Source organism: Archangium lipolyticum (genome assembly GCF_024623785.1).
Lineage (GTDB): Bacteria > Myxococcota > Myxococcia > Myxococcales > Myxococcaceae > Archangium > Archangium lipolyticum.
Window position 1 is genome coordinate 228532 of the sequence record NZ_JANKBZ010000012.1, and the last position, 57531, is coordinate 286062.

Consider the following 57531-nt stretch of genomic DNA (forward strand, 5'->3'; position numbering starts at 1 on the left):
TTGAGGCGAGGGATGGGGTCGTTCTTGCGCTCGTCCTCCACCTCCTGCTTGGTGCGGTAGGTGGCGGGGTCGGCCATGGAGTGGCCACGGAAGCGGTAGGTGTTGGCCTCCATCAGCACCGGGCCGTTGCCCGCGCGGATGTACGCGGCCGCGTCCTTCACCGCCTCGTACATCTTCAGCACGTCCATGCCGTCCACGGCCTCGTGGCGCATGCCGTAGGCCTCGCCACGCTTGTGGATCTCCGGCACCGCCGCGACGCGCGCGATGGCCGTGCCCATGCCGTAGCGGTTGTTCTCGCAGATGTAGAGCACCGGCAGCTTCCACTTCACCGCCATGTTGAGCGTCTCGTGGAAGATGCCCTGGTTGGCCGCGGCGTCACCGAAGTAGCACACGGTGATGCGGTCCTCGTTGCGGTAGCGGCTGGCGAAGGCCATGCCCGCCGCCAGGCCGATCTGCGCGCCGACGATGCCGTAGCCACCGTAGAAGTGGTGCTCGATGTCGAAGATGTGCATCGAGCCGCCCTTGCCCTTGCTGTAGCCACCGGTGCGGCCGAAGAGCTCCGCCATCACCATGCCCGCGTCCGAGCCACGCGCCAGCGGCTGGGCGTGATCGCGATAACCCGAGAGCATGTAGTCATCCGGGCGGATGGCCTCCTCGACACCGGCCGCTACCGCCTCCTGGCCGATGTACAGATGGCAGAAACCGGCGATCTTCCCCAGACCGTACTGCTGGCCCGCCCGTTCCTCGAAGCGGCGCATGAGGTACATCTTCCGGTACATCGTCAACAGCAGGTCTTTCGAGTACTTGCTGGCCACCGCCAATGCCTCCGTACGATGAGACCGCCCCCCCAGCGTAGAAGGGCGGCAGACACGCCGTGCGCCTCATAGCGCGCGGCAAGGGGACTGCAAGGGCTTTCGTGCAACAAACAGATGGGTGAGTCCTGAGCCCCACCTTTGGGCGCGTTGCGTCACGGCTCGTGAGAGAAGTGCGGCACCGAGACGATCTCGTCGAGCAGGACCACGGGCCTACCGGAATGGTCGGTCGCCAGGTGGACGACCTTGGCCTCCGGGAAGCGGCGCAGGTAGTCGTTGGCGTGCGTGGGCTCGTTGTCGAAGGCGGCGATCACCCGCCCCAACTCTCCCAGCCGGGCATGGGCCTCGCGCTTGAAGGCATCGTCGTTGTCGCGCTCGGAGGGCTTCATCAGCAGGTGCACCCGCCCCTCTCCAGGCACGGCCAGGCCGTTGCGGCGCATGCACTCCACGGTGCCCGCCCGCATGCCCTCGTGGCGACCCGTGACGTAGGCCAGATGCGCCCCGGTGGCCACCACCGCGTGGGTGAAGGCCGCGGCGCCCTGGGTGGCCACGTCGTCCACGCAATACTCATTGGTGAAGAAGCGCTCCAGCCAGAAGGCACGGACCGAGGGGAAGTGGGCCTCCACCTCCTCCTCCGTCAGGCCGCACCTGCGCATGGCGCCCCGCATGTCGAAGCCACTCTCCCAGTGGTGCGGCTCGCAGGAGCCCAGCTTCTCCACCGCCCGGGCCAGGCCGAACTCCCGGAGGATGCGCGCCTGGCGGGGACGGTTGTCGAAGAGGGTCGAGTCCAGGTCGAAGGCGAGCACCGCCTGGGCACCGAGCGAACGCGCCTCGTCCAGGATGGAGCGCAGCGTGCTCTGCCAGCCCTCCCGGACGCGGGTCTTGAGATCCGAAGCCATGGACCTCTCTATAGGGCACCCCGCGCCCGGATTGCGCGGAATTCGGACGATCAGGCGGCCGAGCGCAGGGGCTCGGGCCGGAAGGGCTGCTCCGGGGGAGACAGGCGCAGCATCCGCTTGATGCCATTGCGGTCCATCACCAGCCGGACGAGCTGCAAGGAGACCCGCTCCTGCCCCGCCTCCTGGACGATGAAGCGGAAGGCCAGGTCCACCTGGTAGCTCTTGGCCCCGCGCACGCGCCCCACGGAGAAGTCCTCCAGGTCCACGTACTCCAGCGCGTACTCGGGCTCGTCCATGTCGCGCAGGAAGCGCTCCACGTTGAGCCGGATGATGTCGGTGATCCCACTCACCCCCCGCTCGGTGCGCGGCAGCAGCTCCACGTCCAGCACCACCTGCTTCTGGTAGCGGATGACCGTCTCCGTCAGCTCGCCCTGGGACACGGTGATGAAGTCGTCCCGGGACCGCAACGCGGCCACCTCGGGAGGCACCCGCACCGCGCGCCCGTAGTCCACCTTCTCCTCGCACGTGCCCAGGCACTTCTCCGTCACCGGGTCCACGATGCCCGCCGTCCTGTCGTACAGGTGCCGCGACGCCACCTGGCTGAAGATGCGGCGCATGCCCTCCTTGATGCGGTCCTTCATCATGTAGCCCACCACCATGATGAGGAAGAAGTTGAGGCTGGCCTGGGTGAAGCGGACCTGCGCCCAGAAGGCCACCGACGTCGCGAAGGCCATGGCCACGCCCGCCGCGAGCGCGAACAGCACCTCCTCCCAGCCCTGGCGCTTCTGGTTCCGCCGCGCCGACAGGAAGAGGATGTTCATGCAGAACTTCTTCAGGAAGCCGAACCGGTGCATGTACTCCTCGTTGTCACCGGTGGGGCTGATGACCGAGCGCAGCTGGTTCGCCTTGCGGTACTGCTCCTCGCGCAGCACCTCGTCCATCAGCGCCTTGCGCAGCTCGATGTAGACGCCCGAGCGCGGCAGCGCGTCCATGTCCGCCACGGCCTTGCGGAAGAACTGCTCCACCGTGAGGCTCATGTACTCGTCCACCAGACGGATGGAGGCGCGCGTCTTCTCCTGCAACCGGTAGCGGTTGGCCGAGCGTGCCCACGCACGGAAGCGCTCCAACACCCGCCGCGCGCCATCGCTCACCGTATGCGACTCGGCCTCCAGCCGCGCGCACGTGGCCTCTCCCGAGCCTCGCGCCAGTCCCTCGCACTGCTCGTCCACACCGTTGGCGAAGCGCCGCAGCGCCCCACGGAAGATGCAGGACAGCAGCTTCGCCTGGTAGACGAGATCCGACTCGCTCACGAGCCCCGTGAGCAGCCCCGCCTCCAGCCGCGCCAGGGGCGTGCCGTCCGAGGACAACAGCTCCGCCAGGCTCATCACCGGCGTCTTGAAACGCACGTAGTTGTGGATGTCCGCGTAGAAGGCCGCCCGCGGGTACGTCTCCGCGTCGATGTTCAGGCTCGTCGGCAGGAAGATGTACGTCTCCACGAGATAACGCGTCTCGTCGTCCGCGCCGGAAGGCTGGTACTCGAGCTTGATTTCGAACTGCTTCCGGTCGTGGACGTCCAGCCGGTTCTGCAACAGAGGTGCGGGAGACGGGGACACACCCGCACTCTAGGTCACGAGTCTGTCACGTCCTAGTGACCCCCAGGCCAGGGCCGCTGGTCTGTTGATGGGACTCCAGATCGGCTCCGCCCGATGGACACACACATCCACCCACCAGGGAGCTACCGGGCCCAGCCTTCCCGGGCCAGCAGGGCCGACACGCGGGAGCGCACCTCGTCGCGAATCTCCCGGACCCGCTCCACGGGCTTGCCCTTGGGATCCTCCAGGGGCCAGTCATCGCGCACGAGCCCCGGCACGTAGGGGCAGGCTTCACCGCAGCCCATGGTGATGAGCATGGAGGCCCCCCGCGCCAGCTCATCGGTGAGCCGCTGGGGCTTCGCACCCGACAGGTCGATGCCCACCTCGGCCATGGCCGCCCGCACCTCCGGGTGGACACGCTCCCCGGGCTGGGTGCCAGCGGAGATGGCCCGGGCGCTGGCGGGGTTGGCCAGCGCGTTGAAGAAGGCGGCGGCCATCTGCGAGCGCCCGGCGTTGTGGACACAGGCGAAGATGACGGTCTTCATGACTACCCCTGGGTGCCCGTCCGGGAGCCCTGCTTCTGGCTGTCGGAGGGCGCCTCGGGGGCCGCGGCCGCGGGGGCCGTCTGGGACGCGTGCGCCTTGGGCCGGGCGTTCCACAGGGTGAGCATGAGGAGGCCGCCAACGGCCGAGAAGCCGATCATGCTCGGGCCCCAGGCGCCCCAACCGAAGTTGTCCAGCATCCAGCCCATGCCCACGCCCACCACGGAGCCACCGACGTACTGCATGCCGTCGAACATGCCCGCCGCCGTGGCCGCGGCCTTCTTCCCGCCGAAGTCCATGGACGAGGTGCCCGACAGCATCGAGTGCACGATGCTGATGGAGAAGGAGTTCACCACGAAGGCGGCGATGACCAGGTTGAGGCTCGGCGCCTTCCAGATGATGGCCATGCACACCACCTGGAGCACGTAGCCGATGAAGGCCACGGGCGGCCGGCGCGCCTTGAAGAGCAGGTCGGACATGATGCCCGCGCAGAACGCGCCCGCGATGCCCGCCAGCACCACGCCCGTGGCGCCCTTCTGGAAGATGGGGCTGTCGAGCGACAGCTTCTGCGCCTCCTGCATGTAGCGGGGGAACCACTGCTCGAAGCCGTGGCGCACGAAGCCGGTGCAGAACTCGGCCGCCGCGATGGTCAGCGTGACGGGGTTGGTGAAGACCACCTTCGCCACGTACTTGAAGTCCACCTTGCCGGTGTACCCGCTGGAGGCATCCGCCGTGTCCAGCGCGGGCAGGCCCGCCTCGTCCGGCGCGTCACGCACCCAGAGGAAGGTGAGGAAGCCCAGCGTCGCCATCACCAGCGCGGGCACGAAGAAGACGAACTGCCAGGGCAGCGCCAGCACCAGCAGCGGCCCGATGAAGTAGATGAGCGCCCGGCCACCTTGGATCATCGAGCCGAAGATGGCGGAGAACACGCCGCGCTCGCTGATGTGGAACCAGCCCGAGTTCACCTTGATGAGCGCCAGGGCCGAGTAGGACTGGAAGTACATGTTCAGCGACCAGACCGTGGCCAGGTAGCCGAGCAGCACCGTCCCCGTGCCCAGGAAGCCCAGGTACGCCCCCAGACCGAAGGCGAGGTTGAACACCACCGCGCCGCCCGCGCCCACCAGCATGGCCTTGCGCCCGCCGATGCGGTCCGCCAGCGGCCCGTTGAAGATGGCGGACAGGCCGTAGATGAAGGTGGCCGCGCTGATGATCGCGCCCACCTGCGTCTTGTTCCAACCATACGTCTCCGACAGCCGGGCGTTGGCGAAGGAGAAGTTGTAGCGGCCCATGTACATGGCCGCGTACATGGTTCCAAGCGTGAGCCAGTTCTGCGCGCGGCGAAGGCGGAAGGCCCGCGAATACTCCGGCCGCGGCGTCGAGGACGAGGGGGCTGCGTCGTGCATGTCGCCGGGCACCCTACCCGCCCGGCGGGCTCCCGACAATCGCACCCGCCTGGATCAGGGCTGCTCGGCCAGCAGCCGCAGGATGGCGATCTCCGTCTTCGCGTCCGGCACCTCGCCGCGCCGGCACATCGCCAGCAGCTCGCGGATGGGCCTCCACTGCAGGTGCGTGCCCTCCTCCAAGGGGGAGCCGTCCCCCTGGGGCACCCCGGGCTCCTTGCCCGTCACGTCCACCGCCGCCGGGAACACCTTCTCCGACAGGATGCCCGGCGCCAGGAAGAAGCCCGCCCCCAGCAGCTGGATTTCCTCCGGCTTCACCTCGAACCCGGCTTCCTCGAGCACCTCCTCCGCCGCCCGGTGCCTCAGGCCCGCCTCGCCCTTGTCCTCCGGCTCCAGCAGCCCCGCGACGATCTCCTCCACCCGCAGGTACGAGGCCCCGTCCGGCACCGTCATCTCCTTGCCCCGCCGGAAGTAGGCAGCCGGCCTCAGGTTCATCCGCGTCAGCACCTCCAGCCCCGACGCACCGCGGCGGTAGACCAGCACCGCCACCGCGTCCAACCTCGGCCGGTCCACCACGTCCACCCGGTACACCTTGGACGCCGTTCCGTCCGCGCGCCGGTTCTGACACCTCAGCCGCCGCACTCGCAGAAAACCCTCGTCGCACTTCGCGGTCGACGTGAAATCCTCGATGATCTCGATATCGGTCACAGCAGAATGACTGCTTGGTCGCATGGCCGTTCCCTTAACGGAGAAGCCTGACGTAGGGGCGTTGCTTGCCCACCCAGGGATCATCTCGTACCTTGGGCCGTCGTCTACGCTCAATTTCTTCAATCCCCCCGGATCCGCCCTCGAATGCGACGTCTCCCGCTCGGCCTCTTGTGCGCCCTGCTCTCGGCCTCCTGCATGCCCGTCATGGAGGGACAGGACATTGATCTCAGCGGACAGGAAGTCCGGCTCACCTTCCTCCATACGGCGGACATCCACTCACGGCTCGTCCCCTATGACTTCGCGCCGCTGAAGACGGATACGGACCTGGGCCTCATCCCCGAGGCGGGCCCCTTCGGTGGGGCCACCCGGCTGGGCGCCATCCTCAAGCGCGAGCGCTCGCGCGCCGAGCGTGTGCTGCACCTGGACTCGGGGGACTGCTTCCAGGGCGCCCCCATCTTCAACGTCAACAGCGGCGAGGCCGAGTTCCGCTTCCTGTCCAGGATGCGGATGGACGCGGCCGTGATCGGCAACCACGAGTTCGACGCGGGCCTGGCCAACTTCGTCCAGAAGGCGCGCGACTTCGCCACCTTCCCGCTGATGGCGGCCAACTACTACTGGGACAGCCCGAAGGATCCCGGCAACGAGCAGGCCGCGCTCAACACCGAGCCCTACATCATCCGCAACGTGCAGGGCCTGAAGGTGGGCATCATCGGCATGGCCAACATCTCCTCGCTCAACTCGCTGGTGGAGGGCGGCAACTCGCTGCAGGCCACCCCGCTGGAGCAGAACGAGGCGGCGCGTGCCTACGTGGAGATGCTGCGCCCGGTGGTGGATCTCATCGTGGTGGTCAGCCACCTGGGCCTCACCGAGGACCAGGATCTCATCCGCGGCTACGAGGCCTACTACGAGTACGAGCGCGCCCGGCCCTTCATCGAGCGGGACCACGATCAGTGGAAGGTGCTCGAGTGGGCGGACCCGGAGCTGGAGGGCAACCCCAAGGCGGTGGTGAAGGTGTTCATCCCCGGCGTGTCCGGCCTGGACGTCATCCTGGGCGGCCACCTGCACGTGGTGCTCAACCCGCCGCAGGAGCTCACGGATCCCAGCGGCCGCAAGGTGGTGGTGGTGCACTCGGGCGCCTTCGCCAAGTACGTGGGGCGCGCGGACCTGGTGGTGAAGGTCCCCAAGGCCGAGGAGCGCACGCCGGATGGCGCCGAGGTGAGCAGCCACTCCTACCGCGCCTTCCCGCTGGACGGCCTGTGGTGCAACGAGCCCATGCGCGCCTGGTACATCGACAACTTCTGGAACCCCGGAGAGTTCATCAACGCCGAGGGCGTGCGCGAGGCCATCGCGGAGTGCCAGCAGCAGGAAGACCGGGAGACGACGGACCTGCTCCAGCCCTACCTGCTGGGCATGGACTTCAACCTCCAGCTCACCTCCATCTTCTCCTACGCGCCGACCGACGTGGCCCGCCGCAACACCTCCTCGGGCGGTGACTCGCCGCTGGGCAACATCACCGCGGACTCCATGCGCAAGCGCCGCGCGGTGGAGGCGGAGATGGCCCTCACCAACTCGCTGGGCATCCGCGACAACCTCTACGCGGGCGTGGTGACCCAGGAGTCCATGTTCAACGTGTTCCCGTTCGAGAACACCATCAACATCATGTACCTGTCGGGCACGGAGATTCAGGAGATGTTCGACTTCGTGGCCGAACGCTCCGCCAGCCGCGGCTGCGTCAGCCAGGCGCAGATCTCCGGCGCGCGTTTCACCATGGACTGCGCCCAGGTGCAGCTCAACGACCTGCGCATTCCGTGCGACCCCGCGAAGAACGCCACGGACTGCCCCCAGGAGAACCGCGAGAACCACGCCCCCTGGCAGTGCATCGCGGACCAGGACGGCGAGCGCTGCTACGCCCACCCCGCCACGGACATCTCCATCAACGGCAGCCCCATCAACCCCAACGGCATGTACCGCGTGGCGGTGAACGACTACATCGCCAAGGGGGGCTCGGGCTTCAACGTCCTCAAACGCAACACCACGCGCCAGGAGACGGGCATCTCCCTGCGCGACTCGCTCATCGGCTACATGCAGAACTTCTGCACCTGCGATGACATCAACGCGGGCCGCGAGACGTCCAAGACGGGCGAGCGCTGCGGCACGCTCATCAAGGGCCAGTGGGTGGTGGATGACAAGACGCGCAACTTCTGCGTCAAGGCCCAGGAGTTCGAGGACGCGCTGGCGCGCACGGTGGGTGACTGCACGTGCCGCCAGTTGCTGAACATCCCCCCCGAGGAAGCCGCCGCGCGCTGCCACGTGGAGAACCTGGATGCGGAGACGATCCAGAGCACGTGCAACGTGCCCACGGGCCCGTACACCGGACGCTGCAGCTGCCGCGACGCGCTGTCGGGTGCCCAGGAGTGTGGTTCGGTCACCCGGCAGCTCGAGACCTTCTGTGAGAACCCAACCGAGATGCCCATCGCCACCGCCATCGAGGATGGCCGTATCGGACGGAGGGTGAAGTGATGAAGAAGCGTTTCCTGCTCCTCGCGGCGAGCGCCGCCGCCGCGTCCGGCTGCTACGACGTGGAGTCTCCCACTCCGCCGGGGATCGGCTCGTTCCGGGTGGTGGTGCAGAGCGTCACCGCGGTGACCCCCAGCGGCGGCACCCTGCCGCTCGACGTGGTCCCCGCCTGCATCTCCCGCTTCGGCGGCACCAGGACGGAGCACGTGCCCCTCGAGGCGCGCGGCAAGGAGGACTGCCGCTACGTCATCCCCCGGGGCCCGGTGGAGATGCTGGTGGACGTCACCGCCCTGGACAAGGCCGGCAAGCCGCTCGACTTCAACGGGCCGGTGAGCTTCAAGGTGGTGCCGGGCGATCTCTCCGGCGACGACTACAGCTACTACTGGATGACGCTGTCGCGCGGCCGTGGCCTCGGGAAGATGCGCGCCCAGCACATCTACGGCGACGTGCGCGTCTGGGCCATGGACGAGCCCGTGAAGCTCAACTACGCCAACGGCGCCATCAAGGGTGACCAGACGAAGCTCCCCAAGGAGCCCGCGTCGCGCACCTACGCCGCCGGCGCCTCCTCGCCCCTGCTGTTCGCCGAGCCCACGCTGGCCTCCGTCCAGACGCCGCAGCTCTACGACAACACCACCTCGCCCTTCGTGACGAAGTTCGTCACCGTGGGCCGGGCCCCAGAGTCCGGCTCCATCCTGTACCAGAACTGCCCCGCCGTGGACCTGGACAAGGACGGCAAGCCGGATCCGCAGCCGCCCGTCACCCTGCTGGTGACGGGGACGGATCCCTCGGGCTTCTTCGTCACGGACATCACCGCCTGCCGCGTCCCCGAGGACGTCAGCGCGGCCGCGCAGGTGGCCGTCCCCGAGCCCAGCGGCTACCTGCCCGGCAGCTACGCCTCGATGTTCGTCTACAACTACAGCTACCCCGAGGGGCTCGACCCGGGGGATCTGCTGTGGACGCTCTCCGGCTCCATCCAGGAGTTCACCTCCACCACGCAGCTCACCTTCCCCTCGTGGACGGTGCGCGAGCACGTGCGCCAGCTGCCGCTCGACCAGTGGGACAAGTACCTGAAGCTCAACCCGCCGGTGGAGATCAACCTGCGCCACTGCGGGCTGAAGAACGAGCTGGCGTACACCAACGTCGACGGGCTCTGCGGCTACTACACGAGCAACCTGAAGATGGAGAGCCTGGAGTCGGGGCTGGTGAAGGTGCGCCACGTGCGCTTCCCGCAGGTCTTCAAGGACTGCGACTTCAACGGCGATGGCGAGGTCCCCTTCTTCTGCAGCAAACGGGGCGCGTGGAGCTTCTGCGGCGACGTGGAGCCCGAGGACATGGACGAGATCCAGTGCAACATCGACTGCACCATCGGCACCGGCGCCTACCAGCGCACCGTCTGCGCCGAGCGCAGCCAGCACACCGGCTACGGCCAGTTCGTGGTGGAGATGACGGGCCCGGGTCCGTACGCGGCCGGCCTGGATGACTCGCTGCCCCTGCGCGGGCAGGAGGTCGTCCTCTCCAACACCCAGTCCAGGCCCATCGCCAAGGGCTACCCCGAGGGCGAGCCGATCACCGTCTGGTGCGACCTCGACACGTACGTGCGTTTCGGCCCCAGCACCGCCACCACCGCCACCGACAAGGACACGCTGCTGCCGGCGAAGACGCGGCGGGACGTCACCGTGCGCGCCGGCGAGGGCTACGTGGCCTTCCTGGCCAAGGAGGCCCCGTCCACTCCTCCTCCGGGGTCCGCGCCGCCCAGGTGCTTCGTGGGCAGCAGCACGCGCACGCGTCTGATGCTCGTCACCCAGGACGCGGTGCCGGACCTGAAGGTGGACTGCGACGAGAACGACGCGGACGCGGACAGCGCCCAGCAGTGCCGCTTCCTGCGCGGAGCCACCTATGACGTGGTGGGCCACCTGCGCCAGGTCCAGCCGGCCCGGCCGCGCTGGATGGTGATGCCGCGCGACGCGGACGACCTGTGCTGCCATCCGGGTGAGGGCATGGAGTGCCCGCGCCCGCTGAAGTCTTGTGAGTGAAGTAGTGCCATGACGAAGTGAAGCGCCCCGTTCCCAGCGGGGCGCAGGGAGGGGCGGCACCCCCCGCCGCCCCTTGGAGGGACTTTGAAGAAGACGCTGCGCACGCTGGCCCTGACCGGGCTGATGACCCTCTCCATGCCCGCATGGGCTGGAGACTTCGTCGACACCCGTCTGTCGTTCGCCTTCGCGGACGACAACGTATTCGCCAACGCGGGCGAGACGACGCCCAACAGCCCCACGGCCCGCTTCGGCGCGGGCATCCAGAACACCCAGTTCTACGACAACTTCAACACCCGGTTCTCCGGCTTCGAGACGCTGTCCAACATCGTCCTCTACAAGAAGATGCCGGCGTTCTTCGAGGGCCTCACCACCGAGGCGGCCCTCACGGTGCTGTTGCTGGAGCGGCCCTCGGGCGGAATCGACCTGAGGGACAACTCCAGCTACATCCGCCTCAACTACCGGCCGCCGGGCTGGGGCGAGAACGAGGGCCTGTCCCTCACCGGCTTCCCCGTGTCCGCGGACCGCTTCCGGCTGGGCTATGCCTACCGCATCTCCTGGGGCGGCAGCGGCATCTTCACCACCCGCGCCACCGCGGCGGGCGTGCCGGGCGCCAAGCTGCAGCTCACCCGCGACAAGTGGTACGCCTTCGCGGGCGCCAAGACGGCGCTGGTGCTCAACGATCTCATCAAGGAGCAGGAGACGCTCTACGGCTTCATGGCCGGCGCCGGATGGGATCCCTTCGAGACGCTGCGCGTGGAGGCCGGTGGCGGCTACTTCCAGAAGGGCATCGTCCCGGGCCTGGCCGCGCTGGGCGTGGAGGCGCCGGTGAACTCGGCGGGCGTGTCCGCGCAGATCGTCCACCACGTGGGCGTGCCGGTGGGCACCAGCGTGGACTTCCGGCTGTACCGGAACGATCCGGACGTCTACCAGCGCTTCTTCGCCCCGGAGCAGTACCCGGGTGGGCTCTCGTACTCGGTGTCCCTCGAGGGCAGCTACCTGGTGCAGACGCTGTCGGATCCGGACGTGTTCGGCCGCACGGTGCCGCAGGAGGCCACCGCGGTGGCGCTGCAGGCGCGCGCCAAGTGGAACTACTGGCGCTTCCACGTGCTGGGCCTGTACCGCGACCTGTCCTTCATCCAGTTCGAGGTGCCCGGCCTGCCGCCCTTCACCGACTTCCCGAACGGCACGGAGCTCAAGCCGGAGATGTTCATCGCCGCGGGCGCGGACTTCCACATCCCCGCGCTGCACTTCACCCCGGGCTTCATCCTGGGCGTGCAGCAGCCGGCGACGTTCCGCAGCCCCGAGCCGCTCTTCGGCGGCAACAACCCGCCCCCGGGCCTCACGGGCACGCGCACCGTGGTGGTGCGTGACGTCAACGTGCTGAGCATCCTCCCCACCACGTGCGGCAGCGACAACAGCACCTGCGAGGCCGAGCCCATCATCTCCGCCAAGGGCACCTTCCGGTGGGACCTGTCGGAGATCGTCTCCGCGGTGGGCGAGGTCTATTACACCTACGACGCCAACCGGACGACCTTCCGGGACGACGTCTTCGGCGTGGCGCAGCCCAGCTTCGAGAAGCCCCACGCGCTGGGCTTCAACATGCTGCTGCAGGCGCGCTTCTAGGCGGCCCGCGTCGAGCCGCTCCACCGAGGCCTCGGGTTCCGCGGAACCCGGGGCCTTTTCATGTTCACGACGGCGGAACTGGCCTCCGGAACGTGAGCGCCCGGAGCAGACGCCGTGTTACAGACGGCTGGCATGGATAGCGATCAGCTGTTGTCGTCCTTCGTGAAGTTGCTCGTGTCGGACGCCGAGCGCTCCGCGCGGTTCTACGAGGCGCTCGGGTTCAAGCGCATGCACGCGGAGCCCCCCTTCATCCACCTGCGCTGGGAGAACCAGGCGGAGGTGTACCTGGTCGCCGTGCCCTCGGCGGTGGCGCTGGAGGGCCGGCGGGGCGTGGGCGTGCTGCTGGGCTTCCGCATCGGCGCCACGGGCCTGAACGAGGTGGCCGAACGGGCCCGGGCGCACGGCGCGGGCGTCGAGGGCCCCACCGTGCAGCCCTGGTACACGCGGGAGATCATCGTCACGGATCCCGACGGCTACCGGCTGAACTTCATCGAGCCCGTGTAACCACCGCGGCCCTGCCTCACGGAGAAGGTGGTGGGGTGGGGTTGCAGGAGTTCGTGCCGCCGATCGCCACCACCTCGCAGCCGTGCGAGTCGACCGTCCGAGTGTAGGGCGGAGCCCCATCGCAGATGCCGTCGCATTTCGAGATGTCGTCCGTGGCGACCCAGCCGCCGGTCCGGAAACAACTGCAGGACGGTGTCTCGATCGGGCAGCAGAAGCCGCCCCCCATGGGGGCGGCCTGGAGCGTGGAGCCACCATCCCCCATTCCGCCATCCCCACGGATTCCACCATCCACCGGGACCTCATCCGGCGGCGTGAGGTCATTGCAGGACACCAACAGGACGAAACCGAGCAGGAGCGCTCTCCTCATCACTTCCTCCAGTGCGGCCTCCCCGGCCGGGGGCCGGGACGAACCATGACAGCACTGCTCCTGCCCGGACCAGGACTTCCCGGCTCAGACGCCCGCGAACTGCACACCCTCGAAGACGAGGGTCGGCGTGCGCATCGCGCTGTAGGCGAACGGATCATTGCCCACGGCCACCAGGCGCTTCCAGAGGTCCATCTGGTTGCCGGAGATGTTCATCTCGCTGATGGGCTCGGCGAGCTTCCCGCCGCGCACGCGGAACCCCTGGACGCCGAGGGAGAAGTCCCCCGTCACGGCGTTCGAGTTGCCGCCGAGGAAGCCCGTCACCAGGATGCCCTCCTTCAGGTCCGCCAGGAGCGCGGCCTGTCCCTTCTCGCCGAGCTTCCAGGAGAGGTTCGAGGCGCCGCCGGTCGTCGGGCGGGTCTTCAGCTTGCGGCCGTAGTAGCTGTCGATGAAGTAGGAGCGGAGCACGCCCGCCTCGAACAGCGGCAGGGGCTTCGCGGCGATGCCCTCGCCGTCGAACAGGCGTGAGCCGAGACCCCGCTGGATGTGCGGATCGTCCGTGAGCACCAGGCGATCGCTGCCCACCTTCTGGCCCTGCTTCCCGTCGAGGAACGAGCGCTTCTGCTGGAGGGCCATGCCCGTCATGGGCCCGAGCAGCATCGACACGAGCCGGCCCGCGGCGCGGTTGTCGACGGCCATCGTCAGCACGGCCGACGCGCCCTTCGCCGCACCGAGGCGGCCCAGGGCGCGCTCTCCGGCCCGGCGGCCCAGGGTGGTCGCGTCGGGCAGGTCCGCGAAGAAGCGCGCGACGGCGAAGTCGCTCTCCTCCGGCCGGCGCCCGTCCGAGTCCTTGGCGCTCACGTCGGCGGAGGCGAAGAACTGGGTTCCGCGGATGCCTCCCTCGAAGCCGTTCGAGCTGACACGGTACGTCTCCCGCAGGACGTCTCCGAAGGCGGTGGTGACGGACAGGATGGCGCCCTTCGTGTCGACCGCGCGGGCGGCCGCCTCCAACTCCCGGACGATGCGCTGGCGCTCCTCGGCGCTGAGCTTCGCCTGATTCGGATCCTCGATCGCCAGGTCCACCTCCATGCGGCCCGCGTACAGCTCGGGCTCCGGCAGCCGGCGGTGCTCGTCACGCGCCAGGGCGCGCGTCATCGTGACGGAGTCGGAGATGAAGCGCTCCAGCGCCTCCGGACGCAGGTCGCTCGTGGACACCGCGGAGTAGCGCCCGTCGACGTAGAGCTGCACCGACAGCCCCCGCGTCGTGGCCTCGGAGATCTTGTCCAACCGGCCGTCGCGCCACTGCACCTCGACCTCGCGGGTGCGGCCGGCGTTGGCCGCCACCTCGGAGGCTCCCTGCTTCTTCGCGAGGTCGACCGCCTGCCGCGCGACTTCCGCCAGATTCGTGTTGTTCGTCGTGCTCATGTCGGCCCCCTTCACGCGTTGCGTCCGCCCACGGTGATCGACGAGACCCGGACCGTGGGGAGGCCCTGGGACACCGGCACGCCCTGGCCGTCCTTGCCGCACGTCCAGCCGCCCTCGTCGATGACGAGGTTGTCGGCCACCATGTCCACCTTCTCGAGCACCCGCGGCCCGTTGCCGATGATGTTCACGTCCTTGATCGGCCGGGTCAGCTTCCCGTCCTCGATGAGGTAGCCGTTCTTCACGTAGAAGGTGAAGTCGCCACCGCCGATGTTCACCTGCCCGTTGGTGAAGTTCGAGCAGTAGATGCCCTTCTTCACCGACGCGATGATCTCCTCGTGCTTGTGCGGGCCCGGGAGCATGTACGTGGAGCGCATGCGCGGCAGGGGCGCGTGGCGGTAGCTCTCGCGGCGGCCGTTGCCGGTGGGCTTCACCTTGTAGTGCTTCGCGGAGATGGAGTCGTGGAGGTACGTGGTGAGCACGCCGTTCTCCACGAGCATCGTCTTGCCCGGCACGTTGCCCTCGTCGTCCACGTTGATGGCGCCGCGCGCGTACTCGTTCGTGCCGTCGTCGACGATGTTCACGAAGGGGTGCGCGATGGGCTTGTTGATCTTGTCCGAGTAGATGGACGTGCCCTTGCGGTTGAAGTCGGCCTCCATGCCGTGGCCGATCGCCTCGTGCAGGAGGATGCCCGACGAGCCCGCCGCGAGCACCACCGGCAGCTCGCCCGCCGGAGGCTGCACCGCCTCGAAGAGGATGGTGGTGCGGCTCACCGCCTCGCGCACGATGCGGTCGAGCCGCTCGGGCGAGTAGAAGTCGAACCCGGCGCGGCCCGCGACGTTGTAGCCGTTCTGCTCGCGCTTGCCGTTCTGCTCGGCCACGCACGAGAGGCCCAGCAGCGTCATGGGCTGGAGGTCCTCCACGAGCCGCCCGTTGCTGTCGGCCACGAGGACGGCGCCGTACTCATTGGAGAACGAGAGGCTCACCTTGACGATGCGCGGGTCCGCCTTGAACGCCGCCGCGTTCAACCCCTCGAGGAGGGGCAGCTTCTGCTCGGGACGCACGGCATCCCAGCCCACCTTGAGCGCGTAGCGCTGCGGCAGCTCCTTGAAGAGGTGGAAGCTCTGGGGGCCGGGCCGGGAGGGGCCATCGGCGATCGCCGCGGCCGTCCGGGCGGCGCTACGCATCGCGTCGAGGGTGAGCTCCTCGGTGTAGGCATAGCCCGTCTGGTCGCCCTTGACGACGCGCACGCCCACGCCGAGCTCGACGGAGGTGAACGCCTTGTTCACCGAGCCGTCCTCGAGCGCCATGGAGGTGGAGATGCGGTGCTGGAAGAACAGGTCGCTGTAGTCCCCGCCCCGTGACAGGGCGGCGGCCAGCGTCTCGCGGATGAGGTTCTCGGTGACGCCGAAGCGGGCGAAGTACCCGATCGAATTCGAAGGTCCGTCCGAGCCACCGCCCAGGCCACCCGGGCCCGCCTGCTGGGTGGTCGCACAGCCGATCAACAACTCGCCCGCTCCCGCCATGGCCATTGCCGCGGTACCGAGGCCCACGAAGTCACGTCGCGTCATTCCGGTTTTTCCTCTCGCCATGGCTCTCCTCTAGGGAAGTGCACCACGCACTCGGAGCGTAACCCCCCAGGCGTGGGAGTATTCCGGAAATCCGCCGCGCCTCATCGGGCGTGAGTTACACGACAGAGAACGGACCGGGCGACAGCGGGTCGCACCGGTCCGTTCGGGTGCCGCTCACGACGCGGAGGTCATGCGCACCACCTCGTCGAAGGAGGTGAGGCCCATGGCCAGCTTGCGCACCGCCGCCTCGCGCAGGGTGCGCGTGCCACCCCGGCGCGCCGCCTCCAACATGTCGTGGTGCCCGGCGCCGCGGGAGACGAACTCGCGCAGCTCGTTGGACATGTTGACGATCTCGAAGGCGCCCGTGCGGCCCCAGTACCCGGTGCCGCGGCAGCGGATGCACCCGGCGCCCTTGACGATGCGCACCCCACCCGGCAGCAGCGGGATGGGCGCGCCCAGCATGCTCAGCTCGTCCGGCGTGAGCGTCGTCGGCTGCGCGCAGTGCGGGCACACCCGCCGCATCAGACGCTGGGCCATGATGCCGATGAGGCTCTGGGCCAGCAGGAAGGGCGGCACCCCCAGGTCCTTCAAGCGCGCCACCGCGCCGATGGAGTCGTTGGTGTGCAGCGTGGAGAGCACCAGGTGGCCCGTGAGCGCGGCCTGGATGGCGTTCTCCGCCGTCTCCGCGTCGCGGATCTCTCCCACCATGATGACGTCCGGGTCCTGACGCAGGATGTGGCGCAGCGCGTTGGCGAAGTCGAGCCCCACCTTGGGCTGCACCTGCACCTGGTTGAAGCCGTCCCACACCATCTCGATGGGGTCTTCGATGGTGGTGACGTTCACGTCCGGACCGGCCACCGCCTTGAGCGCCGAGTAGAGCGTGGTCGTCTTGCCGCTGCCCGTGGGGCCGGTGACGAGGATGAGGCCGTGGGGCTGGTCGATCCAGTTCTCGAAGACGCTCTTCTCCTCCGGATCGAAGCCGAGCTGGGCGATGTCCTGCACCAGCGTCTCCGGATCGAAGACACGGATGACCACCTTCTCGCCGAAGGCGGTGGGCAGGGTGGAGACGCGGAGCTCCACCTCGCGGCCATCGCGCTCGGTCTTGATGCGGCCGTCCTGCGGCTTGCGCTTCTCGGAGATGTCGATGCGCGAGAGCGTCTTGATGCGCGAGATGATGGGCGCGTGCACGCCCGCCGGCAGCGTGTACACGGGGTGCAGCACGCCGTCGATGCGCAGGCGCACCAGCGAGGTGGTGCGCTTGGGCTCGACGTGGATGTCCGACGCGCGGTTGTCGAACGCGTAGCGCATCAGGTAGTCCACCGCCTGCACCACGGGCTGGTCCGCCGCGTCCAGTTCCTGCCGGCCGCTGAGCGAGACGAGCTGCTCGAAGTTGCCGATCTGCGACACGTTCTGGGGGTTGGCGCCGAAGTCATCCGCGGCGCGAGCCAGCGTGCGCTTGAAGCCGTAGATGTCCGCGATGGCCTTGAGGATGTCCCCCTTCGCCGAGAGCACCGGCTCGATGGGCATGCCGGTGAGCACGTGGAGCCCCTCGAAGAGCTCCTTGTCGAAGGGGTTGGCCACCGCCACCAGCAGCCGGCCATCCTGGCCCTTCTCCAGGGGCAGGATGAAGTGCTTCTGCGCGAAGGGCCGCGACACGGTGCGGGTGGCCAGCGCCATGTCCAGCTTGAGCGGGTCGATCTTCCGGTGGGCGAGGCCGGCGGCGCGGGCCACCAGCTCGCTGATGCGGTCCTCGTCGAGCACCCCGCGGTTGTCCGCCAGGGGCACCTGGAAGGCGGCGACGATCTCCACCGGCGACACCTCGTAGCGCGCCGCGTCCTTGCCCACCACGCCCTGATTCTTGAGGACGCGGGCGCGAGCGGCCTGCTCACGCGCCAGGATGTTCTGCGCCTGGTCGGACGTGAGCACCCGCTGCGCGACGAGCGCGTCGAGGACGAAGGAAAGGGTGAAGTCTGTCTTGCTCCGGGAGGGAGCGGGCGAGGTCACAGGCGCTGGCAACGGCGTCTCCTGGCGGCCACGAGGAACAAAGCAAGGGCGCCGAGGAATCCCGGCGCGTTCACGGCGGAGCCCTGGCAGCCACACCCGGGGCCCGCCGGCCCACCCGGGCCCGTCCCACTGTCGGAGGGAGACGGGATGGGACCCGTCCCGGCATCGGGGCTCCCCGGACCCGGGCAGAGCGGGCAGGAGCCACCGTCATACGAGCCGGTCCCCACGCACTGGCCAGCGTTGCAGGTGGAGCCACCCGGGCAGTCATCCTGGGTGCGGCACGAGGGCAGGCATCCGCTGGTGCCATCGGGGAAGGGAGCGCACTGGAGTCCCGAGGCACAGGTCCCCGCGGTGCAGCTGCGCACGCACAGGGTGGTGTGATTGGGGCCCACCGTCTGGCAGGAGGAGCCCTCGGGGCAGGAGCACGTGGTCGTCCCCGCGCAGGTCTGCGAGCAGAAGCCCTGCGGATGGCCGTTCACCTTCAGGCACAGCTGGCCCGTGCCGCACTGCGCGCTGTCGTCACAGGGCTCGCCGATGACCACGCCGGAGTTGCGCACGGGGGCGCACACGCCCTCGCAGACGCGGCAGGCGGAGCCGGCACCGCAGTCCGCGTCGCTGTAGCACTTCGGGATGCAGAGGTTGCCTCCGGGCTGGCTCGCGCAGACGTAGCCCTCGCGGCAGTCCGCGAGGGTGTTGCACTGGTCGAGGCACATGTTCGAGGTGGCGTTCACCTGGGTGCAGACCGAGCCCGTGGGGCAGGCACCGACGCCGGAACCACAGTTCTCCGAGCAGTAGCCGCCGTACCAGGCCGTCCCCGTCGAGGGCAGCACCACCGGCTGCTGGCAGTAGCCGTACGCGGAGCCGCAGTTCTGGTTCTGGGTACAGGCGTTGCCCACCTGCGTGGCGTAGTCCTTGTCCGCCGGCAGGCACGCGTACCGGAAGCCCGGCACCGCGGTGGACGACTTGCACACGAAGGGCTCCGGGCACTCACCGGGGGTGGTGTTCGTGCAGCCCTTGGTGCAGAAGTTGTAGGCCACCTGGCCGCCCGTGTTCTGCGGCGTCACGCAGGTGAACCCGGTACAGGTGCCGGCCGCCGAGCACGGCGCGGACACGTAGTTCGGCGTCGTCGGATAGCGTTTGCACAGCAGGTCGAGGTCGTACTGGCTGAGCGCGCGCCGGTTGCCGCCCACCGGCAGCTCGTTGGACATCACCGCGTTCGTCACCTCGTACGAGAGGCCCAGGCCCTGGCAGAACCCCACCGCCTGAAGCAGGTACGTCTGCAAGTCGTAGAAGCCCGCCTGCGTGGGGGTGGTGGTGGACCATTTGATGTCCCCCGTCCCGTTGATGAGGATGTCGCACTGGTACAGGTAGCCGCCGTAGTCGAGCGGCACGGTGATGAAGGGCCGGGTGCCGAGCAGGTCGCGGTAGAGGGGATCATTCTTGTCGGTGATCCACACGGCGGCCACGCTGTAGCGGTCGTTCAGGTTGCGCGGCTCGGCGACGGTGGGCTGGCTCAGCCCCGCGTATCTGAAGGCAGTGGTCGCACAGGTGGCGTTGTCCCAGGTCTGGAACGCGTTCTTGACGGCCGTCTCCACCAGCGACAGTTGGATGCCCGCCGGCTGCGCGTACCGCGAGTCCACGTAGTACTCGAAGGGGTTGTCCTTCGTGTTGAGCATCCGGAAGTTGGAATAGTTGTAGGCCTGGGCCAGAGCCACCTGGCTCCAGACCAGCACCCCGAGCAGCACCACGCCGCGCAAAAGCCCGTGCCTCATCTTGAGGACTCCTCGGTCCACCCGGAGCGCCAGGGGACGCACGCGTGCTCCCCTCCCCCTCCGGCATTCAGTGGACGGCAGTCTACTCGCGAATCGCCCGGATGGTGGCGTCGACCAGGGCCTCGGGGGTGGGACGCTCGGCCACGGCGGCCACCGGGAGCCCCAGCTGCGTCAGCGCCGCCGCGGTGGTGGGGCCGATGGCCACCAGCCGGGCCGCGCCGATCCGCTCGCGCCCCACCGCCTCCAGGAACGCCTCCGCGGTGCGCGGCGAGGCGAACAGGGCCACGTGCGGGGGCGAGGACTCGAGCAGCTCATGGGCCTCGGGCGGCAGCGGCGCGGCCCTCGAGCGGTACGCCGTCACCCGCGTCACCCTCGCGCCGTGCTCGCGCAGCGCGTCCTCTATCTCCCGCCGCCCCTCCTCCGCGGCCGGTAGCAGCACCTCGTCCTCCGGATCCAGCCCGGGACGCATGACCTCGTAGAGCGCCGCGCCCGTGCCCTCGGGAGACTCGACGGACACCGTCAGCCCGTAGCCCTCCACGGCGCGCGCGGTCCGCGGACCCACCACGGCGAAGCGCACCCGCGACAGCAGCGCCGTCGTGCCGGCCTCGCGCACCGCCTCCATCAGCGCCTCCACCGCCGAGGCGCTGGCGAACACCACCCACTTGTAGCGCTGGATGGACTCCGCGGCCGCCATCAGCGGGCGCGGATCCTCCGGGGGCAGCAGCTCCAACAACGGGACATGCAGCACTTCCGCGCCCTCGTCCTCGAGGAGGAAGCACAGCTCCTCCGAGCGTTCACGGGGGCGCGTCACCAGGACGCGGATGCCTTCGAGTCGCTTTTGCACGGGCGCGCACTGTAGGCCATCTGGGCGCGGTCCATAGTTCCTCTTCGCGTCTCGCTTCCGAGATGGAGGTAGGACCGCGCGGGGAGACTTCCAGGGTTCTCCCGGTTCCCCGTCAGGACTCCGGCACGGGCCTGGCGCGGCCAAAATCGCGGAGGATCTCCGCCGCGCCCCGCGACAGCAGCTCCTCGGCGAGCGCCTCTCCCACGGCGTGCGCCGCCTCCACCGGGCCGCTGCGGGCGCCCTCCACCACCTTCGAGCCGTCAGGCCGCCCCACCAGTCCGCGCAGGTGGACGATGCCCCCGTCCACGGTGGCGTGTCCGGCCAGAGGGACGGTGCAGCCGCCCTCCAACCGGGCCATGAGGGCGCGCTCGGCCGTCACGGCCACGCGCGTGGTGGCGTCCTCCAGCGGCGCCAGCAGGCGGCGCACCTCGGCGTCCTCGGTGCGGCACTGGATGGCGAGCACCCCCTGCCCCACCGCCGGCAGGCTCAGGGTGGTGGGCAGCACCTCGGAGATCTCCGTCTCCAGCCCCAGGCGCTTGAGGCCCGCGTAGGCGAGCACCGCGCCGTGCAGATCCATCTCGCGCATGCGCGCCAGCCGCGTCTGCACGTTGCCGCGCAGGCTGACGATCTCCAGGTCCGGCCGCCGCGATCGCAGGATGCAGCTGCGCCGCAGCGAGGACGTCCCCACCCTCGCGCCCATGGGCAACGACTCCAGCATGAGCCCACCCGGGCTGCAGAAGGCGTCGCGCGGATCCTCGCGCCTGGGCACCGCCGCGAGCAGCAGGCCCGCGGGCAGCACGGACGTCATGTCCTTGAGGCTGTGCACGGCCAGGTCCGCGCGGCCATCGAGCAGCGACTGCTCGATCTCCTTCACGAACAGCCCCTTGCCGCCCACGGTGGACAGGGGCGCGGAGAGGAAGCGGTCCCCGGCGGTGGTCATCTCCACCAGGGAGACCTCGAGCCCCGGGTGCTGCTGGGTGAGCAACCCCGCCACGTGCCGGGCCTGCCAGAGCGCGAGCGGGCTCTGCCGCGTGGCGATGCGTACTGCCTTCATCCCTTGCCTCCGTTGGCCACCACGTTGGGGCCGTTCACCTGCCCGCCGGACACGGGCACCTCATCGAGCCCGAAGAGCTCGGCGGCGGCTCCCGCCAGCCGGTTGCCCTCGTGCTCGGGACCCACCGCCCGCAACCGGGCCGTGGGCTCGTGCAACAGCTTGTTGACGATGGCGCGGGCCATGGCCTCGATGCTCTTGCGTTGCTTGTCGGAGAGGCCCTCGCCGATGGTGGACAGGGTGCGCTCCACCTCCGCGCGGGCGATGGCCTCGCCCCGCTGGCGCAGCTGGGCGAGCACCGGCACGCCGTTGCGCACCGCCCGGTCCCGCGCGAAGCGCGCCACCTCCTGGGCCACCAGCACGCCGGCCTTCTGCGCCTCCTCGGCGCGGGCGGCGGCGTTCTCCGCGACGAACTTCTGGATGTCGTCCACGTCGTAGGCGTGCACCCAGTCCAGCTCCCCCACCTCGGGGGCGATGTCGCGGGGCACCGCCAGGTCCACCATGAAGAGCGTCCGGTGCTTGCGGGCCCTGGCCACCGCGGCCACGTTCTCCTTGGTGAAGATGGGCACGGGCGAGGCCGTGCTGCACACCACCACGTCCGCCGCGGTGAGCAGCGAGAACAGCTCCTCGAAGGGACGCGCCGTGGCTCCCACCTCGGCCGCGAGCGCCTCGGCGCGCGCCAGGGTGCGGTTGGCCACGAAGACGCGGGTGGCGCCCGCCTGCTTCAGGTGCCGCGCGGCCAGCTCCGCCATCTCGCCCGCGCCCACCAGCAGCACCGTCTTGTCTCCCAGCCCGTCGAACACCTTGCTCGCGAGCGCCACGGCGGCGCTGGCCATGGAGGTGGCGGCCCGGCCGATGGCCGTCTCGGTGCGCACCCGCTTGGCGCAGCCAAAGGCCGCGCCGCACACGCGTGTCAGCTCGCCGCGCACCGCGCCCGCCCCCTGGCCCCGCTCGAAGGCGTCCTTCACCTGGCCGAGGATCTGCGCCTCTCCCAACACCATGGAGTCCAGGCTGGCCGCCACCCGGAAGAGGTGGACCAGCGCGGCCTCGCCGCGGTGCTCGTAGAGGTGCTCCAGCGCCTCCGGACCCCCGAGCGACTGCAGCTCGTTCAAGGCGCTCTCGCGGGCCCGGTTCACATCCGGCGCCGCCAGGTACAGCTCCACCCGGTTGCAGGTGGAGACGAGCAGCGCCTCGTTGGGCGACTGGGCCAGCCGCTGTAGCAGATCCACCTGCTGGGACTCCGGCAGCGCGAGCCGCTCACGGACGGACAGCGGCGCGGTCCGGTGCGATAGACCGATGCACAGGAAGTCCATGGCTAGCGCAGACCTCCGCCGACATGGGTGAAGTCATACGACGTGAGGAAGCACACCAGCAGCAAACCGAACCCCGTCATGGTCAACAGCGCGACCCGCCGGCCCCGCCATCCACCGAAAGAGCGGGCACCCACGAGCGCGGCGAATACTCCCCACGCCACCAGCGTGGCGATCTGCTTGGACTCCCAGGCCCAGAAGAAGCCCGGCGCCGCGCTGGAGAAGAAGGCTCCGGTGACGAGCGTCACCGACAACGCGATGAACCCTACCACCCCGAGCTGACGGTTGAGGGTGTCGAGGAACTCCAGCGACGGCAGGCGCGCGAAGAGCAGGCCGAAGCGCTTGCCCTTCACCTGCCGCTCCATCAGCAGGTACATCGTCGCCACCCCGGCGGCCACCGCCGAGGCGGCCACGCCCAGCAGGGCGATGGTGATGTGCAGGGGCAACAGGGGCCTGCGGATGTCCGGGCTCAGCGGCTGTCCCCCGTCCAGCAGCAGGCCCGGCATCAGCACCGCCACCGCCAGGGGGGTGATGAAGGCGCCGATCACCGGCCTGCGGTAGCGCACATCCACCACCAGGAAGATGGCCAGCAGCAGGAAGGCGAACGTGGAGAAGCCCTGGGCGACGCCCACCGGACGCCCGCCCTGGGCACCGAAGAGCCCGAAGAGGGCCACTCCGTGCAGGGCCAGCCCCGTGCCCACCAGCACCCGGCCCGTGGTGGCGAGCGCCCCCATCTGCCGGACGAGGTAGGCGAGGTAGACCAACGCCGCGACGACGTAGGCGTGGCAGGCGAGGGAGACCAACGCATGGTTCATGGCGGATACAACCCACTGGACTGAGTGAGTCAGCCCATCTTGTTCAGGAGGAAGGCGGCGAGAAGATCGGCTTCGGAACCCGTCTTCCCCTCCCCCGAGGAGGCATCCGAGGGAGGGACGGGCACTTCGGCCACATAACCCGGAACCACTTCGTATGCCGTATCTCCGAGCAGCACCGAGTCGGCCATCTGCTCGGCCCCCAGGCGCTCGAGCTGTTCCTCGGTCTTCACCTTGGACACCAGACCGTTGGCGTCCTCGCCGGTGACGAGTTGCACGATGTGGACCGCGGGTACCACCGGGTACACCCCTTCCTCACCGGCCACCACCAGTACCCCGTCCTTGACGTCCGCTTTGTCCTCCAGTGCCCACTCCTCGAGCAGGGTCTGGGGAAGGAAGAGCCTCATCACACCGCTAGCTTACACCTCCACGCCCCGGGCCGAAGCGCCATCTGACAGGGGAGCGTGAACGGGTTGCGACACTCCCGCCCCGTCCGCATCTAAGCAGGCAAAGGACCAGGAAGCCGGACCTTGCAGGCCCGACGGGCGCGTACTAGAGCACGCGCCGCCTTGCTTACCTGCACGCCGACGAGGAGACACCATGGCAGGCGATGACGTGATGAACATCGGGGACGGGGATTTCGAGAAGGAAGTGCTGAAGTCCGACCAGCCCGTGCTGGTCGACTTCTGGGCCACGTGGTGCGCCCCGTGCCGCGCCATTGCCCCCGCCGTGGCGGAGCTCGCCACCCAGTACAAGGGGAAGGTGAAGGTCGCCAAGGTCAACATCGACGACAACCAGGACACGCCGCAGCAGTACGGCATCCGCTCCATCCCCACCCTGCTCGTCTTCAAGGGCGGCAAGGTGGTGGAGCAGATCGTCGGCGCCGTGCCCAAGGCCAAGCTCGAGGCCGCGCTGCAGAAGGTCATCTGAGGCCCACCGCCCGGCGCGGAGCTCCTCTCCGGGGCTCCGCGCGGGCGTTCACCGCCGGCTCACTCGCCCCGCCACGTATCGGTGGGGTTGTTGGCCTTGAGCAGCTCCCACGCGGCGAGCGCGTCCACCACCCGCTCCAACTCATTGGGCAGGCCCCGGGCGCGATTGGAGCGCAGGTACTCCTCGGCGAAGGTGCGCAGCCTCATGTCGAGGAAGAGCCGCGCCAGCGACACCTCCGTCTGTCCGTAGAACTCCTCGAAGCGGATGCCGAAGCCGGACGGCTCGTCCTCCCGGCGGGGCCGCTGCTCGCGCACGATGCGGGCACGGGCCTCCACGGGGGCCGCGCCCTCCTCCAGCGAGAAGCGCACCCGTAGCTCGGTGTCCAGGGGCAGGAAGAAGGTGCTCTCCAGGAAGGCCCCACCCACGCTCACGTTGGCCGAGCGCAACGTGGCGGTGAAGCGCCGGGCGCCCTCCTCGTCGATCCACAGCTCGAAGCTCGTGGCGAGCCGCGCGCGGGGGAAGTGCCGGTGCTCCACCTCCTCCTGGGTGCCCACCTCGATGATGGGGGAGTAGAAGCTCTTGGAGCCCGGGGGACGGGGGGGAAGAGCCGGCCGCGTGGCCAGGGGCGCGGGGGCTGGTGGGCGGCGGAACGGATCCACCCGGGGAGCGGGCGCCGGGGGAGGCTCCACCCGCCGGGCCGGCTCGGGCCTCGGGGCCGGTGGACGAGGACTCTCCGCTGCCACCGGGGCCGCCTCCTTGGGAGGGGCCGTGGGAGGAGCCGCCTCCGGGCGCTGGGTGTCCGCTTCCTGGGTGGGAGCCTTCTTCCGGGAGCCCTTCCTGTCCATCTTCTCCTCCGGTGGCACGGCAGATTGCCGTACCCCAACCGGCGCGTTTCATACACCATGCGCCATGCGCGTGTCCGTCCACGCGCGGAGATCGCAATGCTGGGAAACCTCCTGAAGCCGGAGTTCGAAGCGCTCATCGCAGCCAAGGACTGGAACGCGCTGCGCGATGCCTTCTCGGGCATGGATCCGACAGACGTGGCCGAGGTCCTCGAGGACCTGCCCGCGGATGAGAGCGGCATCCTGTTCCGGCTGCTGCCGCGAGACACGGCGGCGCTCGTCTTCGAGTACCTGCCGCTGCACCAGCAGACGGAGCTCCTGGAGACGTTGGGGACCGGGCAGCTCAAGAACCTGCTGGACGAGATGGCGCCGGACGATCGCACGCGACTGCTCGAGGAGCTGCCGGCCGAGGTGACGAAGCGGCTGCTCACCACGCTGTCCCCCGAGCAGCTGAAGGTGGCCCGCAACCTGCTGGGCTACCCGGAGAAGAGCGCCGGCCGGTACATGACGCCGGAGTACCTCACGCTGCCGGGCAATCTCACGGCGGGCGAGGCCCTCGCGTACGTGCGCGCCCACGGCCAGGGCCGCGAGACGCTGCACGTGCTCTACATCGTGGACGAGAAGGGCCGGCTGCTGGACGACGTGCGGCTGGCCTCGCTGGTGCTGGCGGATCCGGGCACGCGGGTGACGGACATCCACGACCGGCAGCTGGTGAGCATCCCGGCCACGGCGGACCGCGAGGAGTTCATCAGCATGTTCGAGAAGTACGACCGGGTGGCGCTGCCGGTGACGGACTCCCAGGGCGTGCTGGTGGGCATCATCACCGTGGACGACGTGCTGGACGCGGCCGAGGAGGAGGCCACCGAGGACATCCAGCGCATCGGCGGTATGGAGGCCCTGGAGGCGCCGTACCTGGACATCGGCATCACCGGCATGCTGCGCAAGCGCGTGGGGTGGCTCACGGTGCTCTTCGTGGGGCAGATGTTCACCGCCACGGCCATGGCCCACTACCAGGACGCCATCGCCCAGGCGGTATTCCTCAGCGCCTTCGTGCCGCTCATCATCTCCTCGGGAGGCAACTCGGGCTCGCAGGCCACCTCGCTCATCATCCGCGCGCTGGCGGTGCGCGACGTGCACCTGAGCGACTGGTGGCGCGTGGCGGCGCGCGAGGTCGTCAGCGGCGTGGCGCTGGGTATCTTCCTGGGGCTGCTGGGCCTGCTGCGCATCCTGCTGTGGCCCCAGCACGAGGTCATCTACGGTCCCCACTTCGTCTGGGTGGGCGTGGCGGTGGGGCTGAGCGTGGTGGGAGTGGTGACGTTCGGCACGCTGTGCGGCTCGATGCTGCCCTTCCTGTTGCGGCGCTTCGGGTTGGATCCCGCCACCGCCTCGGCGCCCTTCGTATCCACGCTGGTGGACGTCACCGGCGTGGTCATCTACTTCACCGTGGTGACCCTCATGCTCACGGGCCGCGGGCTCTGACCCGCCGGGGCAGGCGCACGGTGAAACAGGTGCCCTCCCTGGCGGTGGAGCGCACCTCGATGGTGCCCCCATGCCCGAGGATGATCTGCCGGGTGATGAAGAGGCCCAGTCCGAGACTGCCCCGGCCCGCGCTCCCCTCCGTGCCGCGCCGGTAGGGCTCGAACAGCAGGGGCAACAGGTCCTCGGGGATGGGCGGGCCTTCGTTGTGCACTTCCAACGTGACGCCCTCCTCCTCTCCCCGTGTGGACACGCGGACGGGGGTCTGCGGGGGGCCATGCTGGAGGGCATTGCCCACCAGGTTGGTGATGACCTGGGCCAGCCGGCCCTCGTCCCACTCGCCCCGGCCGTCGCCACTGGCGTGCAGGACGATGTGGCGTCCGGGGTTCGCCAGCCGCACCTCCTCGACCACCCTCCGCACGTTCTCGTGCAGATCCAGGGCCCTGGGCTGCACGGGGATACCGCCCACCCGCGCCTGGGTGAAGTCGAGCAGCTCCCCGATCATCCGCGTGCCCCGGTCCGCCGCCGCGGAGATGCGGCTGATCATGCTCAGGGTGCGCGCGTCCACGTCCCCGCGCTGAAGCAGGGAGGTGGCCGCCAGGGAGATGGCACCGAGGGGATTGCGCAGATCATGGCTGACGATGGCCACCACGTCCTCACGCACCCGGACGGCCGCCTGGGCCTCCTGGTAGAGCCGGGCGTTGTCGATGGCCACGGCCGCGCGATCGGCCAGACCCCGGGCCACCTCCAGATCCCTCGCCAGTGACGAGGCCCGGGAGTGGGTCCAGGCGAGATTGATGAGGCCGAGCTTCCGGCCCCGGGCCACCAGCGGCAAGAGGACGGTGGACTTCGGAGCGAGCTCCTCCAGGATGGCCCGGTGCTCCGCGTTCCGGGCGGCGGCATCCATCCACGCGGGAGTGATCTCCGGCACGGCCGCGATCTCCCCACGCTCCAGGATGCGGGTCATGGGACTGCCGCCTCCCATCAGGGGTGGATACGCCATCGACCGGCGGAGGAGCTGCTGCCGCTCCGGATCTCGCGCCGCCACCTCGAGCCGGTGCAACTGCCCGTCCTCGCCCAGCAGATCCACCATGCAGTAGTCGGCCAGGTGCATCGCGCTCAACGCGGCGAGGCTCTTGAGAGTGGTGGGCACGTCCAGCGACTGGGACAGCAGCCTGCCCGCCTCGACGAGGAGGGCCTGCGTCCGCTCGAAGTGTTTGCGCTCGGTGACGTCGAGCACCAGGCTGCCCACGAGGAACACCTGCCCGGCGCGGTTGCGCACGGGGTAGGAGCTGACGAGCCAGTGGCGCACCTCGCCAGGGGTGCCCGGAGTAGCGCCCGTCATCTCCAGGTCGAACCAGGCCCGCCCCGTCTCGAAGACCTCGCGCAGCACGGGAGCCAGCCGCGGAGCCAGCTCCGGAACGACCTCGTGGAGCGTGTGGCCCAGGATCTGCCCGATGGAGCGGCCGTTGATGTCCGCCAGCCGTTGGTTGATGCGCGCGTAGCGCAGCTCCCGATCGAAGAAGCACAGACCCACCGGCACGGTGGTGAGCAGCATCTCCAGCAGCGCGAGGGCCTCCTCCACCTCCTGACGCGCGCGCTGCTCCCGGATGAGCAGCTCCGCCCGCTCGGCCTCGGCTCGCTTCTGCTCGGTGATGTCGACCGTCGACCCCGTGATGTGCAGCGGCACACCGGACGCGTCGGTGAAGATCCGCCCCTTCTGGCGCAGCCAGCGCACCGTGCCATCCGTCCACCAGGTGCCCACGCCCGCGGCGGAGGTGGACTCCCCCAGACGCTCCTCCGCCTCTCGCAGCCGGACGGCCAGCTGGCGCTCGAACGCGTCCGTGGCCTCGGCGATGCCGGTGGAGAAGAAGGCCGTCAGGGCACGCACCTCGGACAGGGAGACGCGCACGCCCGTCTCCTCCGCCAGGTCGAGGAGGCACTCGCGCAGCACGTCGCACTCGTGCATCAGCGCCTTCAGGTCGAAGCCGGTGCGCAAGCGCCACGGGCTCCGCGGCCGGCCCGCCCCGCGCAGCACGGCCACCACCGCCCCCAGGAGGTCGTCGAAGGACTCCTCCAGCTCGGCCCTCCCGCCCAACCGGCCGCTCCAGCGCTGGCGGAGCTCCTGCCTCCGGGCCTCCAGCACCTCCGCCAGCGTGAGGGACGGTGTCTCAAGGCCCATGAGCGCCTCCCTCCGCGACCACTCGGGAGCCCCATTGGAAGACAGAGGCCCCACGGACAGGTGGCGGACGGGTCGGGCACAACGCGGGAGTGGAGGACTTCCACTTCGGCATGGAGGCGGCCACCAGGCTCGCGGAGAAGCCGCGAAACACCTGAAGAGCCTGCTTACCACGCTCTTCACCGTGCGTCAGGTGGTCTTCACAGGCGGAGTCACCCGCCCCTGTGCGAGGGAGGACTCAGAACATGTGACGGCGCATGCTGATGTTCACCAGCAGTCCGATGCTGAGCATCACGCTCACCAACGAGGAGCCGCCGTAGCTCAACAGCGGCAGGGTGATGCCCGTCACTGGCAGCAGGCCGATGACCATCCCGATGTTCTCGAATACCTGCCAGAAGATCATCGCCACCACGCCCACCGCCACGAAGGCGCCGAACCTGTCCCGGGCGTTGAAGCCCACCCCCAACCCCAGGGTGAAGATGAGGCCGTAGAGCACCAGCAGCAGCACGCACATGACGTAGCCGTGCTCCTCCGCCCACACGGAGAAGATGAAGTCCGTGTGCTGCTCGGGGAGGAAGGACAGACCGGTCTGGGTGCCCTCCTTCCAGCCCTTGCCGGAGAGGCCGCCGGAGCCCACGGCGATCTTCGACTGCGCCGCGTGGTAGCCGCTGCCGCGCAGGTCCGACTCCGGATCCAACCACCCGGAGATGCGCTTGCTCTGGTGCGCCTTCAGCATGTGCCGGACGATGGTGGTGCGCGGCTCGGGCACGTCCCGCACGTAGTCGTTCCAGATGATGATCGCCCCGGCGAGGATGCCCGCCACCATCACCGCCACCAGGTACCAGCGCACCTTGCCGAACAGGATGACCGTCAGCGAGGACAGGAAGATCATCAGCGCGGTGCCCAGGTCCGGCTGCACCAGCACCAGCACGAAGGGCACCATGACGATCAGCACCGGCTTGATCAGGCGCTTGAGGCCATAGGAGCCATCTCCGGGCTTGAAGTCGTCGTGGTAGATCTTGGCCAGCATCAGCACCACGCCGATCTTCATGAACTCGGCGGGCTGGATGCGGATGGGGCCCAGCACGAACCAGCTCTCGGCGCCCTTGGCCTTGTGACCGATGACACGCAGCGCGAGCAGCGCCACGATGTTGAGGATGTAGATGGGCAGCGCCATGCGCTGGATGACGCGGTAGTCCACCAGACACACCGCGAGCCCGATCAGCAGGCTGATGCCCAGGTACGCCGCCTGGCTCGTCCACACGGGCGAGCTCTGGGCGCGCGAGGCCGAGACGAGGTTGAAGAGCCCCAACCCCGACACCGCCAGCACACTGAGAATGAGCCCCCACGGAATGTGGGGCACCATCCGTCGCTCAATCCGCAACTGCATCGTCGTCTCCAGCGGCCCGGGCACCCCGGGTGAGCGCCACATCGTCCAGGCCCGGCGCGTTCGGCAGCGTCGAGACGTAGGGCGTGTTCTGACGCGGCGGAGGGTTGGCCGCGTCCTCCTTCTTCAGATCGAAATACTTCTGGATGACCGCCATGCCGGCGGGCGCAGCATCCACACCACCGTGGCCACCGTGCTCGTTGATCACCACCACGGCGATCTCCGGATCATGCGCGGGCGCGATCGCCGCGAACCACGCGTGGTCACGCTGGAAGAAGTCCATCTGGTGCGTCTTGAGACGCACCGCGCCGATCGTCGCCACCTGCGCGGTCCCCGTCTTGCCCGCCACCACGATGTCCTTCAGCCGCTGCCTGTAGGCGGTACCGCCCGGCTCGTTCACCGTGGCGATCAGCCCCTCCATCACCGCCTTGCGGTGCGCCTCGGGGATCTGCACCCTGTTCACCACCTGCGGCTCGAAGCTCTTCACGACCTCGCCGTCCAGGCCCTCGATGCGCTCCACGAGCTGCGGCTTGAGCAGCGAGCCGCCATTGGCGATGGCCGCGTACACCATGGCCAGCTGCAACGGCGTGACGTTGTCATCGCCCTGGCCGATGGCGCTGTTGAGCGCCATGCCCTTGGTGTAGCCGCCCGGCGACAGCTTGTTGTGGTACTCGCTGGACGGCATGATGCCCGGCACCTCGGCGAGCACGCCGATGCCCGTCGGCTGGCCCAGTCCCAGGGCCTTGCCCATCTCGGCGATGGGATCCAGGCCCAGGGTGTCGGCCACCTTGTAGAACCAGGTGTCACACGAGTACTGCATCGCCGTCTTGCCGTTCACCGGCCCGTGGCCGCTTTCCTTGTGGCAGCGCCAGGTGCGCGCGCCCAGCCGGTAGCCGCCCGGGCAGTTCACGACCGTCTCGGGCCGGAAGAGACCCGACTTGTAGGCCGCCAGCGCGGTAATCACCTTGAAGGTGGAGCCCGGGCTGAAGTGGTCCGCGGACAGGCGGTTGATCATCGGCTGGAGCGGATCCTTCGCCAGCGAGGCCATCTGCGCCGGGGTGATGCGGCCGGTGAGCAGGTTGGGATCGAACCCCGGGCGCGACACCACCGCGCGGATGAAGCCCGTCTTCACGTCCACCACCACCACCGTGCCCGCCGCGCCCGGGAAGGCCCGCTCGGCCTCCTCCTGCAGACGCATGTCGATGGACAGCACCAGGTTGTTGCCCGGCCGCGACGGCACCACCGAGTCCTTGCCCAGCTTGTCCTGAAGCTCCTCGATGACCTTGCCGCGCGCGTTCACCACTTCCTTGCGCACGCCGTCCGTCCCGCGCAGCGTCGTCTCGAAGTAGCGCTCCAGGCCGCGCCGGCCGATGTAGTCCCCCAGCGCGTAGTGACCGCCCTCGGAGTTGAGCTTCTCCAGCTCATCGAGGTTGATCTCGTTCATGTACCCGAGCACGTGGGAGATGACGCTCCCGGTGCGGTAGTTGCGGTGAGGCACGGGCACCACTTCCACGCCGTCCAGCATGTCGCGGCGGGCGTTGATGCGGTCGTACTCGTCGCGCGTCAGGTCGATGCGCACCGGCAACGGCTGGAAGGGCGCGGTGCGGCGCGCCTGCTTCACCTGATCCTCCACCCGCTTGCGCGTGGCATCGTCCCAGCCGAGCAGCTCGCCCAGCCGGGGAAGCACCTCCACGGCGCAGTTGGTGCAGAAGGCCGGAGTGACGAAGGCATCGAAGGAGGGACGGCTGTCCACCAGGATGGTGCCGCGCCGGTCCTTGATGAGGCCGCGGTCCGCGCGCAGGCGCACCTCCTTCACGAAGTTCGCCACGCTCTTGGCGGCGTACTCCTCGCCCTGGGTGATCTGCAGGCGGTAGAGCTGCACGGAGAGCGCCACCAGCCCGGCCACCATGGCCAGGCCCACCCACACGAAGCGGCGCTTGAGATCGCGCCCTGGAGTCGTCTCGGCCAGAGTCGGAGGCGTCAACGCAGCAACCCCGCGGAAGAAGAGCGATCCTGCGACGCCTCGAAGCGGCGCAGCAAGGGATAGAGGAACACGGCCGCAAGGCCCGTGAGCGCCACCTGCAACGGCAGGCCCGGCAGCAGCGCCGCCGACACCGAGCCGTCCTTCGTGGTGAGCCAGGTGAAGAAGTTGGCGAGCACGCCGTGGCCCATGTCCGCGCCCATGGCGAAGAGGACGAAGGCCGCGCGGCCGCGCACCTCCACCAGGCTCACCACCAGCTTGCCCACCAGGAAGGTGAACACGGCCAGGAAGGTGAAGAGGCCCGTGGGCTGGCCGCTCATGAGATCCAGCAGGTAGCCCACCGAGAAGGAGGAGATGGCCCCCTCCAGGGTGTTGGCGCGCACCGCCAGGAAGGCCACCAGCACGACGGTGACGTCGATGCGGGTGATGGCCAGACCAAGCTGCTGCACCAGCACCGACTCCAGGGTGAGCAGCAGCAGCGCCAATCCAATGGTGACCAGGAACTTCATCAGCGATCACCTCCGCTGGCCGCCGGGGCCTGCGCCACGCTCCCGAAGGGATTGCCGACCACGAGCACCTCCTCCAGCTTGGTGGTGTCCACCGCCGGTTCCACATCGCCGCCCAGGAACATGCCGTGCTCCGTCTTCTCCAGGTGCGTCACCTTCCCCACCACCAGACCCGGCGGGTACACCCCGTCCGTGCCGGAGGTGATGATGGAGTCACCCTCCTGGACGTCCTCCGTGCGCAGCATGTTCTCCAGCCGCAGCGGACCCTTGCCCGCTCCCGCCGCGGTACCACGTGCCCGCGAGCGCTGCACCCGCACGCCCACCCGGCTCTGCACGTCCGTCACCAGCGCCACGTCCGCCCAACCTCCCGTCGTCCGCACCACCTGGCCGACGATGCCGTCCGGCGTCACCACGGACATGCCGCGGAACACCCCGTCCGTCTCGCCCCGGTTGATGCGCACCGACAGCAGCTTGGCCACCGGGTTCACCCCGATGACACGCGCGGCGATCTCCGGGCCCGCCGCCGCCTCCGCGTAGGAGAGCAGGCCTCGCAGCCGCTCGTTCTCCGCCCGCGCCTCGCCCAGCACCTGGACGCTCGCCCGCAGTTGCAGGTTCTCCGAGCGCAGCTGCTCGTTCTCCCTCCGCACCTCGCGCAGGTCGATGTAGCCGAACACCACGGCCTTGACCCCATCGATGAGGCCAATCAGCCCGCGTTGCAGGGGGGCGGTCAAGCCAATGACCGCCCGGTCCACGAAATTGGGCGTCCGCCCCCGCTTTCCCCCGGTCGTCAGGAACGCCCCGAACGGGTAGAGCAGCAGCAGGCCCACGATGAGCAACGTACGGTAACGCTTGAGAAGCGACAGCACTTCGTGAAGGTCCGTGTGGGAGAGAGGGAGCGGCAGGAACGACGGGGGGCTCGCTAACTACTCTGAATCGCTTGCATTTTCCGGGGTGTTGCTCTAGGCAGTCAAGGTCTTCACGGTGGTGGGCGTCTCATCGTCCACCATCCGACCGGGCACCCAACACACACGCGCCGAGAATCCTTCCGCGAGGGGGGAAACACCGGATGCGTTTCACGGCAGCTAAAAGAAACACGGGCACGGCAACATGGACAGTCTCGAGCCGCGGAAGGTCCTCTCGCTTCTCTTCATCATCGCGATCGCGGTGGTGTTCACCCTGCAGTTCGGTCCGGGCAGCAACGGGTTCGCCACGGGACAGCCGGGCGTCGAGGCTCCCTCGGCCGCCGCCGTGGTCAACGGCCGGGAGATCCCCGTGCAGCAGTTCCTCCGGGAATACTCCGGGCAGATCCAGTACCTGCGCCAGCAGGGCAGCCCGGTGACCGAGGCGGTCGCCCGGCAGTTCGGTCTGCCGCAGCAGGTGCTGGAGCGGATGGTGAACACGGAGCTGCTCGCCCAGGCGGCCGAGCGGCATGGGCTGCGCGCCTCGGACGAGGAGCTGCTGAGGATCCTCCAGCGCAGCCCCGAGTTCCAGAAGGACGGCCAGTTCGACTACGCCACGTACCAGGCGGTGCTGCGCGACTACTTCCGCCAGACGCCCGCGGACTACGAGGAGGACCTGCGCAAGCGCCTGACGGCCCAGAAGATGCTGGAGATGGTGCAGAGTGGCGCGGTGGTGTCGGATGACGAGGTGCGGACCCGCTTCGAGAAGGAGGGCAACCAGGCGCGCATCGTGTTCGCCCGCTTCCTGCCCACCATGTACGCCGACAAGGTGCCGGCCCCCACCGCCGCGGACCTGAACACCTTCAAGCAGGCCCACGAGAAGGAGATCCAGGAGTACTACGAGGCCAACCGCTTCGTGTACCAGCAGCCCGAGCGCATCCGCGCGCGGCAGATCCTCCTGAAGGTGCCGGCCAACGCCACGCCGGAGCAGAAGGCGCAGGTGCTGACGCGCGCGCAGGGTCTGGCCAAGGAGATCGAGGGCGGCAAGGACTTCGCCGAGGTGGCCCGGGCCAGCAGCGAGGACGCGGGCAGCAAGGCGAACGGTGGGGACCTGGGCTGGGTGGAGCGCGGCAACTGGGAGCCGGAGCTGGCCAACGCGGCCTTCGCGCTCGAGGCCGGCAAGGTGACGCAGCCCATCGAGACGAAGTACGGCATCCACCTGGTGAAGGTGGAGGAGAAGAAGCCGGCGCAGGACAAGAAGCTGGACGAGGTGCGGGACGAGATCGCCACCTCGCTCTACAAGCGGGAGAAGGCCAAGGAGCTGGCCCAGGCCGAGGCGCAGAAGGCGCTGGCCGAGGTGAAGGCCGGCAAGGCGCTGACGGCCATGTTCCCGCCGGAGAAGGAGGGCCAGCCGGCCCTGCTGCGCTTCGAGACGGAGACGCGTCCGGAGGCGGTGCAGACGGACGTCTTCAACGCCGCCAGCACCAACGTGCCGCACCTGGGCCCGGCGCCGGATCTGCTCACCGCCATCTTCGCGACCAAGGGTCCCGCGCCGCTGGACCAGGCGTACCCGGTGGGCGAGGGCTTCGTGGTGGCGCAGGTGACCGAGCGCCAGCTGCCGGACGACGCGAACTTCGCGGCGAAGAAGGAGGAGCTGCGCAAGCAGGCCGTGCAGGCCAAGCAGTACGAGGTGGCCGACTCCTTCCTCAAGCAGCTGAAGAAGAGCGGCAAGGTGGAGACCAACGCCGCCGCCATCGACCAGGTCGCGGGCGGGTAACCGCCGCGAGAGAGGCCCGTGCCTCTCGACCAGGGGGCGTCACCCTTCGGGGCGGCGCCCCCTTCTTCATTTCCTGCCGGGCTTCGGCGTCAAGGAAACGGGCATGTCCGCGTGGGGCACGGCGAGGCAGACGTCGTCGCGGCCCCGGGCCTTGGCGGCGTACATCGCGAAGTCCGCCGCGCGCACCAGGTCCACCGCCGATAGGGCATGTTCCGGGTAGGTGGCCACTCCCAGGCTCGCCGTCACCTGCAGTTCCAGCCCCTGCGACTGCTGGAAGCGCCGGCCACGGAAGGCGTCGCGAATCCGGGTGGCGCTCGTCATCGCCCCGTCCGTGCCCGTCTCCACCAGCAGCAGGGCGAACTCGTCCCCGCCGTAGCGGAAGACGTAGTCCAGCTGCCGGCAGCAGGAGACGAGCAGCTCGCCCACCTCCTTCAACACCGCGCTGCCCACCAGGTGCCCGTGCGCATCGTTGATGGACTTGAAGCGGTCCAGGTCCAGGAAGACGAGCGACACCGGGTGGTGGAAGCGCTGCGAGCGCCTCACCTCGTGCTCCAGCTGCGCGCGCAGGTGCCGGGCGTTGTACACCCCCGTGTGCTCGTCGGTGATCGTGAGCTCCTGCACCCGCCGGAAGTTTCGCGCGTTCTCGATGGCGATGGCCGCGAAGTCCGCGATCGCCGTCAGCGCCATCAGGTCCTCCTGGGTGAAGGGCCGGTCCGTGATGCCGTTCACCAGCTCGATGACGCCCAGCACCCTCCCCCGGGCAATCATCGGCACGGCCACGATGGAACGGGTACGGAACGCCGAGGCGGCGTCGAACCGGGCCGCGAAGGCCGGGTCATGTGACACGTCCTCCACCAGCCGGGCCGTCCCCGTGGAGAAGACGGTGCCGGCAATGCCCTCTCCCGGGGCCAGCTGTAGCCCCTTGAGCACGTCCGCCCCCTCCCCCACGGCGACCTCGAAGTACAGCTTCCCCGTGCGCTCGTCCTGAAGGAGGAGCGACCAGTTGCGGGGCCGTAGCAGGCTACGCACCTTCTCCATCACCAGGTTCAACACCTCGTGCAGCTCCAGCGTCGAGGTGAGCGCCTTGGCGATGTCGTTGTAGGCGGCCAGCTGCTCCACCGTGCGCGTCATGGCCGCGAGCAGGTCCGCAGGATTCATCCAGAGTCCACTCCAGGGCGCAGTTCTGCTAGAGGCGAGCCGTAACATGCACACACCAGTGGGTCAAACAAGGCTCGTCCTCGCGTCCGCCTCGCCGCGTCGGCGCGAGCTGCTTGGTCAGCTCGGATTGAGCTTCGAGGTGTCCGCGGCGGATATCGACGAGACCCCCCGGCAGGGTGAACCGGCCACGGCCTACGTGCTGCGTCTGGCCCAGGAGAAGGCCCGAGCGGTGATGGCCCGCCACCCCGGGGCCTGGGTGCTGGCGGCGGACACCACCGTCGCGCTCGGGGATGAGCTGCTCGGCAAGCCCCAGGACGCGGCGGAGGCCCGGGGGATGCTCGGCCGTCTGTCCGGTAGGACACACGAGGTCCACACCGGGGTCGCCCTGGCCGGGCCGGGCGGCGAGCACTCCACCGTGGTTCGCACCCGTGTCGTCTTCCGATCACTCACCCTGGGGGAGATCGACTGGTACGTGGGCACCGGCGAGCCCCTGGACAAGGCGGGCAGCTACGCCGTCCAGGGCAAGGGTGGCTTCCTCGTGGCGGCGGTGGAGGGCAGCCCCACCAACGTCATCGGGTTGCCCCTGGGCGAGACGCTCGAGCTGCTCGCCCGGGCCGGCGTCCCCCTCCCCTGGAGGGCCCCATGAGCACCGTCGCCGAGCGGCTGGCGGAGATCCAGGCCCGGGTGGCCGCGGCGTGCGCCCGCTCGGGACGGGCCCCCGGGTCCGTCACCCTGGTGGCCGTCTCCAAGCTGAAGCCGGCGGCCCTCATCCGGGAGGCGTACGCGGCGGGACAGCGGGACTTCGGGGAGAACTACGCGCAGGAGCTCCGGGACAAGGCCGCGGAGCTGGCGGACCTGGAGGGGCTGCGCTGGCACGCCATCGGGCCGCTGCAGACGAACAAGGTGAAGTACGTGGCCAAGGCCGCGCACGCCTTCCACGCGCTGGACAGGCTGGAGGTGGCCCAGGAGCTGTCCCGCCGCCGGCAGGACGCCCCCATCCCCTGCTACGTGGAGGTGAACGTGGGCGGTGAGGCCTCCAAGAGCGGGCTGGCCCCGGAGGCGCTCGGGCCCTTCCTGGAGTCCGCGCGGGCGCTGCCCGGGCTGCGCCTGGAGGGCCTCATGTCGCTGCCCCCGCCCACCGAGGACGAACAGGTGGCGCGTGGCTACTTCCGCACCCTGCGGGAGCTGGCCCGCCAGCACGGACTGACGGGCCTGTCCATGGGCACCACCCACGACTTCGAGCTGGCCATCGAGGAAGGCGCCACCCTGGTGCGGGTGGGCACCGCCATCTTCGGCGAGCGGACCTGAGCCGAGGAGGCCCCCGCCCGGGGCCTCACAGCGTCTTGAACTTGAAGCGGCCGTCGTCCGAGCCCTTCACCAGGAACTCGCTGCCGCAGTAGTTGCAGAGCAGCTCCTGCCCGTCCGCGAGCGCATCCTCGAGCGGGTTGTTGGCGTTGCACTCAGGACAGTCGAAGTCCTTGCGAGCGCTCTTCGAGCCCGAGTCCTTCTCGTCCTCGTCCTCGTAGTGGTTCAACGGCATCGCGTGTCTCCTCCCGGCGCTGGGGGGCCGGCTGGTAGGCCCCAGGCTACCAGCGCCTCCGGAACTTCTTCCAGGCCCGGTCGGATGCTGGACGACCAGCCCCTACCCGCTGTCCGGCCGGACGGGCATGAACGGCGGAATCCACGGTTGAATGGTGCCTTCGACCATCCGTCCATGGGCATGCAACCGGGACAGTCGGAACAGGCGGTGGAGTTGGCGCGCCAGGATGGGGCTGCCTACCTTCCCCGCCTGCCAACTGGCCAGGTCGCGGGGTACCCAGCCAGGAGCCATTGATGCGTAAGCAGTTCAGGGGAGTGTCCACCGGTTTGCTGTTCGGCCTCGCGCTGTCGGGGACGGCCCTGGCCCAGGGACAGACGGCCTTTGGTCCCGGTGAGCAGGCGCGCTACCGCGTCCACTACCTCGGGATGACGGCGGGCACGGCCCAGGTGACGGTGGGCGCCCCCATGAAGCAGTGGGGCAAGGAAGTGTGGCCCATCGTGGCGGTGGCGAAGACGGACTCGGTGGCCGGGGTGTGGCCCATCAAGGACAAGTTCGTCTCCTATTGGGACTTCGGCGCGCAGCGGGTGCTGGGCTCGGACATGCACGAGGACGAGAACAACCGGCGCCGCCGCGTGCGCGTGAAGCTGAGCGAGGACGGCAGGTCCGCGCACGTGGTGAAGCAGAAGGAGGGCGAGACGCCCCGCGAGTACGACCACGAGCTGGCCGAGGGCACCCTCGACGTCGCCGGGGCCACCTTCGCGCTGCGCAACCGCGCGCTGGAGGTGGGCAAGGAGTACAGCTACCCCGTCTTCACCGGCTCGAAGAGCTTCCAGATGAAGGCGAAGGTGGAGTCCAAGGAGACGCTCTCCACGAGGCTGGGGAAGCAGGAGGTGTACCGGATGCGCGTGTACACCGAGTTCTCCGGCAACCTGGCCTCCAAGCGCGACATGGTGGTGTGGATGACGGCGGACGCGCGGCACCTGCCGGTGCGCATCGAGGCGGACCTGGCCCTGGGTTCGCTCGTCGCCGAGTTGACGGGGTACGAGCAGGGCAAGGTCATCGCGCCAGCTCCGGCGGTGGCCTCCGGGAACGGAACCTAGACGCGCGGCCCCGGATGGCCGTGACAGGGGGGACACATGGGGGCGGGTTGGTTGGCGGAGGGGTTGCTCGCTGGACTGTTGGCCGCGGCACCCGAGCCGCGAGTGGTGTCCGCGCTGGAGAAGGTCCGGCCGGGAGTGGAGCTGAAGGGCGAGAAGGAGGCCCGGCTGAGCCTCGCGCGCGGTGAGTGCGAGGCCGCCCAGGTGGTGCTCCCCCCGGGCACCTCGAGTGTCCGGGTGAAGCCGCTCTCCCTGCGCGGGCCGGGCAAGGGGGAGCTGAAAGCCTCGGTGTGGCGCGAGGCCTTCCTGGACGTGAAGACGCCCTCCAACTCCCAGGGAAGCACGGGCCCGTGGCCGGATCCGCTGGTCCCCGTGGAGGCCCCGCCAGGGCCGAAGGGTGTGCCCACCGTCCTCTATGTGGAGCTGTGCGCGCCGGAGTCCCAGGCGCCAGGCACGTACCAGGGCGCGCTGCGCGTGGAGGCGGAGGGCAAGGCCCTGGCCTCCGTTCCCTTCACCGCGGAGGTGCAGCCCTTCGTCCTGCCTGCCACCTCCTCACTGCCGAACAGCTTCGGCGTCTCGCTCTACAGCATCGCCCGGAGACACGGGTTGAAGCCCGAGTCCCCCGAGGCCCGCGAGCTGCTGCGGGCCTACGCGGGCGAGCTGCTGGCCCACCGAATCAGCGCCCACGGCATGAGCATGGAGCCGCCACCGGTGCGCTTCGAGGGCGGCAAGGCGGTGGTGGACTTCCGCGCGTACGACGCGGAGATGTCGCCCTTCCTGGAGGGGACGGCGCTGGCCTCGGGGGCCCGCTTCACCACCGCCGAGGTGCGGGACAACCCCACGGCCCGCACCGACAAGGAGAAGGCCGCGTACTACCGCGCCTTCGCCGAGCACTTCCGGCAGAAGGGCTGGCGCGCGCAGCTGTTCTTCTACGCCAAGGACGAACCGAAGCCCGAGGACGTGGCGCTCGTGCGCACCCAGGCGCTGCGGGTGCGCGCGGCCGGCAAGGACGTGCCGGTGCTCGTCACGGCTCCGCTGGATGACGCACTGCGTGGCTCGGCGGACATCCTCGCCCCCACCCTCAACTGCTTCTTCCCGCGCCCCGGGCCGCAGACGTGCCGCAACGTCGTCTCCGCCCAGGCGCTCCGGGGCAAGCTCGACCCCCACGTGAAGGTGTGGTGGTACCAGAGCTGCAACTCGCACGGCTGCACCGGCGGCCCCGCCGAGGACCCCGCGGTGGAGAAGGTCTACGGCAGCTGGGCCTCCTACATGGTGGACCACCCCGCCCCGCTCAACCGGGCCATGGGGCCGCTGGCCTTCCTCTCCGGGGTGGACGGCGAGCTCTATTTCGACACCGTCTACGCCTACAACACGAAGGACCCCTGGCAGGACATCTTCGAGTTCGGCGGCAACGGGGACGGCACCCTCTTCTACCCGGGCACCCCGGAGCGGCCCGGCTTCACCCGCCACCAGCCCGTGGTGTCCCTGCGCCTCAAGCACATCCGCGACGGGCTCGAGGACTACGAGTACCTCCGGCTGCTGGAGGAGCTGGGTGATCCGGCCTTCGCCCGGGAGGCCGCGCGGAAGCTCGCCCGCTCGGGGTATGACATCGAAACGGACACCCGGCAGTGGGAGCAGGTGCGCCGGGAGGTGACCACCCGGCTGAGGAAGCGCTGGGAAGCGTCCGAATACGTGAAGCGTTCGGGCGTCCGTTCGAAGTGACCCGGAGACTCTTCATGGAATCATCGCCGATGATGACCGTCATGCGCCCTACCCTCGCGGCCCTCCTCGTCTGCATCTCCTCCGCTGCCTGGGCCCAGTTGCCGGATTCGGAGTCTCCCGCCGAGGAGAACAAGGCGCAGAAGCCGGCCCCGGCTCCGGCCAGGGTCGCCCCCTGCGGGCAGCGCCTGCCCGTCCTCCGCAACCCGCTGGCCTTCGCCCCGGGCGAGCTGCTCGAGTTCGACCTCGACGCTATGGGCGCCACCGCCGGGAAGATGACCATGCAGGTGCAGAAGAAGCAGGACGGCTCCCTGCCCGTGCAGATCAAGGTCCAGACCAACTCCTTCTTCTCCAAGGTGCGCAAGGTGGACGCCACCGCGGTGAGCTACCTGCACCCCAAGACGCTCCGGCCCTCGCGCTACACCGAGGACGCCACGGAGAACGAGGTGCGCCGCACCGTGGACGTGGCCTTCAACTCCAAGGACCGCAGCGTCCGCGTGAACTACACCCAGAAGGGCAAGCCGGGCACCAACAACTACTCCTACGACCACGAGGGCCTGGACGTCGCCGGCACCATCTACATGATGCGCCAGCTCCCCCTGAAGGAGGGCCTGCCCGTGTGCTTCGACGTCTACGGCGTGCGCCGCATGTGGCGCATGACCGGCACCGTGGTGAAGCGCGAGCACGTGTCGATGCCGCTCGGCGAGTTCGAGGCCTGGCACCTGTCGGGCACCGCAGTGCGCCTGGACAAGCCCTCCATGTCGCGCGAGGTGCACGTGTGGATCACCGACGACGAGCGCCGGCTGCCGCTCGCGGCCGTGGGCAGCATCGACCTCGGGGCGGTGCGCGCCACCCTCACCTCGTACTCCCGCCCGGGAGAGAAGGCGAAGCAGGCCCAGGGCAAGGAGCAGCTCAAGTGGTAGACGTCTGACGCATCAACCCCGCCGCCTGCGACAGTCGGCGGCGGACCCGCGTCACCACGTCCATCAGCACGTCCAGCCGCTGCAGCACGAGGTAGTCGTCCCCCGCGTCGACCAGCGACATGGGCGAGAGCGACCCCGGCTGGAGCGCATCGAGCACATCGGTGAAGTGCGCCTCGACGTCACCGAGCGCATCGAGTCCCTCGCGGAGATCATCCTCCAGGAAGTCCAGCAGCACGGTGGCGTCGGCACGCTCGGGTAGCGCGTGGCCGAGGTGCTCCATCGTCTGACGGAGCGGATCGGCCCCCGCGCGGCGCAGCGTCGCGGGGGCGGCAACGAGGGCGGCAGCGGGTGTTGTCATGTGCGACAAGCTACAGGCCGGTAGCAGGGGGTCAATTTTTCGCACCGGCCGCCCCGGATACCCTCACCCCTGCCCTCTCCCAGAGGGAGAGGGAGCTGACACGGTCAGGGCGCGGGAGCAGCGCCACCCGGAGCCGCTCCCGTGGTGCCAGTCACCGAGGGCACCAGGCCCGGAGTCGTCACCGGCGTCGTCGCGCCCGGAATGGCCGTGGCCGCCGATGCCGGAGAACCGGGGAGCGTGCCCGTGATGGGTTGCGTGTTGAGCGGCGGCGGACTGGCGATGAGCGGTGCCGCGGGCTGCGCGTTGATGGGCTGCGGCGTGGAGACGAGCGGCACCGGCTGCTGCGCGTTGATGGGCTGCGGCGTGGAGACGAGCGGCACCGCGACCGTCCGGGACTGCGCGGTCCCCGGCGTCTGAATCACCCCGGCCGCTATCCGGGGACCACCGAAGGCGAAGCCCGACCCCGTGGGCACTCCGGGAACCGACGACACCACGGAGAACGAGCCACTGGTGGTCAGCTGGGTGGGCTGCTGCGTCGACGCCTGGGGCACGAAGCCGCTCACCGTGGTGGGGGGCAGCTGGCTGGAGGTCGTCTGACGCTCGGGGTTGAGGAAGTTGCCCGGGAGGGGGTTCGTCTGCACCCCGGGGAACTGCGCGTCGAAGTCACCGGGCGAGGCGGGCGAGCCCACGCTGATCGCCACCCGTCCCGTGTTGTCCGGCGACACGAAGTTGGGAGGGATCGTCGCCGGCCGCGTTCCGTCCGGCAGCGCATCGGGCTGGTCGGCGCGAGGACGCGTGGTCGCCACGCGGCCCGGGTTGTCGAAGGTCACCGCCGTGTCATCCAGGGACCGTGCGACCCCCGGCAGGGTGATGTCGGTCTCCGGTGTTCCCTGCTGCGTCCCCGCCTGGGCCGGCAAGCCGGTCCCCAGCGTGGCCCCCGACTGCGTGCCCGCCACGGCCCCCGTGCCCGTCTGTCCGGTGCCCGCCAGTCCGGAGCCCCCGACACCCTGCTGCTGCTGCTGTTGCTGCGACGAGGTGGTGGGAACGGACGCGGGCGAGGACCCGCCCGGCACCGGCGTGCTCGGCGGCGGCACCCCGGCGAACAGGCCCGCCGCGGGCATCGCCGCGACCGAGGGCACCGAGGCCCCATCAACCGTAATGGCCACGTCGTCGAAGCCGAGCTGGATGAAGCCACGCGGCTCGGACGCGGGCGGCAGGTTCCAGACCAGCACCTCCACCTCGGTGTCTCCCTGCCGGGCCACCGGCAGCACGCGGAAGGTGTCGTCGTCCGCGTGCGCCCCATGGCTCAGCGCCGAGGCATAGATGAGGGCCGTGTCCGAGAGCAGCGCCCCGTTGCGCCACACGCGGCCCACGCCCCACACCGCCGCCACCGCGTGCACCTGCGTCGTGGTGGAGAAGCCGAGCCCCGACATGCCGTGCAGGGACTGGTTCAGCACCACCCCGCCCCCGATGGGCTGGGCCGGCGGTGGGGGCAACGCGCCCGTCACGGTCCCGGACAGGGCCTGGGCAGGCGGGAAGCCCGCCCGGTCCAGCTCCACCCGATACGACTCACCCGCGATGACGAAGGTGGCGACAAGGCTCCCGGAGTCACCGTAGGTGGCCCGGGGATCGCCAATACGGTCCCTCACGGTCAACTCGACCGAGCCGGTACCCCGCTCGAAGAGGTCCGTGAAGGGAACGTTGCCTTGTGTGAAGAAACCGACGTTCCCCACCGAGCGAGCGGTGACCTCGGGACCGTCGAAGCTGAAGCCGTCCGGGCCGGCCGTGAGCAGCCCGGCGAGCATGACACTGGAGAGGATTCCCGCCATCGACACTGCCTCCTCCAGGGAGGGTAGGCAGCGAAGGCGGGGGTTGCCGCCCTGAGCGGCCGAGCGGGCCAGCGCCCGCCCGTCCGGCTGGTGCCTAGATGAGGCCCCGAGCGCGGCGGATCTGCTCCACCGTCTTGTTGTACTCGATGTCGAAGGCGCTGGTGCCCTCCTGCAGGTGCTTCAGGCGGGAGCGGGCCTCCTTGTCGATCTCCTCGTCCACGTCCAGGTGCTTCTTCATCACCACGTGGATCTTCTGCCGGAGGATGTTGTCGGCGGCGTACACCTCCTCGACGTTCCGGCTGATGAGGAGGAATTCGATCATCTGGTTGATGACGTATTCGATGCCCTCGTCGCCCATCTTGAAGCCGCGAACGTCGGCCATCTCACGTTTGACCTGGTTGAACTTGGAGTAGTCGTACCCGCGACGCTCCAGGGCCTCGCGCGTGGCCTGGTTCACGCGCTCCTCGTTGGCCAGGTACTCGCGCATGATGGCGGACAGGTCCATCTCGGCGTCAGCCACGCGCATCGGCTCCACCTCGATATCCCCGTCCTGCATCAACCTTTGGACGACCTCCCGGGAGATGATCGGGATCACCTTTGGATAGAGCCTCATGTCGGTCCCTCGTCCTCTGAACACATATCGACTGGACCCGTTCGCTATAAATCAGCGTGAAGCCCAGTCGCAATGAAAAACCCCAGGAACATCGCGGATTCAGCGGCCTTATGCCGTTCCGCTTTCGAGCGGAAATTAATCACGGCGAGCCGGGTGGCGACCCTTCTTCTGACTTTTCGTCCACCAGGGCACCCGCATCCGCCAGGGAGGCTTCGCGGATGGGATCCTCCGAATCCTCCTCGGGGTGGCCATGGAGCGCCGCGTGGACCCGCTCGGCCACCGTGGGCCCGAGCACCTCGGCCAGCTCCTCGATGGTGGCCTCGCGAACACGCTTGAGCGAGCCGAAGTGGCGCAGGAGCAGCTTCTTGCGCACCTCCCCCACCCCGGGGATGTCCTCCAGGACGGAGTGGAAGTTGCCCTTGCGCATGCTCTTCTGCTGGAAGGTGATGGCGAAGCGGTGGGCCTCGTCGCGCAGGCGGGCGAGCAGATAGAGCTCCGCCGAGTTCTGCCGCAGGACGATGGGATCCTTCCGGTGGGGGATGAACACGCGTTCCGGGCTACGGGCGCTCTCCTCGTCCCGGTCGTGCACCTCCTGGTCCCGGCTCTTGGCCAGGGAGATGATGTCCACGCCCTCGACGCCCAGGTCCTTCGCGGCGGCGAGCGCGCTGGCGAGCTGTCCCTTGCCTCCGTCGATGACCAGCAGATCGGGCAGGTCCCCCTCCTCCTGGCCGCGTTGGAGCCGCCGGGTGATGACCTCGTGCATGCTGGCGAAGTCGTCCTGCTTCTCCAACGTCTTGATGCGGTAGCGGCGGTAGCGGGACTTGTCGATCTCCCCATCGGTGGCGGCCACCTGGGAGGCGACGATGCTGGCGCCCTGGAAGTGAGAGATGTCGAAGCACTCCATGCGGCGCGGCAGGTTGCGCAGGTGGAGCCGCTCCTGGAGCCGGCGCAGCACCACCTCCGTCTCGTCCTTGGTGCGGCGGCGCTCGATCGTGGCCTGCTCGGCGTTCTTCTGCGCCATTTCCACCAGGTCGCGCTTCTCGCCGCGCTTGGGCACCATCACGCGCACCCGCTCGCCCTTGCGCTCGGTGAGCAGCGCCTCCAGGCCCTCGCGCTCCTCGATGTCGAGCGGGAGCAACACCTCCTCGGGGACGAAGTTGCCCTGGTCGTAATAGAGGTTGACGAAGGAGGGCAGCAGCTCCTCGTCGGGGAACTCCTGGCTGCCGAGTGGGAAGGCCATGCCGCCGTTGAGCCGGCCCTGGCGCACGTAGAGGACGTAGACGAGCAGCCGATCCCCCTCGCGGTGGGCGGCGAAGACGTCCTGGTCCTTGAAGTCGGTGGTGGCCACCTTCTGGCGCTCGAGGCTGCGCTCGATGGCGAGCAGCTGGTCGCGGATGCGCGCGGCCTCCTCGAACTTGAGCTCGCTGGAGGCCTGCTTCATGCGCGCGCGCAGCCCGTCCACCAGCTCGCCCGCCTTGCCCTCCAGGAAGAGGATCACCTCGTCCACGCTCTTGCGGTACTCCTCCACGGAGACGGGGTAGACGCAAGGCGCGGGACAGCGGCCGATTTGGTGCAACAGACAGGGCCGCTTGCGGTTGGCGAGCACGTGGTCCGTGCACGTGCGCAGGTGGAAGAAGCGGTTGATGATGCGCAGGGTCTCGCGGATGGCGCTCGCGCTGGAGTACGGGCCGAAGTAGCGCGCGCCGTCCTTCTGGTACTTCCGCACCACTTCCAGCCGCGGGTAGTCCTGGGAGCGGTCGAGCCGCAGCGAGATGTACTGTTTGTCGTCCTTGAGCAGGACGTTGAAGCGCGGCTTGTGCTTCTTGATGAGCTCGTTCTCGAGGAGGAGGGCTTCCTTCTCGTTGTGGACGAGCACCGTCTCGAGGTCGCCGAGGAACCGGTCCAGCAGCGACACGAAGGCGCGCGTGTCCCCGGTGCGGGTGAAGTACGAGCGCACGCGGTTGCGCAGGTTGACCGCCTTGCCCACGTAGATGATCTCACCCTGGCGGTCCTTCATCAGGTACACGCCGGGCTCGGTGGGCAGGGCGTCCAGCTTGGCCTGGAGCTTCGCGTCCATAAGGGGTTAGCGGCTCTTCCTCGGTCCGATGCCCGTCTTGCCGTGAGGGGGTCCACCGGTGCCCTTGCCGCGCGACGGGCCTCCCCGCTTTCCACCCGCGCCGCGAGCGCCGGGCATTCCGGCCTTCTTCTCATCGGCGGGCTTGAGCGGGGCCTTGAGCAGCGAGCGGCTGGGGGGCTTGAGACCCAGCTCCATGTCCTTGAGCAGCAGGATGCGATCGCGCAGCTCCGCGGCCTTCTCGAACTGCATCTGGTCCGCGTAGTGCGTCATGTCCTTGGTGAACTCGCCGATGAGGCGCTTGATCTCCTTGGGCTCCAGCACGTCGTTGGCCGAGTCGGCGGCCATGGGCAGCTCGGACGGGTCGGCGTCATAGAGGTGCTCGGACAGGTCGAGGATGTGGCTCTTGACCGCCCGGGGCGTAATCCCGTGCTGCTCGTTGTAGGCGCGCTGCACCTCGCGGCGGCGGTTGGTCTCCTCGAGGGCCAGCTTCATCGAGTCCGTCATGCCCTCGGCGTACATGATGACGCGGCCGTTGAGGTTGCGCGCGGCGCGGCCGATGGTCTGGATGAGGGACACGTGGCTGCGCAGGAAGCCTTCCTTGTCCGCGTCGAAGATGGCCACCAGGGACACCTCGGGGATGTCGAGGCCCTCGCGCAGCAGGTTGATGCCCACGAGCACGTCGAACTCGCCCTTGCGCAGGTCGCGGATGATGGCGGTGCGCTCGATGGCGCCGATGTCCGAGTGCAGGTAGCGCACCTTCACGCCCACGTCGGCGAGGTACTCGGTGAGGTCCTCCGCCATGCGCTTGGTGAGGGTGGTGACGAGCACGCGCTCCTGCTTCGCCACGCGCTTGCGCACCTCCTCGAGCACGTCATCCACCTGGTTGCGCGCCGGGCGCACCTCCACCTCGGGATCCATCAGGCCCGTGGGGCGGATGATCTGCTCCACCACCACGCCCTTGGACTTCTGCAGCTCGTACTCGGCGGGAGTGGCGGAGACGAAGATGGCCTGCTGCACCATCTCCTCGAACTCGGTGAACTTGAGCGGGCGGTTGTCCAGGGCGCTGGGCAGGCGGAAGCCGTGCTCCACCAGCGTCTCCTTGCGCGAGCGGTCCCCCCGGTACATGGCGCCGATCTGCGGCACCGTCTGGTGGCTCTCGTCGATGAGCACCAGCATGTTGCGCGGGAAGTAGTCCAGCAGGCACGGCGGCGGCTCGCCGGGCATCCGGCCCGAGAAGTGCCGCGAGTAGTTCTCGATGCCGTTGCAGTACCCCACCTGCTCGATCATCTCGAGGTCGTACATCGTGCGCTGCTCCAGGCGCTGGGCCTCCAGCAGCTTGCCCTCGTGCTTGAACTGCTGGAGCCGCTCGGACAGCTCGTCGCGGATGGTCTGCAGCGCGCGCTTGCGCGTGTCCACCTCGGTGACGTAGTGGCTCGCGGGGAAGATGACGATCTTCTCCAGCTCGCCCAGCGTCACGCCACGCAGGGGATCGAACTCGGTGATCTTCTCCACCTCGTCGCCGAAGAAGCTGACGCGTACGGCGCGCTCCTCCTCGTAGGCGGGAAACACTTCCACGGTGTCGCCGCGAGCGCGGAAGGTGCCGCGGTGGAAGTCGAGATCGTTCCGGTCGTACTGGCTCTCCACCAGCTTGCGGATGAAGCTGTCTCGGCCCAGCTCGGCCCCCACGTTCACCTTCACGGCCATGTCCACGTACGAGCGCGCGGCACCGAGGCCGTAGATGCAGGACACGCTGGCCACGATGATCACATCGTCGCGCGTGCGCAGCGAGTGCGTGGCCGAGTGGCGCATCCGTTCGATCTCATCGTTCACCGAGGAGTCCTTCTCGATGAACGTGTCGGTCGTGGGGATGTACGCCTCGGGCTGGTAGTAGTCGAAGTAGGAGACGAAGTACTCGACGGCGTTGTGCGGGAAGAGCGCCTTGTATTCGCCGTAGAGCTGCGCGGCCAGGGTCTTGTTGTGCGCGATGAGCAGCGTGGGCCGCTTCACGTTGGCGATGACGTTGCCCATGGTGAACGTCTTGCCCGACCCCGTGACGCCGAGCAGCGTCTGGTAGCGGTCCCCGCGCAGCACGGCCTCGGTGAGCTCACCGATGGCGCGCGGTTGGTCGCCCTGGGGCTTGTAGTCGCTGACGAGTTGGAACTCAGGCATGGCCCGAGGTTTAACACCCGGAGTGAGGGGATGCCGGGTGCAAAACGTCCATCCGCGAGAGGGTGAACGAAGCGAGCGCTACCTCGCCTCCTGGGATTTCAGGTCTTCGAGCGCCTGAAGGCGCGGGGCCTCGAACTCGTCCCCCTTGTTCCAGCGGGGCAGCTCCCTCGTCCGGGCCACGTTCGCCCCCAGGAGGAAGAAGAGCCGCACGTCCTCCACCGCGCCGGAGAAGTCCCAGTCCGGAGTCAGCTCGTCCGAGGGCTGGTGGTAGTGCTGGGCCTCCCATTTCTCCCGGCGCTCCTTGCCCCACCCCGGCGGCCGGCCGATGAAGTCCATGCCGCTGCTGAAGTAGGCGGCGGGAATGCCCAGCCGGGCGAAGTTGAACTGGTCCGAGCGGTAGAAGAACCCCCGGTCCGGCAACTGGTCCGCCTTCACGACGCGCCCCTGCGCCCGGACCAGCGCCGTCAGCAGGGGGTCCAGCGAGGACTTGCCCAGTCCGATGACCGTCACGTCCCGCGTGCGCCCGTGGATGTTGAGCCCGTCGATGTTGATGTTGGCCGCCACGCGCCCCGGTGGCACCGGCAGGTGCTCGGCGAGGTACTGCGAGCCCAGCAGCCCCTGCTCCTCCGCCGCCACCGCCGCGAAGAGGATGGAGCGCGGCGGCGCCTTCGGCAGTTGGGAGAAGGCCCTGGCCACCTCGAGCAGCGCCGCCACACCGGACGCGTTGTCCACCGCCCCGTTGTAGATGGCATCCTCGCCCGGCTTCGCGTCCTCCTTGATGCCCAGATGGTCATGGTGCGCCGTGTAGAGCACCACCTCCCGGGACAGCTTCGGGTCGCTCCCCTGCAAGAGGCCCAGCACGTTCGCCGTGGGCCGGCGCCGCACCTGGTTGGCGAAGCGCGTGGACACCGTCCCCCCCAGTGGCACCGGCTGGAAGTCGCGCTTCTGCGCCGCCGCTCGCAACACGTCCAGATCCTTCCCTCCCAACTCCACCACCCGCCGCGCCGCCGCCTCCGTCATCCACCCCTTCACCTGCAGGCGCGGCTTCTCCCCCAGGGCCGGCAGCTCGAACTGCTCGCCCGACCAGGACGTCTGCACCACCTGCCACGAGTACCCCGCGCTCGGCGTCGTGTGGATGATCAGCGCCCCCGCCGCCCCCGTCTTCGCCGCCTGCTCGTACTTGTAGTCCCACCGGCCATACCTCAGCCGCGCCTTGCCCCCGAACAGCTCCGGGTCGTCCTCCGGATCATTGTTCAGGATGACCAGCGTCTTGCCCCTCAGATCCTTCCCCTTGAAGTCGTCCCACCCGAACTCGGGCGCCTGGATGCCGTAGCCCACGAACACCAGCTCCGACTCCCGCAGCGCCACCTCCGCCGTCTGCGCTCCCGACGTCGCGATGAAGTCCTCGTGGTACTGGAGCTCCGTACGACTCGCGCCGCTCGTGATGCTCAGCGTCTTCGGGTGGCCCGTCATGCCCACCAGCTCGAGCGGTTGGAGGTAGCTCCCGTTCGTCCCGGCGGGCTTCAGGCCCAACAGCTGGAACTGCGTCGCGATGTACTGCTGCGCCAGCGCGTCACCCCGTGTCCCCGGGCCTCGGCCCTCGAGCAGATCCGAGGCCAGGAAGCTCACGTGCGCCTGGAGATCCTCGGCCCGGATGGTCCGGGACGCGGATTTTTCGGACGGAGTGGTGAGCTGCGCGTTCGCGGCCAGCGGGAGGAGGCACAGGGCGGTGAGGAGCACCAGCATTCGCTTCATGGCTCGTGTGCCCCTAACACGACCTGTAGGGTGCCGCAGGCGGTTTCGTCACTCGGATGGTTGGACGGTAGACCCTCACCCCAGCCCTCTCCCAGAGGGAGAGGGGGTTGTTTCTCAGGCGCTCGGTTGCTCGGGTGCCGCTGGCGCGGCCACCTTCCACACCGTGCCTCCCGCCGTGTCCATGCTCTCGACGCCCAGTGCCTTGAGCTCTTCGCGCAGCCGGTCCGCCTCCGCGAAGTTCTTGGCCTTGCGCGCATCCGCACGCGCCTGGAGCAACTGCTCCACCTTCGCCACGTCGATGCCCCGCTCCTTCACCGCCCGATCGCGCCGCCGCAGCAGCCACTGCGCGGGCTCGTCCTCGAACAGGCCCAACACCCCCGACACCTTCCGCACGCTCTCGCGCAGCGCCTGCAGCGTCCGCCCCACCTGCGCCTTGTCCTTCACCGGCGGTTTGTCCGTCAGCTCGTTCATCTGCGCGAACAGTCCCGACAGCACCCCGAGCGCCCCCGCCGTGTTGAAGTCGTCGTCCATCTGCGACTCGAACTCCGTCAGGAACCGCGCCGGCTCGCCGTACAGCGCCCCCTTGCCGAAGTCCTTCCCGCTCACGCGCTCGTCCACCTTGCGCAGCGTCTCGTAGAAGTACTCCATGCGCTGCTCCGCGTCCGCCAGGCCCTTGTCCGCGAAGCCCAGCGGGTGCCGGTAGTGCGTCGACAGGAAGAAGAAGCGCAGCGCCTCCGGATCCACCTTCCCCAGCGCGTCCCTCAGCCTCACCACGTTCCCGAGCGACTTGGACATCTTCGCCCCCTCGAGATCCAGGAAGCCGCAGTGCATCCAGTAGCGCGCGAACGTCTTCCCGCTCGCCGCCTCGCTCTGCGCGATCTCGTTCTCGTGGTGGGGGAAGATCAGATCCAACGCCCCTCCGTGGATGTCGAACGTCTCCCCGAGGTACCTCGCGCTCATCGCCGAGCACTCGATGTGCCAGCCCGGCCGCCCCTTGCCCCAGGGGCTGTCCCACGCGGGCTCCCCCGGCTTCGCCGCCTTCCACAGCGCGAAGTCCAGCGGCTCGTGCTTCTGCTCGCCCGGCTGCACCCGCTCGCCCGCGCACAGGTCGTCCACGTTCCGCTTCGACAGCTTCGCGTACTCCGGGTACTTCCTCACCGAGAAGTACACGTCCCCCCGCGACTCGTACGCCACCCCCCGCGCCACCAGCTTCTCGATGATGCCGATGATCTCCGGCAGGTGGTCGCTCACCTTCGGCGACACGTCCGGCTCCAGCAGGTGCAGCGCCCGGGCATCCTCCCGGAACGCCTCCACGAACCGCGCCGCCAGCTCCACCGCCTGCTCGCCCGTCTCATGGGCCGCCTTGATGATCTTGTCGTCTACATCCGTGTAGTTGCGCACGTACTTCACGTCGAAGCCGCGATAGCGCAGGTAGCGCACCACCACGTCGAACGAGGTGAACGTCCTCGCGTTGCCGATGTGGATGTAGCTGTAGACCGTCGGGCCGCAGACGTAGACCCCCAGCTTGCCCGGCACCGCCGGCTCCAGGGTCTCCTTCTGCATCGTCATCGTGTTGAAGAGGCGAATCGATGCTGCGGCCACGTTCTCGAACCTCCGCGAATCCGTCCGGGGTGGAACGCCGGACTCTAGGACTTCCCCACGGCCTCGACCACAAGTGCCTGACAGAACGGTAAAAGGACGGTGAACACTGCCTCCCCCTGAGCACTCCAGGCAGCCGAAAAAGGACGATCCTCCGCCTTTCTGGTGGCTCCCTATCTCCGTCTGCCGCCAAATCTGGGAGAATGCCCCCCGATGACCCCTCCCAATCCCAAGCGCCCGCCCCGCTCGCCCGGCTCCCCTGGGGATTCGGCGTCGCGCCAGGATGCGGAGGTGGAGCTCCCCTTCGACGACGATGAGGTAGCCCCACTCCAGGCGGACGACCCCCGCCCCCAGCGCGTCCCCCAGTACCCCGCCGGAGCCCGCCCCCGCCGCCGCCGCCCCGGGAGCCCCTCGCGCGAGGCCCGCGACCGGGAGATGCCCGCCCGCTTCGACTCCGGCGAGTACGAGGACCCCGGCCACGCTCCCGCCTTCCTCTACGTCGAGCGCGGTCCCGGTGCCGGTCAGCTCCTCCCCGTGAAGCAGGGCGTGCTCGTGCTCGGCCGCGCCTCCACGTCCGACCTGCGTCTCCAGCACCCCTCCATCAGCCGCCGCCACGCCCAGCTCACCCGCCGCGGGGATCTGCTCACCCTCAAGGACCTCGGCAGCCAGAACGGCACCTACGTCAACCGCGACCGTCTCTCCACCGAGGTCGTGCTCCACCCCGGCGATGAGATCGCCCTCGGCAACGCGCTCCTGCGGCTGCGAGGACCCGGCCCCACCCCCGAGCGGTCCCGGGCCTCCTTCAGCAGCCCCACCTCGTCGCTCCGCGTCGGCATGAGCTCCCGCCGCCTGGTGCTGCTCGCCGCCGCCACCGGCTCCCTCGTGGCCGTGTTCCTCACGCTCGCCGCGGTGCGGCTCGTGCGCTCCCGCGGAGAGGTGGCTGGCCCCGAGGAGCTGGTGGAGCCCGTGTACCCGGCCGAGGCCTCCCTGGCCGTGACTCCCGAGGAGTCCTACGAGGCTTCGAGGACCGACCTGGTCGAGCCGCTCCAGGCCGAGCCGGCTCTCCTTACCGAGCGGTCGGGTGGGAAGACGCGAGGAGCGGTCGGGACGCGGGCACTCAGTGCGCAGGCCCTCGTGGAGACCTCGAAGGGCTCCGGCTCGAAGCAGCGGAAGGTCGTCTCGAAGCCCCCGCCTGCCGAGTCTCGTTCCGCCGCCCAGGACTCCGCTGACGAGGCCGAAGCCGAGGCCCGCTCCCGATATGAGGCCGGCAATGTCGAAGCCGCCCTCGCACTCGCCCGGAGCGCCCACCTCGAGGCCCTGGCCTCCACGCTCTCCCGCTTCCAGGCCGAGTGGATTGCCGGCAACGCCGCGCTCGCCGCTCGCGATTCCGCTTCCGCGCTTCAGCACCTGTCCAACGCCCGTGAGCTCGATCAGGAGCTCGCGAATGGTTGGGGCACCTATGCGCCCTTGATTCGCAAGGCGCTCGCGCAGGCACAGATGCAGGAGAATAGGCAGGGGAACGAGCGGTAGACCCTCACCCCGTCCCTCTCCCAGGGGGAGAGGGCTGAACCCGGGGACCCCGAGACCCTCACCCCGTCCCTCTCCCGGAGGGAGAGGGGTGGAAGCGCTTTTGGAGGCCTCGGATCAGCAGTGCGCCGTTGGCCACGATGAACGTCACCAGGACCAGCGCGATGAAGGGCACCCCTTTGTCCCCTCCGGGTCGTTCACCCTCCACCACCAGCCACAGCTTTCCGTCCTTCGGCTGCACCTCCCCCCACTCCCTCAACAGCTTGAAGCCTTCCTGGTATCGTCTCGCGTCTTCCTCCGACAGCAGCCGCCCTCTCACCCCAAAGGGTCTCTGGTCCGGCTGTCTCGGCACCCGCCCCGGAGCCCACTCCTCCCCAGGCAGCGCATGCCGGCGCACCAGGAACGGCGACTCGCGCAGGCCCACCACCACGTACACGTCCTCACCGTCTCTCCCGTAGGCCCCTCGGGCCGTGGGGATTCCGTGCACCTGCACGTAGCGGTTGGATTCCAGCACGTCGTACCGGTACGCCCCCTCCGCTCCCAGCGTCAGCGGCGTCCTCGGTGAGAAGAAGTACGTCAGATCCTTCCACAGCAGTCCCAGCAGCACGCCCCCCACCACCATCGCGAACACCGCCACCGGCGCCCGCACCCCCACCCCACGCCGGCGGATCCGCGCCTCCAGCTCCGCGATGCGCTCGTCCCGCTCTTCCCGCAGCTCCGACTCGTTCGACATGAAAAAACCCCGGTCCCCACCTTCGGGGAACCGGGGCTTTCTAACTCCGCCTCAGGACGGCTAGGCGATGTTGAAGATCTTCTTCAGATCCGTCTCGATCTCTTCCTCGGAGCAATCCTTGGCCAGCGACAGCTCCTTGATGAGCAGCGAGCGCGCCGTGTCCAGCATCTTGCGCTCACCGAACGACAGGTCCTTGTCTCCCTTGAGGAGGTACAGGTCGCGAAGTACCTCGGCGATTTCGAACACCGAGCCCGTCTTGATCTTCTCCATGTACTCCCGGTAGCGACGGTTCCACGTCGTGGAGTCGACCGAGATGTCCTTCTCCTTCAGGATGGAGTAGACCTGCTTGACATCCTCTTCGCTGATGATCTCCCGGAGGCCGACCGATCCCACCTTGTTGATTGGGATCATGATCCGCATCCCGTTCTCCAGGATGCGCAGCACATAGAAGGATTGGCGCTGCCCGGCTACTTCGGTGTGCTCGATACCCATCACCTCGCCGACACCCTGCCCCGGGTAAACCGCCTTATCGCCGGTCTTGAAGCTCGTCTGCACTCGTTACCGCCTCCTTACGATGGCTTGGCTTGACACCCGGCCTCAGAAAGCAGAGCACGAGTACCACAATCGACCCCTTCCAGCAACATTGAAGCCTTGACCCGCCCGGATTTTCCCGACTAGCCTGGGGACCTTTGTGTGTATGCGCTCGCTCGGTAGGGCGGTGCACCACGACGGGATGGATCGGGTGGGTGGTGGGGGTGGATGGTGGGCCGGTACTCGTGGCGCGATCTGACCGCGCGTCCTCTTTTCTTTCCCGCTGTGAGCCTCATGCTCGGCGCGGGTCTGGCCTTGAGAACGCATGTCATTGGTGGATTATTCCAACTAATGGCTGCCTCGGCCCTCGGGATTCTCTCCCTGTGGCTCGCTCGCCTGCCTGGCGCCCATCTGGGCGTGCTCCTGTGTCTGGGCTTCACCGGTGCGGGTCTGGCCACCCTGGAGGCCGGAGCCGATGTGCCTCATGCCCTCGAAGCAGGAGGCACCACGGTGCTGGAGGGCGAGGTGGAGCGCGTGGACCGCTTCGAGGACTCCACGCGCCTCCTGCTCGCGGTGGCCCGTGTGGGCCAGGGCGCCGGGAGCCCCGCGCGCTTCCACGCGAGCCTCTATGTCCATGGAGAACCGCCCCCGCTCCTGCCCGGACAGCGCCTGCGCGCGGAGGCGAAGCTCAAGCCGCTCGAGCCCGCTTCGAACCCTGGAGAAAAGGATTTGTCCGCGACCCGGCGGCGGCAGGGGCTCGCCTTCTCCGGCAGCATCCAGGGCTCGCGGTTGCTCGTGCTGTCCCCTCCTTCCGGCTGGCGCCAGTACCTGGTGCGCACGCAGGAAGGGCTCTCCCAGGCGGTGCGCGCCGTGGCCCCCTCGCCCGACGCCGCGGCCCTCTTCCTCACCCTGGCCGCCGGACAGCGCGCCGCGCTCGATGACTCCCTGGAGGAGGACTTCTCCCGGAGTGGACTCGCGCACGTACTCAGCGTGAGTGGGCTGCACGTGGCTGCGCTCGCGCTGATGACGCTGGCGCTGCTGCGCCAGGTGTTCGTCCGGGCCGGGGCGCGGCTGAGGAGCCTGCGCCGGGTGGATGCCCGCCGGCTGGCGGCCCCCGCCTCCGTGCCCTTCGTCTGGGCCTATGTCGTCTTCACCGGCAACCAGCCACCCGCGGTGCGCTCGGCGGTGATGGCCACCGTGGTGCTGTTGGGGCTCGCGCTCTGGCGGCGGGCCGATGGGCTCAACAGCCTGGCCACCGCCGCCGCGGTGCTCGTCGCCTGGGCGCCCTCCAGCGTCGTCGACCTGTCGCTGCAGCTCTCCTTCCTCGCCGTCTTCAGCCTGTTGCTGCTCACCCCCGCCCTGCGCGAGGCCATTCCCCTCCCGCCTCCGGACCCCAAGGAGTCCCACCGGGTGAAGCGCCTGCTCGCGAGCACCCGGGAGACGGTGCTGGAGACGTTCTGCGCGAGCGCCGCGGTGACGGTGGCCAGCATGCCCCTGGTGGCGGGCACCTTCGGCCGCGCGAGCCTCGCCGGCCTCGTCTCCAACATCGTCTGCATGCCCCTGTGCGGCCTGCTCACCGGCTTCGCGGCGGGCGGCGCGGCCCTCTACGTGGTGGCGCCCGTGCTGGCCACTCCACTGCTGTGGGGCGGGGCCTGGGTCTCGGAGCTGCTCCTCTGGCTCACCCGCTTCTTCGCGCACGTGCCGCTGGCCACGATGGACCTGCCCTCCTTCGGCGTCACGGCTTCCCTGCTCTACGCCGCGGGGCTCGCATGCTGGGCCCTCGGTGAGCGGCGCTGGCGTCTCGGTGGGCTCCTCGCCCCCTTGGGGGTGGTGCTCGTCATCCTCCTGCCTCGCCTCGCTCCCGAGCCCGGTCTGCGCATCACCTTCCTGTCCGTGGGCCAGGGGGACTCGATGGTGCTCAGCTCTCGCGGGCACCATGTGCTCCTCGACGGAGGCGGCGTGCCCGGGGGCGCGGACCCGGGGCAGCGGGTCATCGTCCCCTTCCTGAAGGCCTCGCGCATCGACAAGCTGGACCTGACCGTCCTCTCCCATCCCCACCCGGACCATGCGCTCGGGCTCGTCTCCACCCTGGCGCAGGTGCCCACCGAGCGACTCTGGCTCTCCGCTGGCAGCGCGGACGGGCCCC

General features: G+C 69.1%; 47 protein-coding genes (2 of these 47 cut by a window edge). 14 read left to right on the forward strand and 33 right to left on the reverse strand.

The window, feature by feature from the left end; all coding sequences use genetic code 11:
* From pdhA to NR810_RS25790, 6 genes are all read right to left on the reverse strand, one after another.
* Positions 1-815, reverse strand: partial view of a pyruvate dehydrogenase (acetyl-transferring) E1 component subunit alpha gene (pdhA, locus tag NR810_RS25765; RefSeq protein ID WP_257456158.1) — the 5' portion only. It extends 310 nt beyond the left edge of the window; 815 of the gene's 1125 nt are visible here — the first part of the coding sequence; it begins with the start codon at positions 813-815; the stop codon falls past the left edge of the window.
* 152 nt (positions 816-967) lie between these two features.
* Positions 968-1711, reverse strand: a complete 744-nt coding sequence (locus NR810_RS25770) for an HAD family hydrolase (protein ID WP_257456159.1) — start codon at positions 1709-1711, stop codon at positions 968-970.
* A 50-nt stretch (positions 1712-1761) separates the two neighbouring features.
* Positions 1762-3324 carry a hypothetical protein gene (locus NR810_RS25775; RefSeq protein WP_257456161.1) on the reverse strand — a complete coding sequence of 521 codons (1563 nt, stop codon included), beginning with the start codon at positions 3322-3324 and terminating at the stop codon, positions 1762-1764.
* A 122-nt stretch (positions 3325-3446) separates the two neighbouring features.
* On the reverse strand, positions 3447-3848 hold the full coding sequence (locus tag NR810_RS25780) for an arsenate reductase/protein-tyrosine-phosphatase family protein (RefSeq protein ID WP_257456163.1): 402 nt from the start codon (positions 3846-3848) through the stop codon (positions 3447-3449).
* A gap of 2 nt (positions 3849-3850) precedes the next feature.
* Complete coding sequence (locus NR810_RS25785; RefSeq protein ID WP_257456164.1) at positions 3851-5248, reverse strand: MFS transporter; 1398 nt, start codon at positions 5246-5248, stop codon at positions 3851-3853.
* 54 nt (positions 5249-5302) lie between these two features.
* Positions 5303-5977: an NUDIX hydrolase gene (locus tag NR810_RS25790; RefSeq protein ID WP_257456166.1), complete on the reverse strand. Its 675-nt coding sequence runs from the start codon at positions 5975-5977 to the stop codon at positions 5303-5305.
* Positions 5978-6097: 120 nt separating this feature from the next.
* Between NR810_RS25790 and NR810_RS25795 the strand changes: the two genes are divergently transcribed.
* The 4 genes from NR810_RS25795 to NR810_RS25810 all read left to right on the forward strand — a co-directional run bounded on the left by NR810_RS25795 (position 6098) and on the right by NR810_RS25810 (position 12630).
* Complete coding sequence (locus NR810_RS25795; protein WP_257456168.1) at positions 6098-8473, forward strand: bifunctional metallophosphatase/5'-nucleotidase; 2376 nt, start codon at positions 6098-6100, stop codon at positions 8471-8473.
* Positions 8473-10503 carry a hypothetical protein gene (locus NR810_RS25800; protein WP_257456169.1) on the forward strand — a complete coding sequence of 677 codons (2031 nt, stop codon included), beginning with the start codon at positions 8473-8475 and terminating at the stop codon, positions 10501-10503. Before NR810_RS25795 ends, NR810_RS25800 begins: the two co-directional genes overlap by 1 nt.
* A gap of 123 nt (positions 10504-10626) precedes the next feature.
* A complete protein-coding gene (locus tag NR810_RS25805) occupies positions 10627-12126 on the forward strand; it encodes a hypothetical protein (RefSeq protein WP_257456286.1) in 1500 nt (499 codons plus the stop codon).
* A gap of 132 nt (positions 12127-12258) precedes the next feature.
* Positions 12259-12630, forward strand: coding sequence for a VOC family protein (locus NR810_RS25810; protein ID WP_257456170.1), 372 nt, complete (start codon positions 12259-12261; stop codon positions 12628-12630).
* Between the two features lie 16 nt (positions 12631-12646).
* Here NR810_RS25810 and NR810_RS25815 read toward each other — a convergent pair whose 3' ends face one another.
* The 10 genes from NR810_RS25815 to NR810_RS25860 all read right to left on the reverse strand — a co-directional run bounded on the left by NR810_RS25815 (position 12647) and on the right by NR810_RS25860 (position 24187).
* Positions 12647-12997 carry a hypothetical protein gene (locus tag NR810_RS25815; RefSeq protein WP_257456172.1) on the reverse strand — a complete coding sequence of 117 codons (351 nt, stop codon included), beginning with the start codon at positions 12995-12997 and terminating at the stop codon, positions 12647-12649.
* Between the two features lie 84 nt (positions 12998-13081).
* Positions 13082-14419 (reverse strand): TldD/PmbA family protein, encoded by a 1338-nt coding sequence (locus NR810_RS25820; protein ID WP_257456174.1) that lies wholly within the window; start codon positions 14417-14419, stop codon positions 13082-13084.
* An 11-nt stretch (positions 14420-14430) separates the two neighbouring features.
* Positions 14431-15987, reverse strand: coding sequence for a TldD/PmbA family protein (locus NR810_RS25825; protein WP_257456182.1), 1557 nt, complete (start codon positions 15985-15987; stop codon positions 14431-14433).
* 174 nt (positions 15988-16161) lie between these two features.
* Positions 16162-18003, reverse strand: coding sequence for a GspE/PulE family protein (locus NR810_RS25830; protein ID WP_257456184.1), 1842 nt, complete (start codon positions 18001-18003; stop codon positions 16162-16164).
* On the reverse strand, positions 17988-19763 hold the full coding sequence (locus tag NR810_RS25835) for a Dickkopf N-terminal cysteine-rich domain-containing protein (RefSeq protein WP_257456185.1): 1776 nt from the start codon (positions 19761-19763) through the stop codon (positions 17988-17990). Before NR810_RS25835 ends, NR810_RS25830 begins: the two co-directional genes overlap by 16 nt.
* An 82-nt stretch (positions 19764-19845) precedes the next feature.
* A complete protein-coding gene (locus tag NR810_RS25840) occupies positions 19846-20607 on the reverse strand; it encodes a uroporphyrinogen-III synthase (protein WP_257456186.1) in 762 nt (253 codons plus the stop codon).
* Between the two features lie 112 nt (positions 20608-20719).
* Positions 20720-21661, reverse strand: a complete 942-nt coding sequence (gene hemC / locus NR810_RS25845) for a hydroxymethylbilane synthase (RefSeq protein WP_257456195.1) — start codon at positions 21659-21661, stop codon at positions 20720-20722.
* Positions 21658-22971: a glutamyl-tRNA reductase gene (gene hemA / locus NR810_RS25850; protein ID WP_257456196.1), complete on the reverse strand. Its 1314-nt coding sequence runs from the start codon at positions 22969-22971 to the stop codon at positions 21658-21660. The genes hemC and hemA overlap by 4 nt, the downstream gene beginning before the upstream one ends.
* 2 nt (positions 22972-22973) lie before the next feature.
* Positions 22974-23783 (reverse strand): cytochrome C assembly family protein, encoded by an 810-nt coding sequence (locus NR810_RS25855; RefSeq protein ID WP_257456200.1) that lies wholly within the window; start codon positions 23781-23783, stop codon positions 22974-22976.
* A gap of 29 nt (positions 23784-23812) precedes the next feature.
* A complete protein-coding gene (locus NR810_RS25860; RefSeq protein WP_257456287.1) occupies positions 23813-24187 on the reverse strand; it encodes a hypothetical protein in 375 nt (124 codons plus the stop codon).
* A gap of 193 nt (positions 24188-24380) precedes the next feature.
* Here NR810_RS25860 and trxA point away from each other — a divergent pair, with 193 nt between their 5' ends.
* Positions 24381-24710, forward strand: a complete 330-nt coding sequence (gene trxA, locus NR810_RS25865) for a thioredoxin (protein ID WP_257456201.1) — start codon at positions 24381-24383, stop codon at positions 24708-24710.
* Positions 24711-24769: 59 nt separating this feature from the next.
* Here trxA and NR810_RS25870 read toward each other — a convergent pair whose 3' ends face one another.
* On the reverse strand, positions 24770-25555 hold the full coding sequence (locus NR810_RS25870; protein WP_257456202.1) for a PilZ domain-containing protein: 786 nt from the start codon (positions 25553-25555) through the stop codon (positions 24770-24772).
* A 96-nt stretch (positions 25556-25651) separates the two neighbouring features.
* On the opposite strand from NR810_RS25870, the gene mgtE reads away from it, so the two are divergent.
* The gene (gene mgtE / locus NR810_RS25875) at positions 25652-27031 is read left to right on the forward strand and encodes a magnesium transporter (RefSeq protein ID WP_257456203.1); all 1380 of its coding nucleotides are present in this window, start codon (positions 25652-25654) and stop codon (positions 27029-27031) included.
* Here the strand turns inward: mgtE and NR810_RS25880 are convergent.
* From NR810_RS25880 to mreC, 5 genes are all read right to left on the reverse strand, one after another.
* The gene (locus NR810_RS25880; protein ID WP_257456206.1) at positions 27012-29210 is read right to left on the reverse strand and encodes a sensor histidine kinase; all 2199 of its coding nucleotides are present in this window, start codon (positions 29208-29210) and stop codon (positions 27012-27014) included. The two genes, mgtE and NR810_RS25880, sit on opposite strands and share 20 nt — an antisense overlap.
* Positions 29211-29445: 235 nt before the next feature.
* Positions 29446-30597 (reverse strand): rod shape-determining protein RodA, encoded by a 1152-nt coding sequence (rodA, locus tag NR810_RS25885; protein WP_257456208.1) that lies wholly within the window; start codon positions 30595-30597, stop codon positions 29446-29448.
* The gene (mrdA, locus tag NR810_RS25890; RefSeq protein ID WP_257456209.1) at positions 30581-32578 is read right to left on the reverse strand and encodes a penicillin-binding protein 2; all 1998 of its coding nucleotides are present in this window, start codon (positions 32576-32578) and stop codon (positions 30581-30583) included. Before mrdA ends, rodA begins: the two co-directional genes overlap by 17 nt.
* Positions 32575-33084 carry a hypothetical protein gene (locus NR810_RS25895; protein WP_257456210.1) on the reverse strand — a complete coding sequence of 170 codons (510 nt, stop codon included), beginning with the start codon at positions 33082-33084 and terminating at the stop codon, positions 32575-32577. The genes mrdA and NR810_RS25895 overlap by 4 nt, the downstream gene beginning before the upstream one ends.
* Positions 33084-33947, reverse strand: coding sequence for a rod shape-determining protein MreC (gene mreC / locus NR810_RS25900; protein ID WP_257456212.1), 864 nt, complete (start codon positions 33945-33947; stop codon positions 33084-33086). Before mreC ends, NR810_RS25895 begins: the two co-directional genes overlap by 1 nt.
* Before the next feature lie 241 nt (positions 33948-34188).
* Between mreC and NR810_RS25905 the strand changes: the two genes are divergently transcribed.
* On the forward strand, positions 34189-35757 hold the full coding sequence (locus NR810_RS25905) for a peptidylprolyl isomerase (protein WP_257456213.1): 1569 nt from the start codon (positions 34189-34191) through the stop codon (positions 35755-35757).
* Between the two features lie 66 nt (positions 35758-35823).
* On the opposite strand, the gene NR810_RS25910 is transcribed toward NR810_RS25905, so the two are convergent.
* Positions 35824-36915 (reverse strand): GGDEF domain-containing protein, encoded by a 1092-nt coding sequence (locus tag NR810_RS25910; RefSeq protein WP_257456214.1) that lies wholly within the window; start codon positions 36913-36915, stop codon positions 35824-35826.
* 46 nt (positions 36916-36961) lie between these two features.
* Between NR810_RS25910 and NR810_RS25915 the strand changes: the two genes are divergently transcribed.
* Together NR810_RS25915 and NR810_RS25920 are read left to right on the forward strand one after the other, a co-directional pair.
* On the forward strand, positions 36962-37561 hold the full coding sequence (locus NR810_RS25915) for a Maf family protein (protein WP_257456215.1): 600 nt from the start codon (positions 36962-36964) through the stop codon (positions 37559-37561).
* Positions 37558-38223 carry a YggS family pyridoxal phosphate-dependent enzyme gene (locus NR810_RS25920; RefSeq protein WP_257456216.1) on the forward strand — a complete coding sequence of 222 codons (666 nt, stop codon included), beginning with the start codon at positions 37558-37560 and terminating at the stop codon, positions 38221-38223. The genes NR810_RS25915 and NR810_RS25920 overlap by 4 nt, the downstream gene beginning before the upstream one ends.
* A 25-nt stretch (positions 38224-38248) precedes the next feature.
* Here the strand turns inward: NR810_RS25920 and NR810_RS25925 are convergent, their stop codons facing one another.
* Positions 38249-38455: a hypothetical protein gene (locus NR810_RS25925; protein WP_257456217.1), complete on the reverse strand. Its 207-nt coding sequence runs from the start codon at positions 38453-38455 to the stop codon at positions 38249-38251.
* Between the two features lie 293 nt (positions 38456-38748).
* Between NR810_RS25925 and NR810_RS25930 the strand changes: the two genes are divergently transcribed.
* The 3 genes from NR810_RS25930 to NR810_RS25940 are packed head-to-tail and all read left to right on the forward strand — an operon-like array spanning position 38749 to position 42194.
* A complete protein-coding gene (locus NR810_RS25930; protein ID WP_257456219.1) occupies positions 38749-39555 on the forward strand; it encodes a DUF3108 domain-containing protein in 807 nt (268 codons plus the stop codon).
* A 36-nt stretch (positions 39556-39591) separates the two neighbouring features.
* Positions 39592-41274, forward strand: coding sequence for a DUF4091 domain-containing protein (locus NR810_RS25935; protein ID WP_257456221.1), 1683 nt, complete (start codon positions 39592-39594; stop codon positions 41272-41274).
* A 32-nt stretch (positions 41275-41306) separates the two neighbouring features.
* Positions 41307-42194: a DUF3108 domain-containing protein gene (locus NR810_RS25940; RefSeq protein ID WP_257456288.1), complete on the forward strand. Its 888-nt coding sequence runs from the start codon at positions 41307-41309 to the stop codon at positions 42192-42194.
* Here NR810_RS25940 and NR810_RS25945 read toward each other — a convergent pair.
* The 7 genes from NR810_RS25945 to cysS all read right to left on the reverse strand — a co-directional run bounded on the left by NR810_RS25945 (position 42184) and on the right by cysS (position 52597).
* On the reverse strand, positions 42184-42552 hold the full coding sequence (locus NR810_RS25945; protein WP_257456223.1) for a hypothetical protein: 369 nt from the start codon (positions 42550-42552) through the stop codon (positions 42184-42186). The genes NR810_RS25940 and NR810_RS25945 overlap by 11 nt on opposite strands.
* Before the next feature lie 104 nt (positions 42553-42656).
* Positions 42657-44381, reverse strand: a complete 1725-nt coding sequence (locus NR810_RS25950; RefSeq protein WP_257456224.1) for a hypothetical protein — start codon at positions 44379-44381, stop codon at positions 42657-42659.
* Positions 44382-44475: 94 nt separating this feature from the next.
* Positions 44476-44994, reverse strand: a complete 519-nt coding sequence (locus NR810_RS25955; RefSeq protein WP_204220251.1) for a DUF507 family protein — start codon at positions 44992-44994, stop codon at positions 44476-44478.
* 139 nt (positions 44995-45133) lie between these two features.
* The gene (uvrC, locus tag NR810_RS25960; RefSeq protein ID WP_257456226.1) at positions 45134-47071 is read right to left on the reverse strand and encodes an excinuclease ABC subunit UvrC; all 1938 of its coding nucleotides are present in this window, start codon (positions 47069-47071) and stop codon (positions 45134-45136) included.
* A gap of 6 nt (positions 47072-47077) precedes the next feature.
* Positions 47078-49240 (reverse strand): excinuclease ABC subunit UvrB, encoded by a 2163-nt coding sequence (gene uvrB, locus NR810_RS25965; protein ID WP_257456227.1) that lies wholly within the window; start codon positions 49238-49240, stop codon positions 47078-47080.
* A 78-nt stretch (positions 49241-49318) separates the two neighbouring features.
* Positions 49319-50995 (reverse strand): M28 family metallopeptidase, encoded by a 1677-nt coding sequence (locus NR810_RS25970; RefSeq protein ID WP_257456229.1) that lies wholly within the window; start codon positions 50993-50995, stop codon positions 49319-49321.
* Between the two features lie 114 nt (positions 50996-51109).
* Positions 51110-52597 (reverse strand): cysteine--tRNA ligase, encoded by a 1488-nt coding sequence (cysS, locus tag NR810_RS25975; protein ID WP_257456231.1) that lies wholly within the window; start codon positions 52595-52597, stop codon positions 51110-51112.
* 210 nt (positions 52598-52807) lie between these two features.
* Between cysS and NR810_RS25980 the strand changes: the two genes are divergently transcribed.
* Entirely contained in the window at positions 52808-54124 is a 1317-nt protein-coding gene (locus NR810_RS25980; RefSeq protein WP_306818507.1) for an FHA domain-containing protein, read from the forward strand.
* Between the two features lie 58 nt (positions 54125-54182).
* Here NR810_RS25980 and NR810_RS25985 read toward each other — a convergent pair whose 3' ends face one another.
* Both NR810_RS25985 and NR810_RS25990 read right to left on the reverse strand, forming a co-directional pair.
* Positions 54183-54854, reverse strand: coding sequence for a hypothetical protein (locus tag NR810_RS25985; protein ID WP_257456233.1), 672 nt, complete (start codon positions 54852-54854; stop codon positions 54183-54185).
* 60 nt (positions 54855-54914) lie between these two features.
* Positions 54915-55409, reverse strand: coding sequence for a CarD family transcriptional regulator (locus tag NR810_RS25990; RefSeq protein WP_257456234.1), 495 nt, complete (start codon positions 55407-55409; stop codon positions 54915-54917).
* Positions 55410-55736: 327 nt separating this feature from the next.
* Between NR810_RS25990 and NR810_RS25995 the strand changes: the two genes are divergently transcribed.
* On the forward strand, positions 55737-57531 hold the 5' portion of the coding sequence (locus NR810_RS25995; RefSeq protein WP_257456235.1) for a DNA internalization-related competence protein ComEC/Rec2. 554 nt of this gene lie beyond the right edge of the window; the window shows 1795 of its 2349 coding nt (coding positions 1-1795); the start codon lies at positions 55737-55739; its stop codon lies off the right edge, out of view.

What these genes read in the sequence shown, in the direction of transcription:
- NR810_RS25770 (WP_257456159.1), bottom strand. Translation starts at nt 1,711, where the DNA reads ATGGCTTCGGATCTCAAGACCCGCGTCCGGGAGGGCTGGCAGAGCACG.
- NR810_RS25780 (WP_257456163.1), bottom strand. Translation starts at nt 3,848, where the DNA reads ATGAAGACCGTCATCTTCGCCTGTGTCCACAACGCCGGGCGCTCGCAG.
- NR810_RS25785 (WP_257456164.1), bottom strand. Translation starts at nt 5,248, where the DNA reads ATGCACGACGCAGCCCCCTCGTCCTCGACGCCGCGGCCGGAGTATTCG.
- NR810_RS25790 (WP_257456166.1), bottom strand. Translation starts at nt 5,977, where the DNA reads ATGCGACCAAGCAGTCATTCTGCTGTGACCGATATCGAGATCATCGAG.
- NR810_RS25795 (WP_257456168.1), top strand. Translation starts at nt 6,098, where the DNA reads ATGCGACGTCTCCCGCTCGGCCTCTTGTGCGCCCTGCTCTCGGCCTCC.
- NR810_RS25800 (WP_257456169.1), top strand. Translation starts at nt 8,473, where the DNA reads ATGAAGAAGCGTTTCCTGCTCCTCGCGGCGAGCGCCGCCGCCGCGTCC.
- NR810_RS25805 (WP_257456286.1), top strand. Translation starts at nt 10,627, where the DNA reads ATGACCCTCTCCATGCCCGCATGGGCTGGAGACTTCGTCGACACCCGT.
- NR810_RS25810 (WP_257456170.1), top strand. Translation starts at nt 12,259, where the DNA reads ATGGATAGCGATCAGCTGTTGTCGTCCTTCGTGAAGTTGCTCGTGTCG.
- NR810_RS25815 (WP_257456172.1), bottom strand. Translation starts at nt 12,997, where the DNA reads ATGAGGAGAGCGCTCCTGCTCGGTTTCGTCCTGTTGGTGTCCTGCAAT.
- NR810_RS25820 (WP_257456174.1), bottom strand. Translation starts at nt 14,419, where the DNA reads ATGAGCACGACGAACAACACGAATCTGGCGGAAGTCGCGCGGCAGGCG.
- NR810_RS25825 (WP_257456182.1), bottom strand. Translation starts at nt 15,987, where the DNA reads ATGACGCGACGTGACTTCGTGGGCCTCGGTACCGCGGCAATGGCCATG.
- NR810_RS25835 (WP_257456185.1), bottom strand. Translation starts at nt 19,763, where the DNA reads ATGAGGCACGGGCTTTTGCGCGGCGTGGTGCTGCTCGGGGTGCTGGTC.
- hemC (WP_257456195.1), bottom strand. Translation starts at nt 21,661, where the DNA reads ATGAAGGCAGTACGCATCGCCACGCGGCAGAGCCCGCTCGCGCTCTGG.
- hemA (WP_257456196.1), bottom strand. Translation starts at nt 22,971, where the DNA reads ATGGACTTCCTGTGCATCGGTCTATCGCACCGGACCGCGCCGCTGTCC.
- NR810_RS25855 (WP_257456200.1), bottom strand. Translation starts at nt 23,783, where the DNA reads ATGAACCATGCGTTGGTCTCCCTCGCCTGCCACGCCTACGTCGTCGCG.
- NR810_RS25860 (WP_257456287.1), bottom strand. Translation starts at nt 24,187, where the DNA reads ATGAGGCTCTTCCTTCCCCAGACCCTGCTCGAGGAGTGGGCACTGGAG.
- trxA (WP_257456201.1), top strand. Translation starts at nt 24,381, where the DNA reads ATGGCAGGCGATGACGTGATGAACATCGGGGACGGGGATTTCGAGAAG.
- NR810_RS25870 (WP_257456202.1), bottom strand. Translation starts at nt 25,555, where the DNA reads ATGGACAGGAAGGGCTCCCGGAAGAAGGCTCCCACCCAGGAAGCGGAC.
- mgtE (WP_257456203.1), top strand. Translation starts at nt 25,652, where the DNA reads ATGCTGGGAAACCTCCTGAAGCCGGAGTTCGAAGCGCTCATCGCAGCC.
- NR810_RS25880 (WP_257456206.1), bottom strand. Translation starts at nt 29,210, where the DNA reads ATGGGCCTTGAGACACCGTCCCTCACGCTGGCGGAGGTGCTGGAGGCC.
- rodA (WP_257456208.1), bottom strand. Translation starts at nt 30,597, where the DNA reads ATGCAGTTGCGGATTGAGCGACGGATGGTGCCCCACATTCCGTGGGGG.
- NR810_RS25895 (WP_257456210.1), bottom strand. Translation starts at nt 33,084, where the DNA reads ATGAAGTTCCTGGTCACCATTGGATTGGCGCTGCTGCTGCTCACCCTG.
- NR810_RS25905 (WP_257456213.1), top strand. Translation starts at nt 34,189, where the DNA reads ATGGACAGTCTCGAGCCGCGGAAGGTCCTCTCGCTTCTCTTCATCATC.
- NR810_RS25910 (WP_257456214.1), bottom strand. Translation starts at nt 36,915, where the DNA reads ATGAATCCTGCGGACCTGCTCGCGGCCATGACGCGCACGGTGGAGCAG.
- NR810_RS25915 (WP_257456215.1), top strand. Translation starts at nt 36,962, where the DNA reads ATGCACACACCAGTGGGTCAAACAAGGCTCGTCCTCGCGTCCGCCTCG.
- NR810_RS25920 (WP_257456216.1), top strand. Translation starts at nt 37,558, where the DNA reads ATGAGCACCGTCGCCGAGCGGCTGGCGGAGATCCAGGCCCGGGTGGCC.
- NR810_RS25925 (WP_257456217.1), bottom strand. Translation starts at nt 38,455, where the DNA reads ATGCCGTTGAACCACTACGAGGACGAGGACGAGAAGGACTCGGGCTCG.
- NR810_RS25930 (WP_257456219.1), top strand. Translation starts at nt 38,749, where the DNA reads ATGCGTAAGCAGTTCAGGGGAGTGTCCACCGGTTTGCTGTTCGGCCTC.
- NR810_RS25935 (WP_257456221.1), top strand. Translation starts at nt 39,592, where the DNA reads ATGGGGGCGGGTTGGTTGGCGGAGGGGTTGCTCGCTGGACTGTTGGCC.
- NR810_RS25940 (WP_257456288.1), top strand. Translation starts at nt 41,307, where the DNA reads ATGACCGTCATGCGCCCTACCCTCGCGGCCCTCCTCGTCTGCATCTCC.
- NR810_RS25945 (WP_257456223.1), bottom strand. Translation starts at nt 42,552, where the DNA reads ATGACAACACCCGCTGCCGCCCTCGTTGCCGCCCCCGCGACGCTGCGC.
- NR810_RS25950 (WP_257456224.1), bottom strand. Translation starts at nt 44,381, where the DNA reads ATGGCGGGAATCCTCTCCAGTGTCATGCTCGCCGGGCTGCTCACGGCC.
- NR810_RS25955 (WP_204220251.1), bottom strand. Translation starts at nt 44,994, where the DNA reads ATGAGGCTCTATCCAAAGGTGATCCCGATCATCTCCCGGGAGGTCGTC.
- uvrC (WP_257456226.1), bottom strand. Translation starts at nt 47,071, where the DNA reads ATGGACGCGAAGCTCCAGGCCAAGCTGGACGCCCTGCCCACCGAGCCC.
- uvrB (WP_257456227.1), bottom strand. Translation starts at nt 49,240, where the DNA reads ATGCCTGAGTTCCAACTCGTCAGCGACTACAAGCCCCAGGGCGACCAA.
- NR810_RS25970 (WP_257456229.1), bottom strand. Translation starts at nt 50,995, where the DNA reads ATGAAGCGAATGCTGGTGCTCCTCACCGCCCTGTGCCTCCTCCCGCTG.
- NR810_RS25980 (WP_306818507.1), top strand. Translation starts at nt 52,808, where the DNA reads ATGACCCCTCCCAATCCCAAGCGCCCGCCCCGCTCGCCCGGCTCCCCT.
- NR810_RS25985 (WP_257456233.1), bottom strand. Translation starts at nt 54,854, where the DNA reads ATGTCGAACGAGTCGGAGCTGCGGGAAGAGCGGGACGAGCGCATCGCG.